Origin of the sequence: Gilliamella sp. B2911 (assembly GCF_026536965.1) — a bacterium.
Lineage (GTDB): Bacteria > Pseudomonadota > Gammaproteobacteria > Enterobacterales > Orbaceae > Gilliamella > Gilliamella apicola_E.
The window spans coordinates 1-57,671 of sequence record NZ_JAFNNA010000009.1; the positions used below are offsets into that span (position 1 = coordinate 1).

Consider the following 57,671-nt stretch of genomic DNA (forward strand, 5'->3'; position numbering starts at 1 on the left):
AGTATAGTGATTGGAAAAACACGATGCAACACTTTTTTTCGCTCATTTACGTTAACTTTTGTAAATAGGATCTAAAAAGGATCTGAAAGTTAACCGGTTAATTTTTGTTTTAATTAAATATATTTCAATTACAAATCTTTAAAATCAGAGCGATTGATCCTCAAAAATTTTATTTTAGGGCTTTGAATTAGAAATTTAGTGATTTGGATCATTTAATAATTTTTAAGTGAAATTTAGAACCCCTAAAAACCCCACTCCTCAACTTTTTTTGAGATAAAATACCTCAAAAATAAACCCGCCGAGGCGGGTAATTCAAACGTCGCTTAGCCGCAAAATCGCTTTTTTTATGGCTAAACGACGTTGACTCCTTGAGTCAGCTTACTTTTAATGACTCAACACTATTTTTTATCACCCCCACCCCCGGTCTAAGGATTAAGGACGAAGAAATAAAAACTAAGGATAGGTGCAAAGTCCGGAGTTGTTGCTGAGGATGGAGTACCAACCCACGATACCGCTGTCTGTGCTCACGCGAAACTGGGAACTACTATTCCGGTCACTAGTCCAGTGCCAATCGCCGTAGAAGCCAACGCCTGAATAGCCATACATATTACCCCACTCCGAGAAAAAGCCAGAACCTATATGACGCATGTAACCATTATGGGGTGCGGAAGGGGTGGCGGTGACTAAACCACGACAGTCAGAATTGGCGGCAGGACAAGATGCGTTGGTTAAATCCTTTACCTTAACAAGACGATAACCAAGACTATTACACCAAGATAAGATTTGAGGATAATAGCCCCGCTTAAAACCACGGTGGACGAACCACTGCTTCAAAGTAAAACCATATTTGACAACAGGAGTACCATTACTATCACGACCGACCAACTCGAAGGTCTGAGGCAAAGTAGGTTTAGAAATAGGAATAGGACTGTCTGAATTATGCTGGGATGTGGTAGCGTAAGGACCACTTAAAGTAACGCGTACGCTTGTAGCAGTAGGATTAGACATAGTAGCAGTGATACCTCCATGAGAAACAGGAGACCAAGACAATGGCTGACTTACACCACTAATGAGTAAATCAAAGTACAATCCATTAAGACCAGTTGTAGGAAAGTTTCTACCGTAAAGTGACGGAGAAGTTGACTGAGGGATAAAACCATTAGCTGGGTCCCACATTGAAGCTGGGCCAGCATATTGACCTGTACTATAGTACATATCCGGTCTGGTAAAACAAACCACCGCCCCAGCCTTAGGATTGACGTAATAAATCTCACTACGGGCACTGAAAGTACTACGATTAGGAAATCCGTAACGAGTAGATAATGTACCGTTAGTACTGGATAACTTAATCCTATAAGGTGCGTTACAAATTGTTAGCACGGAATTACGTGATACTGACTGATTGTTTTTATCGACAATAGATAAACTCAAAGAACCTGTAGCACTAACGCCAGAATCTCCATCATCATCCCCCCAATAATTATTAGGAGGACCGATAAGTGTACTTAAATCGACTGAATTAGTATCAGTAGGAACGAACATACGAATATCAGCAAAACTCTGACCCGCAACCGGTAAGACGATTGGGGTTGTAGATGATGAATTGTTAGAAGGCGTGTAATTAGCTCCGTCAGATAGAGTAATCCCAAGCAGACCGTTAGTATCAACAACACGAGTACGACCACCGTCGAAAGTCAGATAAGGTGCACTACCCTGTATCGCATTCCTAGTTGTCTGTGAAGTTAATGCATGACTGGAAAAAGGAAGGAAAAGAGCCACGAAAAAAACAATCTGCCGGGATAATTGGGAAAAGGATCGAAAACAGGATCCGGAAAACGATCGGAAAAAAGATCGAGAAGAGGATCGCGGAAGCGATCGCGCGAAAATTCGCAGAATTTCACTTGATTGAGTGGAAAAATAAGTTTCAGTGAAAAATTTAAACTGGGTGTTGGACTTAGACGAATTTAAAAGATAGGTTGGCCAGGTTGCCTGTTGCCTGTTGCCTGTTGAAAATTATAATGCATTTTAGACTACCTTGTCAAGTAATTTTTTGATTTATTTGTGATTTTATACTTTTATATCAAATTTTAGCCTTGTAACTAAAACCGTATAAAAAGTATAGTGATTGGAAAAACACGATGCAACACTTTTTTTCACTCATTTACGTTAACTTTTGTAAATAGGATCTAAAAAGGATCTGAAAGTTAACTGATTAGATTTTGTTTTAATTAAATATATTTCAATTACAAATCTTTAAAATTAGAGCGATTGATCCTGAAAATTTTATTTTAGGGCTTAAAACAAGAATTTTGATCATTTAATAATTTTTAAGTGAAATTTAGAACCCCAAAAACCCCGCTCCTCAACTTTTTTTGCGATAAAAACCTCAAACCGCGGGTAATTCAAACGTCGCTAAGCCGCTTAATCGCTTATTACGATTTCTTCGACTATTTAATTTTTAAATACATATCCTCTCCCTTTACGAAAGGATTTTATGCAATAACTTATCTGATCATATTTCATCCATTCGTAAGTCTGAATTTTTTCTAAATGATAGTTATGATCTTTTACTACATTTCTATTTTAATTAGTTTTTGTTCGTTTTATAATCAATCCCCTCAACTTCTTACAATCTTCGATTTTTAATAAAAACAATGTGTTAATTAAGAGTAAATTTTCAACGCAAGGGAGTATTAACATGAATGATGGGTTAAAACTAGAAAAAATAAAAGCCTTATTTGAAAAACTTGAATTACCCGATTTTAATAGCTCATCAATAATTTATGGTTCTATCCACCCAAAACTTTGGAGATTTGCACTTTTTCAGGGCGCAGCCGCTTTTGATATTAAACACTACCTTATTTATTTTAATTCCGATGAAATTATTTTAATTGGCTTAACTCTCGGTGCAGATTTAACGAATGATGTTATTCGAATACCAATGACGTCAATTTCAAATTTCAAGTTCAAGAAAGGCTGGATTACCAGCAAATTTGAATTTACTATGGCTGGAAACAAAAGGTATCCATTTATAGTACCTAATTTTGTGTTCATCGCAAAATGGCAAAAGCCAAATTTAACCCATATTGTTTCCACCTATTTTAATCAATAATTAACTCAATTATCTTTTACCTATATGATGAAGCATAATTACCTAATATATTGTATTATTGGGTAATTTGATTTCATTTTTTACGTTTAATGTGTGATGCAGTCCTTGCCCGCATCGGAAATCCGTGAATTTGATTATAGTGCTTAGCGTTTTATAAAAAGTCCGTATATGTTCTAACTTGCATATTTCTGTTTTCTAGTTTAATTTATCGTCACTAACCCATTCACTTTTTGAGATGAGACATGACGATATCATTTAAAGAGCAGCAACAACGGATCAATTTTGTTAAACAATTTTTTGCTGAGCAATTAGCTAATAATTTATCACTAATTGAAGTTCAAGCCCCACTTTTAAGTCAAATTGGTGATGGTGTTCAGGATAATTTATCTGGAACTGAGAAGGCGGTTCAGGTTAATATTAAGAGTATTCCTGATGCACAATTTGAAGTGGTTCATTCACTCGCTAAATGGAAACGCAAAATCTTGAGCCAACATAATTTTCCAGTTGGTGAAGGTATTTATACCAATATGAAAGCACTTCGCCCTGATGAAGATAAGCTCTCCCCTATTCATTCTGTTTATGTCGATCAATGGGATTGGGAAAAAGTGATTCGTCCTGAAGATCGCAATCTTGCTTATTTAAAACAGACGGTAGAGAAGATTTATAGTGCCATTAAGGCTACAGAAAAAGTGGTTTCAGAAAAATATCATCTTTCTTGTTTTTTACCAGAGTCGATCACTTTTATGGATAGTGAGCAGTTATTAAAACGTTATCCTAATTTGTCACCAAAAGAGCGCGAAAACGCGATTACTAAAGAGTTAGGCGCAGTATTTTTAATCGGTATTGGCGGTGATTTGTCAAATAAAGAAAAACACGATGTGCGCGCCCCTGATTATGATGATTGGAGTAGCGATAATGAGATGGGTTCTAAAGGATTAAATGGTGATATTTTAGTTTGGAATCCAGTTTTAAATAGTGGTTTTGAAATTTCGTCAATGGGTATTCGCGTCGATCCTGAGACGTTAAAGCGTCAATTAAAATTAACCAATAATGAAGATCGCCTGCAATATGCTTGGCATAAAGCATTAGCTAATGGTGATTTTTTACAGACAATTGGTGGCGGGATTGGACAATCTCGACTAACTATGTTGCTTTTACAACAACATCATATTGGGCAAGTCCAAGCAAGTGTTTGGGATGATGTAACCAAGCAAAACTATCAACAACTTTTATAATTCATGCTCAGCATGTTTTATCTAAACTGGTAAAACATGCTGTTTACTAGTCACTTTTATCTAATGCCATTTGCCAAAAATTTATTTCCAGTTGCGTCGCTTGCTTAAATATTTGGCTTAATTGTTTAAATCGGTTTTCACTAATATTAAGTAATTGTCCTTCTATCCAAGCAATTTCTTTTTGTACTGCTTGTTGAAACTCCTTACTGGCATACATCTCAATCCAAGAGCGATATGGGTTGTTTTCGTTCCAACCTTGAATCCAATTAGCAATCATGCCATACCCAATTAAACAGGGCGCCATCGCTATGTGTATATCTAATATATCGCCGTGTAATCCTATATCAAGCACATAACGTGTATAATCACTATTGGCTTTGGCTTCCTTTAATGTGCTTAGTTCATATTCAGATATGTGCCATTTTTTGCAATATTCAATATGCAGATCAAGTTCAACTTCAACAATGGTTTTTAAACTCTCTAATGATTGCCGAATTTGAGCAATATCGTGACTTTTATATACTGCAAGTCCCCAAGCTCGGGAAAAGTTGATTAAAAAAAGATAATCTTGTTTCAGGTAGTATTGAAAACAGGTTAAGTCTAATGTGCCTTTTCCTAATTGTTGAACAAAATCATGTTGAATATAGTGTTTCCACTCGCTTGATTCAATCAGTGAGTTAAATGATGGCATAATGACTCCTTTTTTGACAAATTCGCTATAAGGAGTTAAACAGATTTCTATAATAGACGTGTTTTAAACTCCCTTCGTCGGTATTAACCGAATCAGGTTCAACGGGTATAATCTCAGCCTATAGCACCCCGGTTAAACAAATTATAAAATTTATAAAATGGTTACTTAAATTTCTCTTTATTCTGCTTTTTGTTCAGTTTCCTGAGATTCGGTAGAAGTCGGCTCTGGAGTTTGAACTTTTTCTACTGGTGCCGAAGCTGGCGTTTGAACTGGAGCGTTACTAGGGCTGTCGCTCTCGACAGGTTGTGGTGTGATTTCAACAGGTGTTTCAGGCTCATCTTTAACTGATTTTGATGATGGTGTACGAATATAAACAATGCTTTGTTTACCTCGATCACATGATCCAACGATTTTACCTTCAATATTTTGTTCACCTTGAGGAACAAGTTTTAATTGGAAGCTATTTTCATTAACACCGTTATTTTTAATTTTTTCGGCGATATTTGCACTAATTTCGTCACAATTGGACGCAGATGCAATAACTGGGAGACCTAATAATAAAACTACTGCTAACTTTTTCATGATCTTTCCTTAAGATTATCGAGTAACTGATGCATTATAAAACGATTGTTTAAACTGTCCATATCGTTTTGAATAACGCTGCAAATAAATTTTATCAATAGATTTGAAAAAGCTAGCTTAGTATAGATTTTTTAGTTAATTCTGCTCTTGGTGTTGGTTTTCGAGTAATTTTAATTTATCTAGAACCCATGAGCGAATATCGGATAATTCGGCTTCAGATAATTGATTTACAAAGTCTCTTTTTGCGTGGAGTTGTTTGCGATCTTCTTCAGTCAAAACCACACCTTTTAAATTTAATAATACCTCTTTACGGTACATTGAGTAGATAAAATCTTTTATCAAATCATCGGAAAGATTAATATCAGCCATGGTGATTTCCTTATTTTATAAAACTCATTTGTTAATCATCAAATTTAGTTAATCTTTATATAAATAACATTCTGATAGATTTTGAAGATGAATCCAGCCTAAAAAATAGGCTGACTTTTACTATAGTCTAATCACTATTAGATAACAATAGTAAATCGATAAATTAAATTAATTGATTAAATTATTCACTTTATTATTTGATAAGTATTTAACAAACCTGTTGATAACTCAATAACAATATAATAATTAATAAGTTATATGCAAGGTTAATTTTTAATCTTCTCTGATTTCTCAATTTTTGAGTAACCATTATCTAGCCTATTTCACAAAAATTGTGATTATAAAAAAATACAGCATATATTATGCTGTATAAAGAAAATATAAGGGAGTTAAAACAAGAATTTATAAAGCAGTAATAAACGCGGTTAAACCAAATAATACTCCTGGAAAATTAGCTATTGCAATTGGCCAATCCTTTTTTTGTCGTAATAAGCCATAACAGACCCATAATGAGCAGTTAATTGCTGCCGCTAAAGGTTGAGTTGGATTAGCTTTAAATCCATGAAGATTGTCGATAATTTGTGGGATATACGATACGTACATTCCTAATGATGCAAGTGTTGCGATAACACCCAAATAGTGAAAAGCTTTTGGAGAAAGATTCAAAATCAGCCTACCTGCTTATATATGAAAGGAGCAAATAATCTAACATATATAACAAGTGAGTTAAATATTGGTGTACCGTGGTTTCAGATAATATTTTGTAAATAAAATGATAAGATTTTTTATGTGAATCTATTTTAAGTAATCGGATATGGTTTTTAATAATAAATGTTATTGCTACGAAGGCCTTATATCAAACGCAAATTGTTATATCAAATGATGTAGCTAATAAGGCATAAAAACCGCGATTTTTTGATAGTTTTGTGATTATTTAGCTGAGATTCAATCCAATAATGAGATTTGAAGTTTACCGATTAACCCTGCCTTGTTTGTCTGGGCAGTTATGATCTATTTATTAACGCCAAATACCTGTTAGAACAATCAATAAAAACTTAGTTCGCTTTATCTCATCAAATCTTTTGCAAAATGACCATAACTTAAACGTATAGCGCCAACTCGATCCCCAAAGTCAGTGCCTTGTGACACTATTATATGCTTTGCTAGTAATTGATTTAAAATAGCCAACTCCTGCGCCTGACTGCTAACGGGCAAATGGGCATATAGATGAAAACCGCCTGTGGGTATCTGGTAATTGATGTCACCTTTAAAATAGTCATCAAGCCAATCTACTAGTTGGTTAGCCTTCTGTTTTAATTGCTGGCATAACCATTCTTGATGGGATTGGTAGTGATGAGTCAAATATTCTTCAGCTAAAAGTTGCGGTAATATACTTAATCCTGAGTCAATGTGATGCCTTATATTGGCTAGTTTTTCGATAATTTCTTTCGGAGCAATCATCCAACCAATACGTATGTTGCGACCAATATATTTGGATAATGATCCTAAATAGATAACTTGATTACTGGTATCATATTTTTTTATCGGGTCGATATGACTCTTTTGCTCAAAAGTTAACCCACTATAAGCATCATCCTCAACAATACCAATACACTGCTTTCGACAAAATGCCAATATCTGTTTTTTTCGATGATTACTCATCACACATCCCGTTGGATTTTGAAATATTGGATTTAGAAATAACCATTTAATTTGCCGTTCTAAACTGACTTTTTGTAAACTCTCTAAGGTTATCCCTTCAGCATCACACTCAATACCATATAACCGCAAACCTGCTGCTTGAAATAGTGGTAATGAATAGAAATATGAAGGTGATTCAATGCCTATTGCATCGCCAGGTTTTAATAATCCTTGAGTAATTAAAAAGAGGGATTGCTGCGTTCCTGAGGTTATTAAAATTTGATCGGGATCAACCCTCATGCCAAATTGGTTCAACATATAATTGGCGATCTGCACTTTGAGTGTGGGTAGACCCAATTGCAATGTGTCGCTTTGCTTTTCATAAGCAACCATTTCATGAGAGGTGATATTGGGTAACATTAATTTGGGCATCATATGAGTTGGTAAATCGCCATTAGCCAAATCACAGATGTTCGCCATTTGCTGACGAGTCTGAAATACTTTTTGTTGATATACACTTTTGCGATTTTGATAGAAATGGGCTGGCAGTCGCCAGTTAATGGTGGAGTAAGCTTGAAGCCCCCATTTTTGATCATTAATAAAGGTTCCACTACCCTGCTTACGAACCAATATATTTCTTTCAGTTAAGATATCTAGCGCATGGACAATAGTTGAGCGGTTAACGTGCAGATTTTTAGCTAACTCTCGCTCTGATGGTAATCTCTCACCCGCTATTAATACCCCTTGTTCAATGTAGTTTTCAATCAACTGGACCACTTTTTTAAATAGTGCTCCGTCAAAAGCCGCTAATTTTTGTTTATTCCACATCGTCTATCAATTTTTTGATTTATGCATAATTGGATGGGTTAATTATAGTCCAATTGGCTGTTTATTGAAGCAATTTTATTTTGAATAATACTTTATTTAATTAGGAGTAATCATGAAAACAGGTACACAAACAGTAAAACGTGGCATGGCACAGATGCAAAAAGGCGGTGTGATTATGGATGTAGTTAATGCCGAACAAGCAAAAATTGCTGAGCAAGCAGGTGCAGTGGCTGTAATGGCTTTAGAACGTGTTCCCTCTGATATACGCGCTGCTGGAGGCGTAGCACGAATGGCTGATCCAACAATCGTTGAAGAAGTGATGAAAGCAGTCACCATACCTGTTATGGCAAAAGCACGAATCGGTCATATCGTTGAGGCACGCATTTTGGAGTCCATGGGCGTCGATTATATTGATGAAAGCGAAGTGCTGACACCAGCGGATGAACAATATCATTTATTGAAAGATGAATTTACCGTACCTTTTGTTTGTGGTTGTCGTGACTTAGGCGAAGCACTGCGTCGAATTGGTGAAGGTGCTTCGATGCTACGCACCAAAGGTGAACCAGGAACAGGTAATATTGTAGAAGCAGTAAGGCATATGCGCCGAGTAAATGAACAAATTCGTTTAGTTGTTGGTAAATCAAAAGATGAGTTGATGACATTTGCTAAAGAGATTGGTGCACCTTATGAGTTGATATTACAAATCAAACAACTGGGTAAACTACCGGTTGTTAATTTTGCTGCTGGTGGCATTGCTACGCCTGCTGATGCTGCATTGATGATGCAACTTGGTGCCGATGGTGTGTTTGTTGGTTCAGGTATTTTTAAATCGCAAAATCCGGAAAAATTCGCTAAAGCAATCGTTCAAGCAACAACATATTTTGACGATTATCCAAGATTAGCTGAACTTTCAAAAGGATTAGGTGAAGCGATGAAAGGTATCGAAATCAGTAAATTAAGCGAATCTGAAAGAATGCAGGAGCGAGGTTGGTAATGAGCTCAAAAGCAAGTAAAACCATTGGTGTGCTTAATTTACAAGGTGCAGTGACTGAACATTTAAATATGCTTGCAACTATTGATTTAGTCATCCCAATTGCAGTAAAAAAGGCCGAGGAATTGCGTCAAGTTGATGGTTTAATTATTCCGGGTGGTGAATCAACTGCAATAAGTCGTTTAATTCGGCAAAATGGCTTATTTGAACCAATCCAAGAGTTTGCCAAGCAAGGTAAAGGGATCTTTGGTACCTGCGCGGGTTTGGTGCTTTGCGGTAATGAAACAAGCCATAGCGAAGTTGAACAACTGGGGTTGATGGATATTGTGGTTGAACGTAATGGATTTGGTCGGCAAATTGCTAGCTTTGAGACGATGTTAGATATTGCACCTATTGGCCAGCAAGTTCCAGCTGTTTTTATCCGAGCGCCCTATATTGCTAGGGCGGGCAAGCAAGTCACACAACTTGCTTTTATTGATAATCATTGCGTAATGGCAGAGCAAGATAATATTTTAGTCTGCTCATTCCATCCCGAACTAACGACCGATAACCGCATAATGCGCTATTTTATTGAAAAATGCTGATTGTTTTTCTCTTATATAAAAAGATATTCGATTATAGGCACTAATTATTGGTGCCTTTTTCTCCTCAAAAACCCCGTTCCTCAACTTTTTTTTCTATTTTTTAAGTTATTCCTAACTTATTTCTGATTTTAATGTATTTGAAGGGAATAAATGGATAAATAAAAAAGTAAATTTAGTTTATTTGATTATTGGTACTAATTATTGGTGCTTTTTATCCTCAAAAACCCCGCTCCTCAACTTTTTTTCTATTTTTAAGTTATTCCTGACTTATTTCTGATTTTAATGTATTTGAAGGGAATAAATCGGATAAATAAAAAAGTAAATTTAGTTTATTTGATTATTGGCACTAATTATTGGTGCTTTTTTTCCTCAAAAAACCCGCTCCTCAACTTTTTTTATCTATTTTTAAATTACTTGTAACTTATTTTTATCTGCCTTTATAATGTGTTAACAAATGATAAATAAAAAAGGTAAATAAATTATGATGACAGGAAGTTGTTTATGTGGCGAAGTTGTCTATCAACTAAATAATGAGATTAAAACAATTGTGTATTGTCATTGCTCGCGTTGTCGCAAACAAACTGGTTCGGCTTTTAATGCTGCAACAGCCATTAACCAGGAAGATTTAACTTTTATTAAGGGCGAAGAAAAGATAAAAATTTTTTCATGCTCAGGCGTTAATCGCCATTTTTGTGGTCAATGTGGTTCTCACCTTTTTTCTAGTCGTGATAATGATAATAATAGTTATCGATTACGTATTGGCCTAATTAATGAACCAATTAATGCGGAAAAACGTATTCATATTTATACCGGTTCAAAAGCGAATTGGGATATTATTTGTGATGGTTATCCTGAATTCGAAGAAGGAATCCCCCCAAAATAATTCGATGTTAATATCATTCGCTGGATGAAGTTTATTTTCAAACGCTAAGTCTGCTTTTAAAGCTCTTCATTACGTTGCCAATGGGTTTTATGCGCAAAACCCATTAGGTTATTTGTCATCTTGATTTGTTGCAATTGAATAGACCAAATCGGTGCTTTCATCACTCTGGCAAAAGGAAAGGCTTGATAATAAAGTTTATAAGCATGACTTGCTTGATTTTCAGCAAGCAATTGAGCATTGCCTGTAAATTGTATCCCCTGAATTTTGGCAATCGATTTTGGACTGATGCTAATCGTGCCAGCAACATTAGGATTTTTTAGCATCCCTTGTGCATGTTGGGTTTTCAATTCTGATAAGAAATATAAGCACCAATTAACTTCATCAAATACATAAAATGCGTTGCATGACCATGGTTGGTTTTCTGCTAATATTAGGCTCAAACTTAACACATGTTGCTGTTTAATAAATTGCACGATTTTATGGTCAGATGATTTCATTATTTTATTCAGATTTTTGATTAAGACTCATATCCTCACCCCAGCGCGGTAAACTAGGTACATCAATATCAAACAGATCAAGCGCTCTGGCAACACTATGAGTGATAATATCATCGACACTTTCAATATGTTGATATAACGCAGGAACAGGTGGAAAAATAATTCCCCCCATTAATGTCACCGCTTCCATATTTTTAATATGTCCTAGATGTAATGGGGCTTCTCGTGTCATTAACACTAAGCGACGACGCTCTTTTAAAACGACATCAGCAGCGCGTGTTAATAAATTATCAGATAGACCATGAGCTATTGCTGCCAGTGTTCGCATCGAGCAAGGTGCAACTAACATGCCCATTGTTTTATATGACCCACTAGCAATTGCAGCGCCAATATTGTCAATCGAATAGACCATATCGGCTAAAGATTCTAATTGTGCTAACTGGGATTTAGAATGTTCATAATTCCCGGTTATTTTGGCCGCTTTTGATATGACAAGATGGGTTTGAATGTCCATTGGTTTTAGGAGTTCTAAAGCTTTTATACCATAAGCAAAGCCTGTTGCGCCACTTATACCAACTATCATTCTTCTCATATTGATTCCTACAGTCAAATTTCTGAATTTATTTTAACTTAGATTAGTGCGTTAAGGTATGGGAATTTGTTTAATCGCGGAGTGAAAGTCACCGCTAACCTTTTTGTTAGCGGTGGAATTTGATATAACTTATTCTTTAGCCATTGGTTGTTCAACGACTTTTGTAGTTTGTTTACCTTGGATGGTTTTAATTTTGTCACCATAAGTTTTTACAGCTTCTTTATTTGATAATAAGCTATATGTTAGCTTAAAGTCAGCGCTTTTACCTGGTTCTAATTGAGGAACACGTTTTTGTTCACGTTCAATAGTAACTGGATAGGCAAAGCTTGTACCTGGCTCAATACCGGTCACGTAACCTTGTTTAAGCGTATCGGTGTTTTTCCATAATGTAAGCACTGGTAATTGTTTAGTATTAAATGAAATACCAACCCCTTTATCACCTGCTTTGTTAGCCAACATCACTTGAGTTTGATTTTTTGAATCCGCATAAGGGAAGATGTTATAAACCATTTCGTCAAAGTTTTTTGTTGGTCCTAAATAGGTTTGCCAATTTTTAAGGCCGGTAGCTGCATAATCATTGAATGGTGAAACTTCTTTGACAGGTGCAACAAATTTTGCCCCTTCTTCAAGGATTGGTGTACCAAAATTGCTGTGATAGATAATTTGATAATCACGCGGGTAATCACCTTGGTTAGTCACAGTATCGTGAACAGTAAACTCTTTAGTTCCTGGTACATGAGAAATTCTAACCCAAGTTTCTAAATTGCTTTTTTTGAAAGCTTTTTCTTTGATAAGACCACTAACGGTAATGGTGTATGGTGCTTCGTCTTCAATATCAACAAACAGTTTTGAAACAGGTGTATTTTGCGCACGTCCATGAAGGGTATACATCATTCCATCAGCTTGTACTGCATGACCTGTCCATTCAAAACCACAACGAACCATCATTTCATTAAAACCATCTAACCAACCATTACCACCACGGCTTTCTAAGTTGATATTATTTGGATGAACGACTTCTTCAACCGGGGAATCCCAACCTAAGCGCACTCCATCACCTTCAACTGAAAGGATACCTAGACCACGAGTTGGGCTTAATTTAATAGTCAGTCCATCACTTATAAGAGTTAAGACTTCAACATCTTCTTGAAGCCCACCTCTAAGTACACTATTTTGCATACTAAAAGTTGGTGCACCCTTTGCATGTTCGACATTTGTTAGATACCAGCCACCTTTTCTAACTTGAATATCGGTGTCAGTAATAATGTAATGTGTAGCATTGGCAGCATAGGAGATTACTCCAAGCGCGACAGCTAACGTAAGATTTCTAATTTTCATGAGATTAATTCCTTATAATTATAATTAAAATATATATCCATCATGAGCAAGGATATGCGTTAATTGGGTCTAACCTGCCCTGCTTTCCAGTGTTTTCGACAAACTGAATGGTATTCACTATCACCAAGATGAATTGAATTACCAAATTTAACGATTTGTCCGTTTTCACCTTCTAACAGAATCATTGTCGCTTTTTTACCGCACCAGCATACGGTTTTAAGTTCTCTATAATTATCAGCAATTTCTAATAATGTTTTCGAACCTTCAAACAAATGTCCCATATAATCGGTCTTTAATCCAAAAAACATCATCGGAACACCAAACTCATCACATACGTCTGACAACTTCCATATGGTATTGGACGATAAAAATTGACTTTCATCAATCAAAATACACGCATAGTTATTTTGTTTGATCTGTTCAATAATACCATCAACAGTATTATCATCAAGTTGTAATGCTTTTTTACGTAATCCAAGTCGAGATACAATCTCAACTGCGGAGTCGCGAGTATCGACCGATGATTTAAGTAATAATGTCTGCATATTATTACTTAAATAGTTATGATCTATTTGTAGTAATTCTGTGGATTTTCCGGCGTTCATTACGCCATAAATATAGTAAATTTTAGACAAAATTTGCGTCTCAAAAAGTTAGATAGTAATTATCAGTAACACTAAAAGTAAAAGGTAAGTCTCTCGACTTACCTTTTTGATGAATAAATTATTTGGCTTTACCTTGGTTTGCTACCGCTGCTTGTTTAGCTGCGATTTCATCAGCATTACCTAAGTAGTAATGTTTAACAACTTTCATGTTGTCATCAAATTCATAAACTAATGGTACGCCAGTTGGAATGTTAACATCAATAATGTCATCATCACTGATATTGTCTAAATGCTTAACTAGAGCACGAAGAGAGTTACCGTGAGCGGCAATAATAACACGTTCACCTTTTGCAACACGTGGTGCAATAGTTGATTCCCAGTAAGGAAGTACACGTTTAATTGTTAATGCTAAGCTTTCAGTTAATGGTAATTCTGATTCTGGTAATTTGCTATATCGTGAATCGTGACCAGGGAAGCGCTCATCTGATTTTTCAAGTGCAGGAGGAGTGATAGCAAAACCACGACGCCATAATTTAACTTGATCATCACCATATTTAGCAGCAGTTTCTGCTTTATTTAAACCTTGTAACGCACCATAATGACGTTCGTTTAATTTCCAGTTCTTTTCAACCGGTAACCATGCTTGATCAACTTCATCAAGGATGTGCCATAATGTATGAATAGCACGTTTTAAAACTGAAGTATATGCATAGTCAAATGTAAAGCCTTCTTGTTTTAGTAATTTACCTGCTTCAGCAGCTTCTTTGTTACCTTTGTCAGATAAATCAACATCAGTCCAACCACAAAAACGGTTTTCTTGATTCCAAACGCTTTCTCCGTGACGAATAAGAACTAATTTTTTTACTGCCATGAATATAACTCCTTAGTTACGTAAAATAAAATGGTTAAATGAATTGGACTTTCGTTAAAAATGCACGTTTGATTAAGTGCATTTTTAACGTTTTAATCTTTTTAAACACTTATTATTTAGATAAGTATTTTAATGGATCGACTGATTGCGCTTTATAACGAATTTCAAAGTGTAGTCGTACTGATGAAGTTCCCGTTGCGCCCATTGTCGCAATTTGTTCACCAGCTCGAACATTTTGTTGTTCTTTAACCAAAATAGTTTGGTTATGCGCATACGCCGTTAAATAGTCATCATTGTGTTTTACAATGATTAAGTTACCATAACCTGGCAATGCATTACCAGAATAAACCACTCGACCATCCGCTGCTGCAACGACTTTAGCGCCTAATGAACCAGCAATATCTATACCTTTAGTGGCATTAGAGAATTTTTCAATGATCTTACCTTGCGCCGGCCACTGCCATGTAATATTGGCAACATTCGATGTTGAGCTAGATGGCGATGGCGATGTGGTTGAAGCCGGTTCAGTTACAGTTTCAGTAGTTTCAACTGTATTGGTTGGTTTATTAGTACCAGATGTAGTAGTTGTTGTAGTAGTTACTGTTGTTACAACTGGTTTGGTTGAACTAGTCTGAGCAGGCGTATTAGTTGATGTGGTTTTTTTAGTTTCAACGATCGTTGTGCCACCGCTAACATCAAGCACTTGACCTACACTTACAGCAAAAGGTTCTTTGATATTATTTTTAGCAGCTAATGCTCGATAATCATTACCGGTTACCCAAGCGATATAAAACAGTGTATCGCCTCGTTTGACGGTGTAAGTATCACCTTGATAGCCACCTTTTGGAATATCATTATAATCACGATTATAGACAATACGTTCATTTGATGTCACAACACCTTGACTAGTTGAACCGCTAGTCGAATTACGAGATGCTGGCGCCGATGGTGTATAAGTTGATGTAGATGATGGCGCTCGATTACCTTTGGAAATAATTTCAGGCGGTTTTGTGTAAACCGAGGAGGTAGAAGATCTCGAAGAATCAGATATATCTTCGATATCAGCTGGATTTGTCTGCGTACAAGCAGAAATCATCAAACTTAAACAACTTAATGTGAGAATTTTTTTCACAATAACACCTTTCATTTATATATATAGTTTTAATACGAACATTTTATCGTTTTTATAACAAAAAGCTATTATATTAATTACCAGCAAGCTAAATCAATAAAATCACAGCTAAAATAGCATTTTTATTGCTTAAAAACTGTAAATTCGGCAAATTTTACAGTTTATGTTGCTTATTGTAAGTTATTTAGGCGATTTTTAGGTGAAATCTATCACCAGTATAAAATGATTGCTAAAATTTGGTTTAATAAATGCCCTATTATCCGTCTATGTTTTATTGATTAAGACTTTTTTCGGCACTAGGAGTATGTACATTAAATTTGGTATAGTATATTTAAGACTTAAAAATTTACAGTGATCCCAAAATAATGACTTTATATATTGTAGCAACACCTATTGGTAATTTAGATGATATTACCCTTCGCGCGATTAATACACTTAAGCAAGTTGACTTAATTGCGGCTGAAGATACCCGTCATAGTGGACTGCTTTTGCAACATTTGGGGATTAAAGCCAAATTGTTCGCCTTACATGATCATAATGAGCAAGAAAAATCACAACTATTAATTGAAAAACTTAAATCAGGATTATCAATAGCGTTAATATCTGATGCAGGCACACCATTAATTAATGACCCCGGTTATCATTTAGTGAAAGCTTGCCGTGAAAATAATATTAATGTAGTACCCATCCCTGGTGCATGTGCGGCCATTGCGGCACTTTCAGTGGCTGGATTACCTTCGGATAGATTTAGTTATGAGGGATTTTTACCGGCTAAAACAAAAGCACGACAAGATTATCTTACTACGTTAATTGATGAACCACGAACTATGATTTTTTACGAATCAACCCATCGACTTTTAGATACCTTGCATGATATGCAAACCATTTGGGGAAGCGATAGACAGATTGTGTTAGCTAAAGAGCTGACCAAAACATGGGAAACCATCGTCCATTTTTCCATAAAAGATCTTATTGAATGGTTAGAAGAAGATAGTAACCGACAAAAAGGCGAATTCGTTTTAATTGCCGAAGGTGTGAGTAAAACGGATGATGTCATTGATGCAAAAGCAATTAATACACTAAAACTGTTATTAAATGAGCTACCTTTAAAAAAAGCCGCTGCGATTACTGCTGAAATTTATGGACTGAAAAAAAATCAATTATATCAGCTCGGATTAACCTTTCAAAATTAGCTAACAATTATATTGTCAATAAAACTATTTTGAGATTAAGCAGAGTATGGTTTTAAGTGTTGATTTCGATGATCTTATATCATCAGCATTAGCACAATTAGTGCAATTTAGTATATAATCAATGTTTAAGATTTTTATAACACAAGGTAATAAACAATATGGGATTTAAATGTGGAATTGTCGGTCTACCAAATGTGGGTAAATCAACGCTTTTTAATGCACTAACTAAAGCTGGGATTGAAGCGGCTAACTTTCCGTTTTGTACTATCGAACCTAATACAGGCGTAGTGCCAATGCCCGATCCGCGTTTAGATCAATTAGCGGAAATTGTTAAGCCGCAACGAACATTACCAACGACCATGGAATTTGTTGATATCGCAGGTTTAGTAAAAGGTGCATCTAAAGGTGAAGGACTTGGTAACCAATTCTTAGCTAATATTCGTGAAACCGAAGCCATTGGCCATGTTGTTCGTTGTTTTGAAAACGAAAACATTGTTCATGTTGCAGGTAAAATCGATCCAGCTGAAGATATCGAAATTATTAACACAGAACTTGCGTTAGCCGATCTTGAAGCCTGTGAACGCGCTATTACCCGTTTACAAAAACGAGCTAAAGGTGGTGATAAAGACGCTAAATATGAACTTGAGATTCTTGAAAAGTGTCTTCCTCACCTTGAACAAGGTAAAAAATTATTACTTTTAGATTTAAGTAAAGAAGAACTAGATGCGATTAAATATCTTAGTTTCTTAACGTTAAAACCAACTATGTACATCGCGAATGTCAATGAAGATGGTTTTGAAAACAATCCGTTTTTAGATAAAGTGAAAGCCATCGCTGAACAAGAAAAAGCAGTCGTAGTACCAGTTTGTGCAGCGATTGAGGCAGAACTTGCTGAGCTTGATGATGCTGATCGTGATGAATTTATGCAAGATCTTGGTTTAACCGAACCGGGTCTAAATAGAGTTATCCGCGCGGGTTATAGTTTACTTAACTTACAAACTTATTTTACTGCAGGCGTTAAGGAAGTTCGTGCTTGGACTATCTCTGTTGGTGATACTGCACCTCAAGCAGCAGGTAAAATTCACACCGATTTTGAAAAAGGATTTATCCGTGCACAAACCATTGCCTTTGATGATTTTATCAAATATGGTGGTGAACAAGGTGCTAAAGAAGCAGGAAAAATGCGTTCAGAAGGAAAAGATTATGTCGTACAAGATGGCGATATTATGAATTTCTTATTCAATGTATAATCAACGTTTAATGGGTGCAGTTTAATACCGCACCCTATTTATTTCAATTTTGTAAAATTAATAACTCGCCAATATCACTCTTCCCTGAATGGATAATCAATTATAAGGAGCTTCATTTATGTTATTAACCTTTGAGCAAGCTAAAAAAAATATACTTGAAGCATCATCATTATACAATCAACTTTCAAGTGAAAAAGTTGCATTATTTGACGCCTTAGATTGTGTTACTGCTGAACCGGTTATTTCTCCAATTAATGTACCAAGTTTTAACAATTCGGCTATGGATGGTTATGCGGTAAGGTTAGCTGATATCAATCAATCGAAATTATTACCTTTAGCCGGTACTATTTTTGCTGGAGATGATATCTCAAATCTGAATTGGCCTTCAGGGAGTTGCTTACGCATTATGACTGGCGCGCCTGTTCCTGAACAAGCTGATGCTGTGGTGATGCAAGAAGAGACAGAGCAAACAGAGTCAGGTATTAATTTTTTAGGTGAGATTAAATTAGGTAGCAATATTCGTTGTATCGGCGAAGATGTTAAACAAGATTCGGTGGTGGTGACTAAAGGTACACGGTTAACCATTCCAACACTATCAAGTTTAGCCACGCTTGGTATAACTGAATTAGTCGTCTATAAAAAAATAAAAGTCGCTATCTTTTCAACCGGAAATGAATTAACCGATATTGGTGATCCACTAACAAACAAAAGTGCAATTTATGATAGTAATCGATTTACGCTAAAATTATTATTATCTAAATTAAATTGCCAAATTATCGATTTAGGTATTATTGCCGATGATCCGAACCGAATTAAGCAATCACTTGAAACAGCGTCTAAACTTGCTGATTTAGTGATTACCAGCGGTGGCGTTTCTGTTGGTGATGCAGATTATACAAAAACAGCTTTAGAAGCACTGGGTAAAATTAATTTCTGGAAAATTGCTATAAAACCCGGTAAGCCGTTTGCGTTTGGAAAGATAGGTGATGCGCTGTTTTGTGGATTACCCGGCAATCCAGTTTCGACATTGGTCACTTTCTATCAGTTAGTTCAGCCTTTAATTTTAGCACTGTCAGGAGAGCATTTAACCTCTAACAATCTGTCATTTAAAGTGAAAGCAGCAACGAATCTTAAAAAAAGTGTTGGCCGATTAGATTTTCAACGCGGTGTGTTGCAAGTTAATTCTGAAGGTGAGTTAGAAGTTGCTTCAACGGGTCAACAAGGCTCACATCTAACTCAGTCGTTTAATCATGCCAACTGCTTTATCATCCTTGAGCAAGAAAGAGGCAATGTTGCTAAAGGTGAATATGTGACAGTTGAGCTGTTTAATAATTTATTAAAATAGCGCAACTAAAACAGCACCTGCAGCAATCATGGCTACACCAATGGCAGAAAGAAATGAAATTTTTTCGCCAAAGATAATAACAGCAAAAATTACGGCAAAAACAACGCTAAGTTTATCAATCGGGGCAACTTGCGAGACTTTACCTTCTTTGATTGCCATGAAGTAGAATAACCAAGATAATGCCCCAGCGACTCCACTCAATGCAATAATAAGTAATGCTTTCTTATCGTTAAAGAACGTGTTAATTAGATTTAGCTTTCCTTGCACGGCAACCACGCCAACTAAAAAAATCGCCATAACAATAGCCCGTATTGCGGTTGCAGTATTGGCATCAAGGTGTTGTAAACCAATTTTACCTAAAATTGCAACACAGGCAGCGGTAATTGCCGATAGCAAAGCATAAACAAGCCAAGCGCTCATATTAATACCTATCTATTTGGAATAAATACTGTTGATTGTTTGAATTCTTTTGGCATTGTTCTGATTTATTCATCACCCCTCGGCAATCTTCAAGCACACCGTGAGCTTTTGACCAATGGTACTGTTTGCCTTCATCATTTTTACCACCACAAGCTGTTAAACTTAAACTTAGTGTCAGACAAGTCAGTGCGATAATTACTGGTTTCATCATATCCCCTCGCAAATATTTCGTTATCTTATAATTTATTCATTATTCTAATGCATTATTAAACTGATTGATAGCAAAGCTATCACCTATTTTTATTACGTGAAAAGCACGACCTTTCTTCAAAGAATTTAATAAAAACGGTGGTTCATCTAACGATTCATCAGCTAATTCAAAAGCTCCCCAATGAATGGCGATCGCTGATTGGCAATTTAATTCATCATATAGTTGCAATGCTTGTTGAGGGTCGATGTGCTGTGATTGCATAAACCAACGCGGTGCATACGCGCCGATGGGGATTAAGGCTAGATCGATTTGCTTAAACCTTTCGCCTATTTTCTTTAAACTGGTTGAATAGCCGGTATCCCCCATAAAGTAGATATTTTTTGATAACGGCGAGTCATCATTCTGCATTACCCAACCACACCATAATGATTTGTTGACATCAAAAGCACCACGATTACTCCAATGCTTTGCTGGTGTCGCAGTAAACGTTATTCCACCAATATTAGAAGATTGCCACCAGTCCAACTCAATAACTTGCTTCGCTCCCCATTTTAATAGTTTGGTTTTGAGCCCTAGGGGAACTAAAATAGTCATTTGTGGAAAACGTTTTACCAGTTGCCTTATACTATTAAAATCAAGATGGTCATAATGACTATGCGATATCAAAACTACATCAATCGTAGGTAATTTATCGATAGTAATAGCGGGATTGGTTCGTCGTTTGGGGCCAATAAATTGGAACGGCGAGACTCGGTTGGAAAAAACCGGATCGGTTAATACCCATTTATTATTAAGTCTTATTAACGTAGTTGAATGCCCTATCCACCAGACTCTATCACCTTCTAAATTTAAATCAATTGAGCTACACCAAGTTTGGTTAAATACTTGATATCCCGCTTTTGGGGGTAAGACTTTACGTTTAAGGCGCCAACGTAAAGCGTCAGTCAATTTAATTGAAAAAGGCTCACTATTTTTAAAAGCTCTATGATGTAAATTATCACTTCGCTCATTAAGGGCTTTATCTAGCGTTTCGTTTTTTTTATTCATTAATTTGTTGAGTTAATTAATACCACGTTCAATAATCACGGCAACATTACCTGCATTAGCAATCGCATCTGGTTTTGAAACTTTGATTTTTAACCATTGAACTGAAAATTGTTCAATAACTAACTGTGCAACGCGTTCAGCTACCGTTTCAATAAGCTCAAATTTATTTGCTTCAATAAATGATGTTATTGATTGTGAAACAACGAAATAGTCTAAACAAAATTCTACATTATCACTCTTTCCTGCTGGCTTATTATCCCAAGCCATTTCTAAATCAAGGACTAGCTTCTGTTTGATGTTTTTTTCCCAATCATAAACACCTATTGTGGTATAAACTGTTAGAGATTCAATTAATACTCTATCTTTAATCGTTAATGTCATATTCAATTCCAAGCATTGATATTGTTTAAAATAGAGATTACCGAATCTTATTAAATTACGCTATAATTTATTTCAAATAATAGTGAATAAAAGATGATATGACTCGAATTTTTCAACCCTACACCATCACCCAAAATAGCTTAATTACCTTGGACGATAATGCTTTTAATCACCTGATCCGTGTATTAAGAATGAAGCCTGGCGAATCAGTGACGTTGTTTGACGGCTCTAACCAAATTACGCCAGCAGTGATCCATGAAGTAAACAAAAAAAACGTTGTTGTAAAAACAGCAACGACTGTTTTTGATGATCGAGAATCACCTTTAAACATTCATTTAGGCCAAGTTATTTCTCGTGGTGATAAAATGGAGTTTACTATTCAAAAATCAGTTGAATTAGGAGTGAGCACCATTACCCCACTACTTTCTGAACGCTGTGGCGTAAAGCTTGATCAAGAAAGGCTTGAAAAGAAGGTTCAACAATGGCAAAAAATTGTTATTTCTGCCTGTGAACAATGTGGGCGTAACATCATCCCTACCGTAAACTCGGTAATGAAATTAGAAAATTGGTGTGCAAGTTTAACTGATAGCTTAAAACTCAACTTACATCCAAAAGCAGAAAAAGGCATAAATCAACTGTCGTCTGAGGATAAAAACATTAGTTTATTGATTGGACCAGAAGGTGGGCTATCTAACGAAGAAATTCAGATGACGCATCAATATCAGTTTACAGATATTTTACTCGGTCCACGAGTTTTACGAACTGAAACAGCTGCACTAACAGCAATAACCGCCCTTCAAGTTCGTTTAGGTGATTTAGGTTAATCACCCAAAATGAATGAGTTAACAATTGATTGCTTTGCTTATTAATCGGTAACGAGTATGATAGTTCAAAACTTGATTTTTATTGCTAAAACCACGCTCGGCCTTGTTTTCTCATAAGCGATATTGAATAGGTAGAAAAGTGTGCAAGTCATCAACAGCAAATTCAATGCAATCAGATAAAATCAGTAAGGAGTCAACATGATTAAACTTGGTATTGTTATGGACCCCATCAGCCATATCAAATTAAAAAAAGATACCAGCTTTGCTATGCTGCTTGAAGCACAAAAGCGAGGTTATCAACTCTATTATATGGAGATGAATGATCTGTTTTTACGTAATGGTGAAGCAAGTGCAACCACTCGTATACTAACAGTTCATAACAATAGTGAACATTGGTTTGATTTTGGTGACGAACAAACAATAGCATTAAGTGAACTCGATGTGATACTAATGCGTAAAGATCCGCCTTTTGATACCGAATTTATCTATGCGACTTATATTTTAGAACGCGCTGAAGATAAAGGCGTATTAGTGGTTAATAAGCCACAAAGCTTACGTGATTGTAATGAAAAATTATTTACGGCTTGGTTTGCTGATTTTACGCCGGAAACTTTAGTTACTCGCCAAACATCACAAATTAAGGCTTTCCACCAACAATTCCATGACATTATTTTAAAACCACTTGATGGTATGGGCGGTTCGTCAATTTTTAGAATCAAACAAGATGATCCCAATGTGTCTGTGATAATTGAAACACTTACCGAGCATAATACTCGTTACTGTATGGCGCAAAATTTTATCCCAGCGATAAAAGATGGTGATAAACGTATTTTAGTTGTCGATGGTGTTCCGGTTCCTTATTGTTTGGCGCGGATACCTCAAAAAGGTGAAACACGAGGAAACTTAGCCGCTGGTGGACATGGTGAAGTAAGAGCTTTAAGTGATAGTGATTGGAAAATTGCTAACAGTATTGGACCAACATTAAAACAAAAAGGACTTTTATTTGTCGGACTTGATGTAATTGGGGATAAATTAACTGAAATTAACGTCACTAGTCCAACTTGTGTACTAGAAATTGAAACTGCCCATCCAGATTTATCAATCACGGGGCTTTTAATGGACGCGATTGAATCAAGATTAAATAAGAAGAGTTAAAAAAATGATTAGAGAATACCAACCAAAAGATTTAGAAGCCATTATGAAGATATGGCTACAAGGTAATGAACAAGCTCACAACTTTATTGATCTTGAATTTTTTAAACAGAACTACGATATAGTTAAAATGTTGATTCCAATGTCAACTATCTATGTCCAAGATCTTAATGGCGTAGTAGGTTTTATAGGTTTAACTGAGAATTATATTTCTGGACTCTTTGTTGAAGAAGGTTTTCGTCATCAAGGAACTGGAGCTGCGCTAGTTGAAAAAGCAAAACAGCGTCACAATGAATTATTGGTACATGTGTATAAACAAAATAGTGATGCGATTAACTTTTACTTATCGCAGGATTTTGAAATTATTAGTGAATCAATTAATGAAGAAACCAATCATCCAGAAGTATTAATGCGTTGTAATGTAGAACATAAAGTCAAAATTGGTAAATGTGCATTATAATTTAACAACAATGTGAGCGTATGAATTTAAAAAATCATTTTATTATTGCTATGCCAACACTACATGATTCAGTATTTAGTCGTTCTGTGGTGTATATCTGTGAACATAATCGTGATGGTGCAATGGGTATTATTTTGAATAAGCCTATTATAGATCTCAATGTTGAAACCGTATTGTCCCGTCTTGAAATCACTGCCTCAAAAAGTTGTGCTGAACTTGAGCATCCAGTATTTTGTGGTGGACCACTTGCCGAGGAGCAAGGTTTTATTTTACACACGCCTCATAAGGGGTTTGCATCAAGTATACAGATTTCTGATGATGTGATGATAACCACATCACTTGACGCATTGAAATCGATTGGCTCTCCAGAACAACCAAAAGATATCTTTTTAGCACTGGGTTACTCAAGTTGGCAATCATTACAACTTGAAAGTGAAGTAGCCAAAAATGACTGGTTAGTTACCGAAGCTGATCCACAAATTATTTTTGAAGTGGCTATTGAGGATCGTTGGAAAAAAGCGGCTGAATCATTGGGCATTAATATCAGTACTATTTCTCACCAAATGGGTAATGCATAGACAATGGCAACTATTATTGCATTTGATTTTGGTACTGCAAGTATTGGTGCAGCTATTGGTCAGGACATCACCAAAACTGCTAACCCACTTTGTTCATTTAAAGCTCGTGATGGCATACCTAATTGGCAAGCGATTGAAAAAGTACTTAATGAATGGAAACCCGATTATTTAGTGGTTGGACTACCACTAAATATGGATGGCACAGAACAACCTTTAACCGCTAGAGCTCGCAAATTTGCTAACCGTTTGCATGGTATGTTTGGTTATCAAGTACATCTACAAGATGAACGATTATCCACAGTTGAGGCTAAATCACACATTTTTGCTTCACGTGGTTATCGGGCGCTTGAAAAAGGTCATGTTGATGCAACTTCTGCCATTATTATTTTAGAGAGTTGGTTTGAGAACAATGAATCTCTTTAATTAATAAGTTATTTTATTAATAATTAGTCGCCAATAAATTTCATCCTTGCTAAAATATCAAACAATTTTTCTACTGTAAGGACTGCTCCCGTGTCAAATAACAAATCTCTTAGCTATAAAGATGCCGGTGTCGATATCGATGCAGGCAATGAACTGGTAAATCGCATTAAATCTGTTGTAAAAGAGACCAAACGTCCTGAGGTTATGGGTGGACTAGGTGGTTTTGGTGCATTATGTGCAATTCCGCAAAAATATAAGCAACCTATTTTAGTATCAGGTACTGATGGTGTTGGCACAAAATTACGTCTGGCAATGGATTTAAACCGCCATGAATCAATTGGTATTGATTTAGTTGCAATGTGCGTTAATGATTTGATTGTTCAAGGTGCGGAACCGTTATTCTTCTTAGATTACTATGCAACAGGTAAACTTAATGTTGATGTTGCAGCAACAGTCGTTACAGGTATCGCTGAAGGTTGTAAACAATCAGGCTGCGCTTTAGTTGGCGGTGAAACAGCCGAAATGCCGGGTATGTATCACGGTGATGATTATGACTTAGCCGGCTTTTGTGTTGGCGTAGTTGAAAAAGAAGAAATGATTGATGGAAGTAAAGTACAAGATGGCGACGCCTTAATTGCTCTTGCATCAAGTGGCGCCCACTCTAATGGCTACTCTTTAGTTCGAAAAATAATTGAAGTGAGTGGTGTAAATCCAGCTACTGAACAATTAGATGGAAAACCATTAGCTGATCATCTACTTGCTCCAACCAAAATTTATGTCAAATCTGTTCTCGATTTGATTTCCAAAATCGAAGTTCATGCAATTGCCCATATTACTGGTGGTGGCTTTTGGGAAAACATTCCTCGTGTTTTACCGGATAACACTCAAGCGATTATTGATGAATCAAGCTGGCAATGGCCGTCAATCTTCAATTGGTTACAACAAGCAGGTAATGTCAGTCGCCATGAAATGTATCGTACTTTCAACTGTGGCGTTGGTTTAATCATCGCTTTACCAAAACAGTTAGCTGACCAAGCCATCAATTTGCTTAATGAGCATGGTGAAAAAGCCTGGCTACTAGGTGAAATAAAAACATCATCATCAACTGAGCGTGTAATTATTAAATAATACTATTCGTTTATATTATCCAACCATTTGGATAATATAAACTTTTCATCCAATCAATACTATTGATACCACTCATTGGTAAACTTTCAAAAAATCTTCAACTTAAATAACTTGTTAAGTTAGCTTAATCATCAACTTTTGCAATTCGATTTACCAATGATAATTCGCTTGGTCATGATTAAAAACAGATAGTCATAACGGAAAAATTTAACACAAAAATAACTAAAAGCTATCTTACTTTCTGGTACAATAGTCAAAAAAATATAATAACTAAGTAATGTCATAAAACGATAAAATACAAGGTTTTTTAATGATCATATCAGATGCTAATAGTGCGGTGTCATCTGTCGCATATCGTGCAAACGAAGTCATTGCTATTTATCCAATTACACCGAGTTCATCAATGGCTGAGCAAGCCAGCACATGGGCAGAATTTAATAAGCCCAACGTATTTGGTGATACCCCAAAAGTAGTTGAGATGCAATCCGAAGCTGGCGCAATCTCGACCGTGCATGGCGCATTAATGACTGGCGCACTAGCAACATCATTTACCTCATCACAAGGTTTACTATTAATGATTCCTTCGCTATACAAAATAGCGGGAGAATTAACACCATTTGTTTTACACGTTGCTGCTCGTACCGTTGCAACTCATGCATTATCTATTTTTGGTGACCATTCAGATGTCATGTCAATCAGGCAAACTGGTTTCGCCATGCTTTGTTCTAGCTCAGTACAAGAAGCTCAAGATTTAGCGTTAATTTCACAAATAGCAACACTCAATAGTCGTATACCATTTGTCCACTTTTTTGATGGATTTAGAACCTCACATGAAGTCAATAAAATTTACCCAATCAGTGATGAACAAATTCGTAACTTACTACCTAATCAAGCTATTGAAGCTTTTCGTGCTCGCGCATTAACACCAGATAAGCCGGTAATACGCGGAACATCAGCTAATCCTGATACCTACTTCCAATGTCGTGAAGCCATTAATCCCTATTATGAAAATGCTTACAACCATGTTGTTGATGCGATGCAGGCATTTGAAAAAGAGACAGGTAGAAAATACCAGCCTTTCGAATATTATGGCGCAGAAGATGCGCAACGTATTATTGTTATTATGGGGTCGGGGGTCAGTACCACCAAAGAAGTGGTTGATCATCTAATCAAAAACGATGAAAAAGTTGGCGTAGTCATCGTCAGATTATTCCGCCCTTTTTCAGCAAAACATCTACTTGATATTATCCCTAAAACCGTGAAAAAAATCGCGGTGATGGATCGCACCAAAGAACCAGGCGCTCAAGCAGAACCACTTTATTTAGATGTAATGACAGCATTTGCTGAAAGTTTTTCTCGCGGTGAACGTAGTTATTTACCACAAATTATTGGTGGTCGTTATGGTCTATCTTCGAAAGAGTTCGATCCTCGCTCGGTATTAGCTATTTTTAATGAATTAGCTGTTGAGAAGCCAAAACCTCGATTTACTGTTGGTATTTACGATGACATAACTGGATTATCATTACCATTACCAGAACAATCAATACCACAAAAATCGGCACTTGAAGCATTATTTTATGGTTTGGGAAGTGATGGAACCGTATCTGCCACAAAAAATAATATTAAAATTATTGGTGATAACTCACCATTTTATGTTCAAGGTTATTTTGTTTATGACTCAAAAAAAGCAGGCGGTTTAACCACCTCTCATCTTAGAGTCAACCTCGAACCAATTGACTCACCGTATTTAATCACCAGTGCTCATTTTATTGGTTGTCATCAAGATCAGTTTATTGACAAGTATCAGATCGTTGAAAGATTGAAAGACGATGGAATCTTTTTACTTAATACGCCTTATAGTAAGGATGAAGTCTGGCATAGATTACCTAAAGAAGTGCAAGTTCAATTAATTAAGAAAAGAGCGCACTTTTATATTATCAACGCGGCTAAAATTGCTCGAGAATGTAACTTAGGGGCAAGAATAAACACCGTAATGCAAGCCGCTTTCTTCCATTTATCTGAAATATTTAAAAATGATTTCAGTATCACTCAACTGAAAGAAGTTATAGCCAAAAGTTATAGCAGTAAAGGGCAAGATATTGTTGAAAATAACTGGAAAGCACTTGATTTAGCCATCGCATCACTTGAACAAATTCCATTAAGTTGTGTTGATGAAAGTAGCCCATTGCGCCCATCAGTCGTACCAAGCAATGCGCCTGATTTTGTTAAAATGGTTACTGCAACAATGTTAGCCGGCTTAGGTGATACTTTACCCGTTTCGGCGTTCCCGCCCGATGGAACATGGCCAGTTGGTACCACCAAATGGGAAAAACGCAACATTGCGGAAGAAATTCCAATTTGGAAACCCGAACTTTGTACCCAATGTAACCATTGTGTAGTAGCTTGTCCTCATGCAGCTATTCGAGCCAAAGTGGTTAGTGAAATAGTTAATGCACCAGAATCGTTAAGCTCACTAGAAGTGAAAGCGCGAGATATGAAAGGTCAACGCTACGTATTACAAGTTGCGCCTGAAGATTGTACTGGATGTAATTTGTGTGTTGAAGTTTGTCCTTCACGTGACCGCAATAACTTTGATATCAAAGCTATCAATATGCAGTCGCGCATTGATAATCTTGAAACACAGCGAACTAATTACGAGTACTTTACTGCACTACCAGATCGTGAAATAAAAACCCTCGAACGTATAGATATACGCACATCGCAACTATTAACACCATTATTTGAATATTCTGGTGCATGTGCGGGTTGTGGTGAAACACCTTACATCAAATTATTAACGCAATTATATGGTGATCATCTCGCTATTGCTAATGCCACCGGTTGTTCATCAATTTATGGGGGTAACTTACCGTCAACACCATATACCACCGATCGCAATGGCCGAGGACCCGCATGGGCAAATTCATTATTTGAAGATAATGCCGAATTCGCCCTTGGCTATCGAATTACCTATAACCAACATAAAAAACGAGCATTACGTTTGTTGGAACATGTTGCAGGCGAAATTTCACCAGAAATTGTAATCAATTTACAATCGCCAGATCTTTCAATTGATGAAAAACGTACGCAAGTCAATTTACTGCGTCAACAATTAGCTCATTTAACCTCATCGGAAGCTAAAGAGCTAATACAAGATGCTGACTACTTAATTGATAAATCAGTATGGGCAATTGGTGGTGATGGTTGGGCATATGATATTGGGTTTGGTGGATTAGACCATGTAATGAGTCTCACTGAAAACGTAAATATCTTAGTTCTTGATACTCAATGCTACTCAAATACTGGTGGTCAACAATCGAAGGCTACACCAATGGGTGCTGTATCAAAATTTGCTGATTTAGGTAAAAATAAAGCCCGTAAAGATCTAGGTGTGAGTGTGATGATGTATGGTCACGTTTATGTGGCTCAAGTTGCCTTAGGCTCACAACTAAATCAAACCCTAAAAGCATTACAAGAAGCTGAAGCCTATAACGGCCCTTCTCTCGTTATTGCTTATAGTCCTTGTGAAGAACATGGTTATGATTTATCTAAATCTCATGAACAAATGAAAGATTTAGTAAAATCAGGTTTTTGGCCACTATACCGTTATGATCCTCGTCGTATGCAAGAAGGAAAACCGGGTCTAGTGCTAGACTCAAAAGCACCAAACAGTGAATCATTAACTGATGTGTTACTCAAAGAACAACGATTCCGTCGTTTAGAAACACTTGAGCCAGTGATTGCTAATACCTTGCATGAACAATCTGCAAAAATGGTTAATTCCAAATTTAAATTCTTGCAGATGCTAGCAACCTATTCCGATATAGAAACGCCAGCTGATAGCTAAATCTAAAAACGGATTAATTGGTTAAATTAATCCGTTTAATCTCTTTAATGAAGATCTAATTTTTGGGAATAAAAAAAACTCTCTAAATATAGAGAGTTTTTTATTATATTTATTAAACTTTTTTAACGACCAGTCACACGACGTGTCATCCAGTAATGTTTTTTCCAGTAATCTTCATTCAGATTTGAATAGATAACACCTTTTGAAGTTGAAGCATGTAAGAATTTACCATCTGCATAATAAATACCAACATGTAATCCGCTACGACTACGTCCAGTTTTGAAGAAGACTAAATCACCCGCTTTAGGCGTGGTAACTTTATAACCTAATTTAGCTTGTTCAGCAGCACTTCTTGGAAGGGTCTTTTGTAATCTATTTTTGTAGAAGTTCATAACTAAACCAGAACAATCACTACCAGCTAAAGTAGTACCACCATAACGGTAAGGTGTTCTCTTCCATTTTGAGTAGTGCTGTTCAATTTTGGCTAACATCACAGGATCAGATTTAACTGATACTTGGCTATGACTGCTACTACAACCAAATAATACGAATAATGATAAAATTAGTGAGCTTACTAATAATCGCTTTTTAACGCTACCGCAGCTGCTGCGCAACTTCGTTAATAATCGATTGTCTTTTCTTGTCATTTCTTCTTGTTCCTTTATTCAACGTAGACCACTGCGAATAACGTCTTGCTACCTTTAAACTTTTAGGTAAAACGCCTTTTTGCCACTTATTCTCATCAAGTTTAGACAACTTAATTGGGCTAAGGTTCGCGTGGCTGCGAAAATTTAAACTCTCTTTAAGCTGAACTAATCGTAAAGAAAGAAAACAAATGATCACATCATCAACACTTAGTTTACTAAATCCAGAAAGCTGATAGCGCATTCTCGATCCATAATGCTTAGCAGTTTGCATTAAACTACCAACGGCTGCACCTATTAACGCAGCTGAACCAAATGATAATCCACCAGTTGCTAAATCAATGCTAGCACCGATTGTAGCGCCTGACACAAAACCTTTGGTCAAGTGAACCCCCATCGTTTTTAATGCATCAAGATTAAACAAGTCTGCATTATAACGGCCTTTGATTAAAGGCAAATTCTCTTCACTCTCTTGAGTTGAATCGAATTGATAGAGCTTCAATAAATCATTAATTGCTTTCTGTTCACGTTTCCTGACTTTATTTTGCATGTCAGCGACAGCTTGCTTGTCATCAGATTTTGCCATTTCATAAAAAGCAGTCACATCAACTAATGCTTCTGCAATGATTTGGTTAGCTGTACGATTACGTGATTCACGAGTTTCAGCAATATTAACTAGCCAATTATCCAATATTTTTTTTGCTGGTTCAACCAATAACGCCAAGCTATTGTACAATTTTTCTTCACCGTCTAAGGGTGGAAAAACAGCGTTGAACCCAATGATAGCATGAATCCCCATTCTTGAAAGCAATCTTTTCCATTCCTTTTCATTCTGTTCCTCAGCTGAAATGAAGTTAAGTACTGCAAGAATCGGTTTATCGCTATTGGCTAAGATAGCTAATTCATCGTGATATTTAGGTAGAACGGGCTCTCGCACGTCGATCACATAGATAGCAGCATCACAATTTAACACCTGTCGGATTACTTTTGCTTCTTGATTGAAGAGGTTTTCAGCTTCTGGACTTTGTAAAAAAATCGTTAATTTATCGACTCCATCAAGCTTACTATTTGGCGATACAAGTTGATTGATATAGTCATAAAGCGCCAAACTGTCTTCAAATCCAGGTGTATCATAAAAAGTGATGTCGGTGTTATCCGCTAGTGGAAGTTTGATTGACTCTACATGTCTAGTAGTACCTGGCTTATCAGAAACATCACCAAAATGACTATCTCTTATTAATGCACGCAAAAGTGAAGTTTTACCAAAATTTGCATGTCCAACTATCGCTAATTTCAATGAAGTTATCATATTAATTATCCTGATCTAACCAACTAGGATTAGCTAACGGTAAAGATAATGATTGCCAATTATGTAATTGTTTACCTTGATTAATAAACCATATTCGACTTTGCTGTGATTTATTCATTAATTGTTGAACAAAATTTAATACCCCGCGATCTGGTGCTCGATCAGTATCGATTGCAATTAACACTTTATACGCTGGTTTTAATTGCAAAAGATCTAATATTGCATTTCGCTGCTCACGAGTATTTAAAAATCCGTAAAAATGCCCGTCATGCGGTGGATTCCAACTCTCATCTACATCCACAGCCACTAAATAGATCCCACTTCCTTCTTCAATCTGTGAGATTGGTAGTTGCCATTTAGGTTCGCCTAACTTATCTTCATCCACCATTTGGGTTAAAAGTGGCTGTAATTGTTGGGATAGGATTTGAAAGTCAGGATCATCCAAATTTAATTTAATTTTTCGGCTACTCACAATCCAAGCGATGCCACAAAAAGTCATTAATAGAAATCGAACGGCTAATCCATAACAGATAAAAACACCTAATAGCCAAATTGCCCAAGAAGAACGAATGTCACCCTCACTTAAAGCGTGTTCACTAAGCTTAATCACATCATCATTTGGAATCGGAAAACCAAACAAAGATGGAACATAACCTAAATAATGCGTTAACTTAATAATGGTATCAGAACTTAATAAAGTAGTTTTCCACTCAAAACTGTAGTGCTGAGTTGAAAATAACATCACTAAAACGAATAAAGCACTACATAAAATAACGACCCAAAAAAGATTCAGAACAAAACCAAGCAACCAACGGATTGAAGAACCAAATAAAGTGATAAAAGCCGGTACAAGCTGTTGCACGGTCTTTTTTTGATAAAGCTTTTGGGCTATCCATAACCAACAATGGATTAATAAACTACCACCAAAGCGAGAAAAGAAAAAAAATGAACCAATCCAAATAATGAGCGTAATAAAATGAACACCTAATAAGCACAATAGCGCCCAATACAAATTGATTGGATTTTGACTCAAAGCGCTAAATGTTAATGAACCACCTAAAAAAATCGAAATTAACAGTAATAAACAGAAAGAAATTTTAATAGAACGTAAAATAACCTTTTGCGCAGAATATAAACCATTTTGTTTAGACAGTATCGTTGCGCGGGTAATGATACGGTTAACCAAAGAGGTTGGCATAGCTTTAACTTGTCGATTAATATCTTGATCAGCAAATCGACCTGATTCGGATTCTATTAAATGGATGGTTTGAGTAAGCCACAAAGATTTTAGCTGTTCGCGCATTTAAATATCATCTTCACATTAATTAGTCGTCATAAAAGAAACGCGACCTAAGTCGCGTTAAAAAAATTGAATCATTTACTGGGTTATTTCACCAATTTTGCTTAAAAGGGTTTGAATACGTTGTTGCCAAACTTGTTGATCTTGTTTTAACTTCTCATTTTCGTCACGTAATGCTTTCATCTCATCTGAACTATCATTAATTAATTGTTCAAGTTCATGATTGCCTTGCTTTAATCTCGAAATCTCTTCTTTCAAGGTATTAATAGTGTTTACAGTGTTTTGAATTTTAGTTTCTAATTGATTCAATATTTCTAATGACATATTTTTCCTCAAGCTCAATTTATTTGGTGTATAATAAGGAGTATTATAACGAATTCATTCTGAAATCAACACCTTTTTAAATCTTAAGTTGGAGAAAATTATGCGAAAACCACTCGTAATGGGTAACTGGAAACTCAATGGAAGTATCGAAATGGCTAAAGACTTAGTTGCAGGACTAAGAGCTGAGCTATCAACTGAAGCAAATTGCGATATTGCAATTGCACCACCGACTGTGTACTTAGATTTCGTTAAACATCAATTAGGTGGCTCAACTATTCTTTTAGGCGCACAAGATGTTGGTGTTCATCTTTCAGGTGCTTATACTGGTGAAGTCTCAGCCACTATGTTAAAAGAAATCGGTGTGACTCACGTGATCATTGGTCACTCTGAACGTCGTACTTATCATAAAGAATCAGATGAATTTATCGCTCAAAAATTCGGCGTTTTAAAAGAAGCTGGACTCGTTCCTGTACTATGTATTGGTGAAACAGAAGCTGAAAACGAAGCAGGTCAAACTCAAGCAGTATGTGCTCGTCAAATTGATGCAGTAATTAATGCATTAGGTGTTCAAGCATTTAATGGTGCTGTAATTGCTTATGAACCAGTTTGGGCAATTGGGACTGGAAAATCTGCAACTCCAGCTCAAGCGCAAGCAGTACATAAATTTATTCGTGACCACATTGCAAAACAAGATGCCGCTGTCGCTAAACAAGTTATCATTCAATACGGTGGTTCTGTAAATGACAAAAATGCAGCAGAACTATTCACTCAACCAGATATTGATGGTGCATTAGTTGGTGGAGCTTCATTAAAAGCTGATGCTTTTGCAGCGATTGTTAGAGCAGCAGAACAAGCTAAAAAATAAGCATTAAAATAAAAAAGACGCCTATAAAAGGCGTCTTCTCTTTAACTAAATAAAATTTTGTAACTTATTTTTTAACCTTATTTTCATACCTAGATGGCCAAATTTTCTCAACAGGCACTTGCAAATATTCAGAGATAATACGTTCATATTTAGGACAATGACGATATAAAGCATTACGTAAAGTATCAGCCTGTAAACCACTTGATCGTGAAAGCGCCCTTAAATTTCCGCCTCGAATTTTAATTTCACCTACAACTCTTGATGGTGTCCAGTCTTGATCTTGTTCTCTCATTATGAGATCCTCTATTGGTTAAATTTTTTGCTATTGTAAAGATTATCGGTGTTACGATTCTAGATCGATAAAAAGTTACCGGCAAAGAATAGCACATAAAAAAACGAATTAAAACAATAAAAACAAAAAAACAGCCACAAATGGAATAAAATATAATGGAAACGAAAGAAAAAAAACCTAAAACCAAAGAAAAAACACGAACTTTTAACGATACTTGTGTTGAAACTTTTAAAAACCGATTAACGCTCCTATTAGAAGGTCGTTCAGGCAATGCATTTGCCAGAAGTGTTGGTATGTCCGAAGCGGTAATCCGTGATTACTTAAGTGGAAAAACCTATCCATCACTCAGTCGATTAGCTACTATCGCAGATAAATGCGATGTATCAATTGAATGGTTAGCAACAGGTAAAGGTGAATGTCGCTTACTACCTGAAACGCTAAGCCGAGGTACAGTGAATGTTCCGTTTCTTAATAAGAACGAAACTATTAACGCATTCACAATTTTAGATACGATCCCATTTGATCTCACCTTAACTAAACATCAAGGTTGTGAAGCAGATGATCTTGCTGCGGTTTGGGCTAAAGGTGATTGTATGGAACCAACTATATCCAACCATGATATAGTCATTATTAATACAGCAAATAATAAACCAGTTGATGGTTTCCTTTATACTGTACAATATGATGATCAAATTACTATCAAACGAATTCAAAATCAAGGTTCAAATCTGTTATTGATTTCAGACAACCCAAAATACCCGACTATTACGAAAGCTAAAAATGAGCAAAAAGATTTTAAAATAATTGGTCATGTAATCTATTTATTGAAAAATCTCAATTAATATTGCCATTGTGCTTTTTTTATTTTTACTCCATTGATGCAAATCAATGGAGTTTTTTATCACTTGATATTGCATTTTTTTCTGCGAACAACTTTGTAATAAAAATGTCATTAACAAAATTAAGCAATCTAATCACATTCCATACAGCATAACCTTATACATTTAGCCTTAATTATGCTAAAATCACCACAAAATTTTTGCCCATTAATTTAGTTATTATGCCAAATGTAAACACTCGAAAAAAAGTCGTTGTCGGCATGTCTGGCGGCGTAGATTCTTCCGTTTCTGCTTATTTATTACAACAACAAGGCTATGATGTTGTTGGTCTATTTATGAAAAATTGGGAAGAAGATGACACAGAAGAATATTGCTCTGCAGCTATCGACCTCGCTGATGCTCAAGCAGTCTGTGACAAATTAAATATCAAACTCCATACCATCAACTTTGCTGCAGAATATTGGGACAATGTCTTTGAACATTTTTTATCTGAATACAAAGCAGGCCGAACGCCGAATCCAGATATTTTATGTAACAAAGAGATCAAATTTAAAGCATTTCTCGAATATGCAGCAGAAGATTTAAATGCCGATTATATTGCAACAGGTCATTATGTCCGTAAACGCGAAAATGGTGACAAGGTTGAATTACTCCGAGGAATCGACAACAACAAAGATCAGAGTTATTTTTTATATACGCTTAGTGAAGACCAAATTCGTCAAAGTTTATTTCCTGTTGGCGAACTTGAAAAACCACAAGTAAGAAAGATAGCAGAGCAACTTGGCTTAGCAACCGCAGCCAAAAAAGACTCAACAGGTATCTGTTTTATCGGAGAACGAAAATTCAGTGACTTCTTAGCGCGTTATTTACCTGCACAATCAGGCGTTATTCGAACCGTAAATGGTGAAGTTATTGGTCAACACCAAGGATTAATGTACCACACATTAGGTCAACGCAAAGGGCTTGGCATTGGTGGTCTAAAACAAGCCGACGACACTCCATGGTACGTAGTTGATAAAGATATTAAAAATAACGAATTAATTGTTGCTCAAGGTCATGACCATCCAGCACTATTTTCAAATGGTTTAATTGCCCAACAACTGCACTGGGTTGATCGTAAAATTGTTACCCAACCATTTCATTGCACAGTTAAAACGCGCTATCGTCAACAAGATATCTCTTGTTGTGTTACACCACTAGGTGAAGATAAAATTGAAGTCATGTTTGACAAACCTGTTGCAGCTGTCACACCAGGACAATCAGCAGTGTTTTATCAAAATGAAGTTTGCCTTGGCGGTGGAATTATCGAGGAACGAATTATAAGCAGTAAGGAGCATTAAAGTGAACAATAAATATCATCATATTGCAATAGCTCTTGCCGGCGCGACACAAAGCGCAACACTTATCCCCCAGCTTGCTAATACTGGGGTTTGTAATACGACAATTTATCAAGTATCGATAAAAAGCATATTCAACACATCACCAAAAACCACTGATGATGTTTATGATGGTATAAACAATATCAAAACAGGGTTAGAAACACTAATTACCCTACTCTCCTCTAACCAAAAACAACATGTTGAACTGATTCGTTACCTTTTTGGTACCTTAAGTATTACCAGCAAATTATTAAAAAATAATGAAGCGTTAGATAAAATAGATCAACGTTTACAACGAATATCAGGCCTATATCCTGAAATGAATAATGAAACAATCGACAATCATATTGACGATCTCTCTTATTCATTAGCTGGAATCTATTCTGATATCATCAGCCCGTTAGCAACAAAAATCAAAGTGGTAGGTAAAGCTGAATATCTACAAAATTCATTAGTTCAAGCCAAAGTCAGATCTTCACTATTGAGTTGTGTTCGCTCGGCCATTTTATGGTATCAAGTTGGAGGAAGTCGCTTCCAATTCCTATTAAGTCGCAAACGAATAGCTAATGCAGCGCAAGAGTTATTAAAAGAAATTAATCAACAAAGTTATTAAATTAAAAAATAGCAACGGAGTAAAACCGATGGAATTATCTGCTCTAACCGCCCTATCACCAATTGATGGTCGTTATGGTGACAAAACAACAGAATTACGCACAATTTTTAGTGAATATGGTTTATTAAAATATCGCGTTCAAGTTGAAGTACGTTGGCTACAAAAATTAGCTAGCCAAGCAGATATTCTGGAGGTCCCAGCTTTAAGTGAGCTTGCCACTAAACATCTTAACCAAATTGTAGAAAACTTTGATGAACAAGATGCACTACGCATTAAAACCATCGAAAAAACCACAAACCATGATGTTAAAGCGGTTGAATATTTCCTAAAAGAGAAAGTAAACAGTAACGAAGAGCTACAAGCTATTAACGAATTTATCCACTTTGCCTGTACCTCAGAAGATATTAACAATCTATCTTACGCATTAATGCTAAAAACAGCGCGAGATACAGTAATCGTTCCTTATTGGAATAAATTGATTGATATTATCACCGCTCAAGCTAAAGCTTATCGTGACCTTCCATTGCTATCAAGAACGCACGGACAACCCGCTACACCATCTACCATTGGTAAAGAGTTTGCTAATGTAGCCTACCGTTTAAAAAGACAACTTAAACAACTACAGTCAATTGAAATACTAGGTAAAATCAATGGGGCGACAGGTAACTATAATGCACACATGGTGGCTTACCCACAAATCAATTGGCACAAATTTAGTGAAGAATTTGTCACATCATTGGGATTACAATGGAATCCATATACCACGCAAATTGAACCACATGATTATATTGCCGAATATTTTGATTGTGTTGCACGTTTCAATACCATCATGATCGACTTTGATCGTGATGTTTGGGGTTATATTGCACTAAATCATTTCAAACAAAAAACCATCGCTGGCGAGATCGGCTCTTCAACCATGCCACACAAAGTGAACCCAATTGATTTTGAAAACTCTGAAGGTAACTTAGGTATAGCTAACGCTATTATGAGTCACTTGGGTAGCAAACTACCTATTTCTCGTTGGCAACGAGATTTAACTGACTCAACAGTATTACGTAACCTTGGTGTAGGTATTGGTTATGCGATCATCGCTTATCAATCGACCCTAAAAGGCTTAAATAAGCTTGAAGTCAATCAAGAATATCTACTTGAAGAGCTTAACCGTAATTGGGAAGTGCTAGCCGAACCAATTCAAACCGTAATGCGCCGTTATGGTATCGAAAAACCATACGAAAAATTAAAAGAACTCACTCGCGGTAAACGTGTTGATGCACAAGGAATGCAACAATTCATTGACTCGTTAGCTTTACCTGAACATGAAAAAGCACGATTAAAACAATTAACACCGGCAAATTATATTGGTTATGCAATTCGTTTTGTCGATGAACTTTAAGCGGCACATTTAAACAGTAAAAAAATAAAAATGTCTTCATGCCTAAAGCGCTCAAGACTTTAGGCAAATCGACTCAAGAGTTAAAGAAAAGATAAACAAAGATTTGAAAGGAATGGAAACACCATTGAAAATTCGCATCGCCACTCGTAAAAGCCCCTTAGCACTTTGGCAGGCTAACTATGTAAAAGAACAACTGACAGCTATCCATAGCGATCTGACTGTGGAACTGCTTCCTATGGTAACCAAAGGTGATGTGCTTTTAGATAGTCCACTGTCAAAAATTGGTGGAAAAGGATTATTTGTAAAACAACTAGAGCAAGCCATATTAAACAACGAAGCTGATATTGCTGTTCACTCAATAAAAGATATTCCCGCCCAATTCCCGGAGGGACTAACCCTATCAACCATCTGCCAACGCGATGACGTACGTGATGCACTCATATCAAACCAATATCAAAGCTTGGACGATTTACCGCAAGGCGCCATTGTAGGCACCTCAAGTCTAAGACGCCAATGTCAATTGCGAGCAAAATATCCACATCTCATTATAAAAGATTTACGAGGAAATGTAGGCTCTCGTCTAGCGAAATTAGACGATCAACAATACGATGCAATCATCCTCGCTGCTGTCGGTTTAAAGCGATTAGGATTACAAGAACGAATCAAACAATATATAACAACAGATTTAATCTTACCGGCGGTTGGGCAAGGTGCGGTTGGCATTGAAACTCGATCAAATGATGACACGATTCTTAAATTACTTGCACCTCTAGACGATAAAAACAGCCGAATTTGTATCCAAGCAGAAAGAGCAATGAATCAAGCCTTACAAGGTGGTTGCCAAGTGCCAATCGCCTGCTATAGTCAATTAACGAATGATTTATTAACTTTAACCGGGTTAGTTGGTAGTATTGATGGGAGCAAAATCATTAAAGCGACGCTAACCAAATCAGCAACCGAGCCTGAAACCTTAGGTCAACAACTGGCATCAGAATTGTTAGCCAAAGGAGCTGATAAAATTTTAGCGGAAATAATTGATTGATGATTTATATTACTCGCCCTTCCCCCGAAGGGGATAAGCTAACCCAGCAATTAAATCAAGCAAATATTCCGGCAACCCATCTCCCATTATTCAAAATCTTAGCAGGTCACGGACTAAATAACCTTCAACAACAGCTCAACCAACTTGCGCCATCAGATATCGTAATTGTGGTATCGCCACAAGTCAGCTATATGATAAAAGAACATCAACCTAATCTAAGCTTTCCTAAACATCTACGCTATTTTGCCATTGGCAAAAAGTCAGCTCTATTGTTTAGTCAACAAGCTGACGTTCACGTTGATTATCCAAGTGAGGAACATAGTGAGGGATTATTACCACTATTGACTGACTTGCAAGGCCGTTCCGTTTTAATTTTGTGTGGAAACAATGGACGGCAATTTCTCTCTCAAGAGTTGCAACAAAAAGCAAACGTGACCTCAATACAATGTTATTTTCGTCAACCAATTCAATATCCAGCCCACATACTAACTGATGATATTGCTCAACAAATCCTACTCGTAACAAGTGTCGATCACCTACTCCAACTTGACACATATTGCCAAAATAAACATAAATATGAAGCACAATTGGTGGTAACTAGCCCACGGATATTCGAAAAAGCCAAGCAACTAAATTGGCATAACGTTTTACAAATTGTTAGCGCAAATAATGAATTTTTATTTAAAACAATGATAACTCTATGTCATAATGCGGAAAATATTTCTCAAAAATCTAAATGAGGTAATTTATGCCATCTAGATATTATGGTGCCAATGCAACACTATCAAACATCAGCACCACTTCATTTAGCCAAATAAAAAAGACAGAAGCGAATAATATGATGAATATAAATAAAAAAGAGCCAAAACCTTCTAGTCCTCAACCTGAGCCATCAGTCAATACGCTAAAAGCGCCAGTATCAAAACTCTCAATACTCGCCATCGGATTAACAGTTTGCTTAGGTGGATTGATCTATTTTCAAGGTTATAAACAGCTCCAAAACCAAACACATGAAATCTCAACGCTACAAGCTGAAATTGCCAATTTAAAACAAAATACCAAAGCAAGTATCATTAAAGATCTTCAAAGTAATATTGATGATGCCATCAATAAACAAAACCAACAGTTTTCATTATTAACACAACGCGTTGACCGTCAATTAAGCGACAACCAGAAAGCTCAGCAGCAACTTACTGAACAAGTTAATGATACCAATAAATTAAACGAGCAAAACCTAAATAGCCTAAACGAACGTTTAGCAGCCGTATCGACTCTGGATAACAACGTTTGGCTCATCTCGCAAGCAAACTACCTAGTGCATTTAGCGGGAAGAAAAATCTGGAGCGATCAAGACTACACCAGTGCCCGTTTATTACTCAAAAGTGCAGATGAAAGCTTAGCGAAAACAAATGATCCAAGCTTACTCCCTGCTCGACAAGCCATCACCAAAGATATTAACTCACTATCTCAAGTCACTTTTGTTGACGCTGATGGCATAATCCTAAAATTACTTGGTTTAACTGAATCAATAACAGAATTACCATTAGTTGGAAACTATAAAGATATCGATCTGGGCATGAATCAATATGACGATACTCTTGCTAACAACGCCAATACTTCAGCAGATAATGTCACCCATTCAACAGATGATTGGTCAGATAATTTACTTGCTAATGCTTCAACATTTATGGATAAATTCATCAAAATTGAAAAATTAGATGTAAAAGATAACCATTTTTCTGAGTGCCTAGACAAAGCTGGAAGTGACGAAAAGCAAATTGTTAAATGCCAGATCCTAAAAACACCACTTAGTGCAGAACAATCACTTTACCTGCGCGAAAATATCCGTTTCCGTCTATTAATTGCTGCTCAAGCAGTACCAAGACATCAAGAACTCATTTATCAACAAGCACTAAATGATACCGCAATTTGGGTCAATGCGTATTTTGATGGTAATGCCCCAAGCGTAAAAGCATTCATAGATGAGCTTGAAAACTTACAAAACCAACCAATCAGTAACCAAAACATACCTGATAAACTCGACAGCATTACTGAACTTGAAAAATTAATGCAAACCCGTGTTAAATCGATATTAGGTAAATAGGAGAATAATAATGTTCAAAATACTCATTATATTCCTAGTGTTAGTTGGTGGATTTTTCCTTGGGCCATTGTTTGAAGGCCACCAAGGTTCTGCGGTATTTGAAGTTGCCAAATATCGTATCAGCATGTCATTTAACTCATTTATGATATTGCAAATCATTGGCTTGCTCTGCCTATACCTAATCTATAAATTATTCTCTAAAATCTTCAATACCAAATTGGGTAATTGGTTTAGATTACGATCGCCAAAAAAATCAATTAAACGTATTGAACAAGCGCAATTTTATTTATTAGAAGGTGATTACCGACAAGCAGCAAAACTATTTATGAAAAGTGCCAAAGGAGCAAAAAGTTCGACACTATCTTACTTACTTGCTGCTCAAGCACAAATTGATGATGACCAACTTATCGCCGCTAATCAATCTTTAGAGCAAGCAGCTAAAAGTTGTCAACCAAATGAATTATTTGCTTTTCAGCTTGTACAAATTCGGTTACAAATCAAAAATCATGAATATAGCTCAGCTAAAATCACAATCGAAAAACTGCTAAACGAAAAACCGCGTAACATTGAGCTCCTAAAATTAGCAGACCAGCTATATTACGAATCACAAGATTATCAAGCGGTGATAGAACTGTTACCGATCTTATACAAAACCAAAGCTTACCCTGATTCGCAACTCGATCAGTTCAAACAAGCGGCTTATATTGGTCGTATAAAACAGTTATCTACGGATATTGATCCTTTAGCTTTAATAAAATGGTGGAAAAAACAACCAAAATCTATCATTAACAATCTTGCCAATCAAAAAGCAATGGCCAACTACCTAACTCAATTAGGTCAAACCGCCGAAGCTGAAAGACTAAAAAGAAACATCATGCGATTAGAGCAAAAAGAACAATGTTGACATAAAAAAACAGGGCAATCGCCCTGTTTTTTATTTATCGCTAGAGAATAAAATACCGAATCAAAGCCATACAACTCATACCAGTAATCACCACCCACATCAGGTTTCGTGTCAATACTGCCACGATAATAGTTGGCACAGCGGCTAAACAATATTCCAAATTAAAAGAAGGAAACTCACCTTGCTTAACAATAAACAAATTTTGCACAAATAGCGCAGTTAAAATACAGATAGGCACATAAGATAGAAAACGAATCACGATTTCAGGCAATTGCAATTTTCTAACTAATAAAAATGGAATAACTCGCGGTAACCAAGTCACCACACCACTCCCCAAAATAATCAACAAACTATACAAACTCATGCTTTACGCTCCACAATAATACCCATAAAGCAGCCAGCAAAAGTACTAAATAATATTGCCATTTCTGACGATACAAATCGCAATAAAAAGACCAGCACCACAGTTACGGTTAACATTGCAATAATCAGATTTCTAATGGTTTTTGTTTTATCACCAGTTAACTGCAAATATAATAAACCAATAAACATCGCAACTAATGCATAATCTAAACCAAACTGAGCAGGATTCGGCAACCACTCGCCAATCAATGCACCAACTAAACAGGATAATATCCACGCCAAATAAGCAGTAACATTCAGCCCATGCATCCAAGGCGGATTGATCGGCGTTTTATTAGCAATGGCATTCATCGCAACCGCAAAACTCTCATCGGTTAATAAGCTACCAATCCCAATATTATTTAAAAGCGAAAAACGCCGAAAAGCAGGTGCAGTAGCCATACTCATCAAAAAATGGCGTGAATTAACCAAAAAAACAGTAAATATCACAGCCGAAATCGGAGTTGCTACAATCATTAAACCCGTGATGATAAATTGCGATGCACCCGCATAAATGATAGCAGCCATCAAGGTGATTTCTAACACTGACAAATTAGAGGCTTTACCTACTACACCCGCAGCGATACCAATTCCAATATACCCCAATAAGGTGGGAATACAGGCGCGCACACCATCTTCAAACGTTAATGACATCTTTCATTCCTTACAAACTGATATCTTGAATAATTATAATAATAAAGATTAGATTGCAGACAATTAATTAGACTAAAAACAATAAGCCGCATTTTATAATCAAACTTTGCTATAATAGAGTATAACAACGCTCTATTAAAACTATTTATTATATTACGGTAAAATTATTTATGTATACAGGCACTTTATTTATCATTTCAGCACCAAGTGGTGCAGGCAAATCAAGCCTGATTCGCGCCTATTTGGCACAAACTAATCACCATCCGGCTAAAGTTTCAATCTCTCATACAACCAGAAACCCAAGACCGGGCGAAAAACAAGGTGAACACTACTATTTTGTAGACAATCAAGAATTTGAATCACTTATAAAACAAAATGCCTTTGTTGAATATGCTCACGTCTTTGACCACTACTATGGCACATCCAAAGCTGAAATCGAACAATCATTACAGCAAGGAATAAATGTCTTTCTTGATATCGATTGGCAAGGTGCACAGCAAGTACGACAGCAAATGCCTGAATCAAAAAGCATCTTCATTTTACCTCCATCACTAAAAGAGCTTGAAAATCGACTGATTAAACGAGGCCAAGACGACGCGAATATCATCAGCAAAAGAATGCACAAAGCTCAATCTGAAATATCGCATTATAACGAATATGACTACATCATAATAAATGATGATTTTGATGAATCATTAACAGCACTTAATGCCATTATGACAACAGCGAGTCTTGAGCAAGCAAAACAAACCATCACACACCAACAACTTATTGATGACCTGCTTGCACCAAAATATTAATAGATTTGAAAAAAATATCGCCGAAAAATCGGCGATATAACGTATTAATTACCTAACGCTTCAGACGCTTGGCTATTTTGAATTAACTCAAGTTTATAACCATCGGGATCTTCAACAAAAGCAATAATCGTCTTACCACCTTTAACCGGCCCCGCCTCACGAGTCACACGACCACCCGCTTGACGAACGTCTTCGCACATCTTAGCCACATCATCAACCCCAATAGCAATATGACCAAACGCCGTACCATGATCATATTTATCCGTCCCCCAATTATAGGTCAACTCAATCACCGAACTTTCAGACTCATCACTATAACCAACAAAAGCAAGCGAGTATTGATATTCAGGATTCTCACTTGTTCTAAGCAACTTCATTCCCATTATACGAGTATAAAAATCAATTGAACGTTTTAGATCACCGACGCGGATCATAGTATGTAAAATACGCATTGCAGTACTGTTCCTTATTACAATTAAACATCTAACTTGAGTTTATCTATTTGCACCAAACCAAGCAAATTTTTATGCTGACAAAATAATCAATTAAGAGAATTTAAAAATAGGTAAAATGGGAAAAAAGGAAAAAATGGAAGAAAAAAAAATGCCTTCACGAATCATACAATAAGTGAAGGCGAACAAATCAGTAAGATTTGAAAAGGAACCTTTAATATCTTGAATTATATTTTGGTGCTGCACTAATACGTTTACCGTTAGAGATCAGTTTCACTTTTTGACCAGGGTAAAACTGCTTAGCATCACCTTTTTGAACAATAACAATCGTTGAACCTTTATCTTGTTTGATTTCTAATTCAACCGCTGCAGCTTGGCTTGCTTTGTTTTCGATAGCATCACCTAAAATTGCACCACCTACAGCACCGGTAGCTGCAGCTAAAATTCGCCCAGTACCATTACCAATTGTATTACCTAATACTCCCCCGATGACTGCGCCGCCTAAAGGACCCGCAACATTGCCACCATTTTTGCCATCAGAGTTAGCTTGAATCTTCACAGCTCTTACAGCAACAACTGTACCATAACTTACTTGTTGAACTTGCTTAGCTTGATCGGTTGTATAAACATCGCCAGAATAAATATCACTATTACTGCACCCAGATAAAATTGCTGCTAGTATAGTTAATGTGACGATTTTTTTCATAATTTATTCCTCATATATTGAGTATAAAATTTTATACCTCTAATAGCATAATATTCTTTTGCAAAAACGACAACATCATTTTCACAATTTTATCATTTGATAATACAAATTATAATCAACTTAGGTTATACTCAGCTCAATAGTTAATCTACCATACAATAAGTACATGAAACGGTTATTTTTTCCTTTAATATTATCAGTTATGATAACTGCCTGTCATGATGAAAATCAAAAAGCAACGACGAAAAATGAAACCGTCACTCATCAATCTAAGCTTGATTGTATGAATGACAAACCGAATTTAAATCTTGACGCCATCGCAGCTGATGGTTGTCCAGTAAAATAATTTTATAGGCAAAATAACAGCATGAAAACTATCGAAATCGACGAAGAACTTTATAACTTTATCGCAGGCCAAACTAAATATATCGGTGAAGATGCCTCAAGTATTTTAAGACGATTATTAAAGTTTAACCAATTGTCAGCAATCGAAATTGCCCCATCAGAACTCATTGAAAACAATTATTCAGTTATTGAAAACCTGATTAAAAGTGAAAGATTTACTAAAGAAAGATCCACCATCAGTCGATTTTTAATGGTATTAAACGCGCTATACAACTACAACTCTGCACTATTCTCCATTGCAGCGACCTCACTCCATGGTAGAAAGCGTCAATACCTAGCAAAAGACCCAACAGCACTCGAAACCTCAGGTAAAAACACCAAACCACGAGAAATCATTGGCACCCCATACTGGGTCATTAGCAACACCAATACTGCTCGTAAAATACTCATTATAGAATCGATTATGAGCGACATGGGAATATCAGAAAGCATGATAAACCAAGTGACTCATGTATTCTCACCATCAAGTAAATAAAAATTCACTCAATGAACACAAAAGTGAATAAAACGAATTGTGAAAGAGGAGTAAAAAATGGATAAGCCAAGTCGTGCGGGATTGTTAGCGCAACCGACAGACCTAATAAATGTCGAAACATTAAAAAACAATTACTACCAAATCAAACCAGATACAGACAATATCAGCCAACTGGTCATCTTTGGTACATCGGGTCACCGTGGTAGCTCAAACAAAGGTACCTTTAACGAAGCTCATATTCTAGCCATTGCACAAGCGGTGGCGGAATACCGCAAAGCTAACAACATCACTGGTCCTTGCTTTATTGGCCAAGATTCCCACGCCTTATCCGAACTTGCGCTAAAATCCGTATTAGAAGTCTTTATTGCTAACGAACAAACCGTAGTCATCGCTCAAAACTGGGGTTACACACCAACGCCAGTAATATCGCACGCCATCTTAACCTACAATAAACAATCACAATTAGCTGACGGCATCGTTATCACGCCATCACACAACCCACCTGAAGATGGAGGAATCAAATACAACCCAACTAACGGCGGGCCTGCTGATACTGACATCACCAAACAGATCGAAAATCGCGCTAACGAACTACTCAAAGCCAACCTAAATGGTGTCAAACGTGTCACGATCGAAAAAGCGATAAAATCTGACTACCTGCATACTAAAGAATATGAAACCGATTATGTTAATGACCTACAAAACATCATCGATCTATCGCTTATCAAATCATCATCACTCAAAATTGGGGTTGACCCGCTGGGTGGCGCCTGTATTACCTATTGGCCACGCATTGCTGAAAAATATGGCCTAAACCTTGAAATCGTCAACAACAAAATCGACCCAACATTTAGCTTTATGCATCTTGACCATGATGAAATTATCCGCATGGATTGCTCAAGCCGTTGGGCAATGGCAGGATTACTAAATCTAAAAGACAAATTCGATCTAGCCTTTGGCAACGACACCGATGCTGACCGCCACGGTATCGTCACCCCAAAAGGACTAATGAACCCAAATGCCTACTTATCAACCTGTGTAAACTACCTATTCCAAAATCGCCCACAATGGCACAAAGATATCGCAATCGGTAAAACACTTGTAACCAGCTCAATGATCGACCGCGTAGCTAACAGCTTAAACAAAAAATACCTTGAATATCCGGTTGGTTTCAAATGGTATGCTGATGGACTCTATCACGGCAAACTCGGATTTGCTGGTGAAGAAAGCGCTGGCGGATCATTTTTAAGAACCAACGGCAAAGTCTGGACAACTGATAAAGATGGCATCATCTTATGTCTGCTTGCTGCAGAAATGACGGCCAAAATTGGCAAAAACCCACAAGAACAATATCAAGAGCTTGAAGACAAATTTGGTGTCTCATACTATGGACGCATTCAAGCTTCGGCTACATTTGCTGAAAAACAAAAACTGGCCAAACTTGATGCAAGCCAATTAACCACAGACAAACTAGCCGGTGAAGAAATAACCCAATGCCTCACCACCGCGCCAGCAAATAATGCGCCAATTGGTGGATTAAAAGTGATCACCGAAAACGGCTGGTTTGCAGCTCGCCCATCGGGAACAGAAGACGCATATAAAATCTATGCCGAAAGCTTTATCAGCAACGAACACCTTGCCACCTTACAGCAAGAAGCACAACAAATAGTGGCAAAAGCAATAAAATAAAAAGCAGATAAGTTAACGGATAAACGGGGTAATAAGGCTAAATATAATTATTTTTTAGCCCCAAAAACCCCGTTCCTCAACTTTTTTTGATGCAAAAAAACAGCTACTAAAAAGCGCTACAGTTTAAAGCAGAATTATTTATTTAAGACAACATTGCAAAGTAGAATTTAGAACCCAAAAACCCCGCTCCTCAACTTTTTTTCGATAAAAAACTTAAAAAAATACCCTACTAGTTGAGGTGGATGATTTACCTTTAACATCAAGCTCTACGTAAAAAATGCTGACCTTATTTATAGCCTTTTTTCTATCAGCGGATTTAATAAATCCGATAGCGCCATCAGGCACAGTGTGCTCTGCTATTAATGCAATTCACTAAAATAATTCTTCAACGCCTGTATAAACGCACTATCTACCATAGCAGGATATTTATTTGCCTGCCATGATTGTAAAAATAATAGATGCTGAACCGTTAACGGTTTGTTCATATCGCGAAATTCGTTTAACTGTTCTTTTACCTCTTGGGATGTTGTGAGAAGGGATTGTGGTGTTTTTTGCTTCGGTATTTGGCAATGCTTTTGATACCATAGCTCATAGCCACTTAAATCATAATCACCCAATAACTCATAACCCGTTAAATTAGGGCTGGCATTAGGGTAGCGTTTAGTGATAGAACTGGTAGGAAATCCACCGCAAATAATAATTTCATCAATTTTTTTTATATACTTTGCCGTTACCTTTAAGCTAAAACCCAATAATTGCTCAACCACATATAATGATTGATTATAAAGCTTTAAAAAATTACCTTCGGCAATAAACTGAACCGGACTTTTACTTAACGCTATTTTGTCTTCAATATTCATTTTATATTACTCCTTTAATATCAATATTTTTAACCACCACCTCGGTGCCCAGCATTTTTGCCGCTTAGCCGCAAAATCGCTTTTTTTATGGCTAAACGACGTTGACTCCTTGAGTCAGCTTACTTTTAATCACCTAATACTATTTTTTATCACTCCAACCCCCGCCCTAAGGATTAAGGACGAAGAAATAAAAACTAAGGATGGGTGCAAAGTCCGTAGTAGGCGTTGTTGGTGTAGTTCCAATACACGTAACCGTCGTATGTGCTCACGATAAACTGGGAACTACCATTCGGGTCACTAGTCCAGTACCAATTGACGTCGAAGCCAACGCCTGAATAATCATACAGATTACCCCACTCAGTGAAAAAACCAGAACCTATATGACGCATGTAAAACCTACCAGGTGAGGAAGGGGTGGCGCCGATGGATATAGGATTATAATTCCAATCACGAGATGCATTAGTTAAATCCTTTACGCGAGGCATTCGATAACCAATACTATTACACCAAGATAAGACAGGAGAATAATTGTTATCAGACACATTACCACGGTTGACGAACCACTGCTTCAAAGTAAAACCATATTTGACGACTGGAGCACCATTACTATCACGACCGACCAACTCGAAGGTCTGAGGCAAAGTAGGTTTAGAAATAGGACCAGGATTTCTAGAATTATGCTGGGATTCGGTAGCGTAAGGACCTGTTAAAGTAACACGAACGCTTGTAGCAGTAGGATTAGACATTGTGACGGTGATACCACCCTGAGAAACAGGAAACCAAGACAATGGCTGACTACTACCACTAATGAGTAAATCAAAGTACAATCCATTAAGACCTGTAGTAGGAAAGTTTTGACCGTAAGATGACGGGGCTGTTGACTGAGTGAGAAAACCCTTAGCACGGTCCCACATTGAAGCTGGACCATTTTGGCCAGAATTAAAGTGATACGTACTTGGTTTGGCGAAACAAACCACCGGCCCAGCCTTAGGATTGACGTAATAAGTCACATTACTGGCATTGAAAGTACTACGATTAGGAAAACCATAACGTGTAGATAATGTACCGTCAGAACTGGATAACGTAACCTTATAAGGTGAATTACAAGTCGTTAACACGGAATTACGTGATACAGATTTATTGTTTTTATCGACGATAGATAAACTTAAAGAACCTGTAGCAGTAACGCCAGAATCTCCATCATCATCACCCCAATAATTATTAGGAGGACCGATAAGAGAACTCAAAGCGACTGAATTAGTATTAGTAGGAACGAACATACGAATATCAGCAAAACTCTGACCCGCAACCGGCAAGGTGATAGGTCTTGAAGAAGATGAAGGATTGGTAGAAGGCGTGTAATTAGCTCCGTTAGATAGCGTAATCCCAAGCAGACCGTTAGCATCAACTGCACGAGTACGACCACCGTCGAAAGTCAGATAAGGTGCACTACCTTGTATCGCATTCCTAGTTGTCTTTGATGTCAATGCGTGACACGAAAAAGCAAGAAAAAATGCCACAAAAAAAACAACCTGCCGGGATAATTGGGAAAAGGATCGAAAACCTGATCTGAAACAGGATCCGAAAAACGATCGGAAAAAAGATCGAGAAGAGGATCGCGAAAGCGATCGCACGAAAATTCGCAGAATTTCACTTGATTGCGTGGAAAAATAAGTTTCAGTGAAAAATTTAAGCTGGTAGCTGGACTTAGACGAATTTAAAAGATAGGTTTGGCAGGTTGGCTGTTGGCTGTTGGCTGTTGAAAATTATATTGCATTTTAGACTATCCTGTCAAGTAATTTTTTGATTAATTTACAATTTTATGCTTTTATGTCAAATTTTAGCCTATTAGCTAAAACCGTGTAAAAAGTATAGTGATTGGAAAAACACGATGCAACACTTTTTTTCACTCATTTACGTTAACTTTTGTAAATAGGATCTAAAAAGGATCTAAATTATAATTATTTAACTATTGTTTTAATTGAATATATCACAGTTACAAATCTTTAAAATTAGAGCGATTGATCCTCAGAAATTTTATTTTAGGGCTTTAAATTAGAAATTTAGTGATTTGGATCATTTAATAATTTTTAAGTGAAATTTAAAACTTCAAAAACCCCACTCCTCAACTTTTTAAGAAACGGGATATTATCTGCACTGAATAAACTGACTGATGTTGATTGATTCGAAAATTATATTTTATTAACTGCCTACACGGCATAAACCATATATTCATGAGTAGTTTCTCGCATTATCACTTTCTAAACTGCCTACACGGCATAAACCATGATAAATAATAACAGAATTATGAGATAAATTTTCTAAACTGCCTACACGGCATAAACCTCAAATTTAAATTTTAATAGGAACACGACTATTTTCTAAACTGCCTACACGGCATAAACCCCAATAATTTTCTATTGTTTTATGTTAGTAACTTTCTAAACTGCCTACACGGCATAAACCGTCTGCGATGCATTTAAAAGGTCCTGGCGCAATTTCTAAACTGCCTACACGGCATAAACCTGCTGAAAATTTTGGGCGACATCTGCAATGCTTTTCTAAACTGCCTACACGGCATAAACCGGAGGAACATTATCATCAGGCAAAGGCAAAGTTTTCTAAACTGCCTACACGGCATAAACCTAGAACAAGACATACTATAATCGTTGTTTGCAAAAAGGCAAAGGGCATTTGGCGTTTTAAAAACCCTTTTTTTATTATCTTTTTAAAATAATGATTTTTAATTATTTTATTTTTTGATTAAAAAAAGGGTTATAAAAATAATATTTTTTGAGGCTTAGAAAACCCCGCTCCTCAACTTTTTTAGAAAGCAAATTTTACTCATAAAAAAAGGATTACACTGAATCCTTTTTTATTGATATTTATTGATTAACCCGCTCGATAATTAGGTGGCTCTTTAGTGATTAGGACGTCATGAACATGACTCTCTTTCATACCTGCGCCAGTAATGCGGTAGAACTTCGATTTTGTGCGTAACTCATCGATAGTTCCACAACCAGTTAGCCCCATACATGAGCGTAAGCCACCCATTTGTTGGTGGATGATCTCTTTTAATAAACCTTTGTAAGCAATTCGGCCTTCAATACCTTCTGGTACTAGCTTATCGGCAGCATTATCTGATTGGAAGTAGCGATCCGATGATCCTTTTGCCATCGCACCGAGCGAACCCATACCGCGATAAGATTTATAAGCACGACCTTGGAATAGTTCGATTTCGCCTGGTGCTTCTTCGGTTCCGGCAAACATTGAACCAACCATAACGCAAGATGCGCCAGCGGCAATAGCTTTGGCAATATCACCTGAAAAACGAATGCCACCATCAGCAATAACTGGAATATTGTGTTGTTTAGCCACTTCAACAGCGTCCATAATGGCACTAATTTGCGGTACCCCTACCCCAGTGACGATACGCGTGGTACAAATTGAACCCGGTCCAATACCCACTTTTACCGCACTCACGCCTGCATCAATTAGCGCTTTTGCGCCTTCACCCGTAGCAACGTTGCCACCTATAATTTGTAAATTTGGATAGGCTTGTCTTGCTTGGCGAATGCGTTCAAGTACCCCTTCTGAATGGCCATGTGATGAGTCGATAAGTAAAACATCAACGCCGGCTTCAACCAAAGCAGCAATACGCTCTTCGTTACCCGCACCCGCACCCACTGCTGCGCCGACACGTAAGCGACCTTTTTCGTCTTTACATGCATTAGGTTTTTGTTCTGCTTTATTGTAATCTTTAACGGTTATCATGCCTTTTAAGTGGAATCTATCATCAACCACTAAAACCTTTTCAACACGATGTTCATGCATTTTTTGCAGTACACTTTCTCGAGATTCGCCCTCTTTAACGGTGACTAAGCGCTCTTTAGGTGTCATTACCGCAGTTACAGATAGTGATAAGTCAGTTGCAAATCGAACATCACGAGCAGTGATAATACCGACTAACTCTTGTGATTCTGTCACAACCGGAAACCCTGCAAAACCATATTCTTTAGCAAGATCGATTACTTGTTGAATAGTTGCTGTTGGTAGTACTGTTACGGGATCTTGAACAATTCCGCTTTCATGTTTTTTAACACGCTTTACATGCTCAGCTTGAACTTCAATTGGCATATTTTTATGGATAAAACCAATGCCTCCTTCTTGAGCAAGGGCAATAGCCAGTTCGGCTTCGGTTACCGTATCCATGGCAGCAGATAGCATTGGAATATTTAATTTGATGGTTTGCGTCAGTTGAGTTGTAATATCAGCAGTATTAGGTAAAACAGTTGAATGGGCTGGAACTAATAAAACATCATCGAACGTGAGGGCTTCTTTAACTATACGAGACATGACAATATTCACCATTGAGTTGGATTGTTGATAAAATATTGCCGATGTATTCTACTCACATTCGATATAAAAGACTAGTAGAATTTGATATTTATTTTTAGGCGATAATCAATCGCCCACTTTTAATTGAGCTCGTCTTTTTGAGCCATCAAAATATAATTTACATCAACATTACGACCTAATCGGAATTGATTGCTGAGTAAGTGATATTCCATTCCAATAATATCTTTAACCGTTAACTGCGCTTGTTCAACCCAAGTCATTAATTCAGAAGGACGGATAAAACGATTAAAATCATGAGTCCCTTTTGGCACTAAGCGCGCTATATATTCAGCGCCATAAATCAACATAAGTTTTGCTTTATGGTTACGGTTGATGGTCGATAAGTAGAGTTTTCCGTTCGGTTTGAGCAGTTTTGCGCAGGCATCAATAATAGAAAATGGGTCAGGCACATGCTCTAACATCTCCATACAAGTTATCACATCATAGTGTGATGGATACTGTGTGGCGTGCTCTTCAACGGTTTGTTTTTGGTAGTTGATAGAAAGACCATTTTGCTCGGCATGTAATTTTGCTACCGCTAATGATTCATCAGCCAGATCGATAGCGGTTACATTTGCACCTAACTTGGCTAAACTTTCAGACAATATTCCCCCACCACAACCAACATCTAATACATTTTTTTGATTCAAATCGTTTGATTTAATGTAATCAACTCGCAATGGATTGATGATATGCAATGGTTTGCATTGGCCATTTGGATCCCACCATTGTGCAGCTAACTTGGCAAACTTATCTATCTCGTTTAAATCGATGTTTTGTGTCATGGGTATTCTTATCAAAAAGGGGAATTGATGTAATATATGCGATGAGTTGATGATTAGCAATATCAAACCGTTTTAAAAACCCCGCTCCTCAACTTTTTTTATTACTCATAATTTCTATACTAAACCACTTAAAAACTCTGTTTTACTTAGCGATATAGGTTTAATTTTTTCATTGGCTATAACTATAAATGGTAATGTTTTCTTGTCTATGGGCTTAATTCATGGCATGATTTAGCGCTTAATTTATCTAATAAAAAAATAGTTCAGCCTAGGCTGATGCTAGAAATTAAATATTTAATCAAAAACTCAAGGGAAAATATATTCATGAGTACAGGTACTATGAAGAAAAGTCATTCACAGTGGAGCTCTCGCATGGGATTCATGCTTGCAGCTGCGGGTTCTGCTGTGGGTTTAGGTAACATTTGGAAATTTCCATACATGGCTGGAGAAATGGGTGGTTCAGCATTCGTGCTTACCTATTTACTATTTATGTTTGTTATTGGTCTGCCTATTCTAGTTTTAGAGTGGTTAATTGGCCGTCGCGGGCAAAAAAATCCAATTCATACCATGGAAGATGTTGCTGTTTCAGAAGGTCGCTCAAAATTGTGGCGCTGGGTTGGTATTATCGGCGTACTTGGCTCATTTTTAATTCTCTCGTTTTATAGTGTAATTGGCGGTTGGGCTACCGATTATATCTTTTTAGCTATCAATGGTACATTTAATGGTGCGAATGGTGCCGTAACGGCGCAAATCTTCAAAGGTTTTCTTGGTAATACCTCTAGCTTGTTGATTTGGCATACGGTGTTTATGGCAGCCAATACCATTATTGTTGCGATGGGCGTTGGCGCTGGTTTAGAGCGTGCTTGTAAGGTAATGATGCCTGGCCTTGGTATTTTATTATTGGTTTTAGTTGCTTATGCAGCCATCGTTAGTGGATCATCATTTGGTCAAGCGTTTGACTTTTTATTCACACCAAACTGGTCGGCATTAAATGGTACTGCCATTTTAGCGGCTTTAGGTCATGCATTCTTCAGCTTATCATTAGGTATGGGGATTATGATGGCTTACGGTTCATATCTTGGTAAAGATGTGAACTTAATCTCTACTGCTCGCACCGTTGTTATCTTAGATGTTATCGTTGCGATGTTGTCAGGTATGGCGATCTTCCCATTAGTATTTGCTAATGGTTTAGAAGCAGGTTCTGGTCCTGGTCTGATCTTTGTAACGTTACCTATTGCTTTTGGTAATATGGCAGCAGGTTCAATTTTAGGTTGTTTATTCTTTATCTTCCTAACTTTTGCTGCGTTAACCTCATCAATATCATTACTTGAGCCTACGGTAGAGTTATTAGAAGAAAAAACGCACATGGGTCGTAAAACCGCAACAGTGGTTAGTAGTGTATTAATTTGGGCATTAGGTATCGCTTGTATTTTATCATTCAATGAATGGGCAGACCTGAAACTATTTGATAAAAATATTTTCGATCTGCTTGATTACCTCACAAGTAAGATTATGTTACCTGTGACAGGATTAGGTACTGTTATCTTTGGTGCTTGGATGATGAACCAAAAAGTCATTCGTAAAGAGCTTAACTTAAATAGCTTCTGGTTTGGCGTTTGGACGATTTTAACTCGCGTAATTATTCCGGTTGCCGTTGTTCTTATTTTAGTTTGTGGCTTTTTACCAGAAACTCGATAATTAAATTATCATCAATAGCCCTGATACATTATCAGGGCTTTTTTTTAATCAATTAAAAAATCACCAATCAACGGTTTATCATAACCTCTCCTCTTGAAATTCTTTTTTTAATTCCCATATAGCAATACAACAATTAATCAAAACATTATGTCAAAGTTAATCAATTAAAATGTATCGATCACTTTTAATTGCTAAAAATAGTTGAGGTATTAGTCAATGAGTAAGCAAGGAACAGAAACGCGTGGATTTCAATCCGAAGTTAAACAAATTCTGCATTTAATGATTCACTCTTTGTATTCAAACAAAGAGATTTTTTTAAGAGAACTTATTTCAAATGCATCTGACGCAGCCGACAAGCTCCGTTTTAAAGCACTTGAAAATGCAGATTTATATGCGGGTGATGCTGAGCTTGGTGTTCGCATTTCAACAAATAAAGAAGCTGGCACATTAACCATTGCAGATAATGGTATTGGGATGACTCGTGATGAAGTCATTGAAAACTTAGGTACGATTGCCAAATCAGGTACCAAAGCTTTTTTAGAATCCATTGGTAGTGATCAAGCGAAAGACAGCCAATTAATTGGTCAATTTGGTGTTGGATTTTATTCTGCCTTTATTGTTGCCGATAAAGTGACAGTAAAAACCCGCGCTGCAACAGCTAAAGCCGATGAAGCAGTGATGTGGGAATCAGCTGGTGAAGGTGAATACACGATTTCTGATACAGAAAAAGAGAGTCGCGGTACTGAAATTATTTTACATTTAAAAGAAGATGAAAAAGAGTTTTTAGATGATTGGCGTCTACGTTCAATTATTAGCAAATATTCAGATCACATCTCATTACCAGTTGAAGTCCAAACTACTGAAGAAAATGAAGTTAAGTGGGAAAAAGTCAACAAAGCCCAAGCACTTTGGACACGAAGCAAATCAGAAGTGAGTGATGAAGAGTATAAAGAATTTTATAAACATATTTCACATGATTTTGCCGATCCACTAAGCTGGAGCCACAACCGTGTTGAAGGTAAACAAGAGTATACAAGTTTGCTCTATATTCCATCTAAAGCACCTTGGGATATGTGGAATCGTGACAATAAACACGGTTTAAAACTCTATGTACAACGTGTGTTTA

The 57,671-nt window shown here is 36.7% G+C and carries 59 protein-coding genes, 1 CRISPR repeat array and 1 riboswitch (1 of these 61 running past the window's edge); of the genes, 30 read left to right on the forward strand and 29 right to left on the reverse strand.

The window, feature by feature from the left end; all coding sequences use genetic code 11:
* Positions 1–453 precede the first annotated feature (453 nt).
* Positions 454–1,779 (reverse strand): hypothetical protein, encoded by a 1,326-nt coding sequence (locus J3U27_RS08225; RefSeq protein WP_267377234.1) that lies wholly within the window; start codon positions 1,777–1,779, stop codon positions 454–456.
* 919 nt (positions 1,780–2,698) lie between these two features.
* On the opposite strand from J3U27_RS08225, the gene J3U27_RS08230 reads away from it, so the two are divergent.
* The gene (locus J3U27_RS08230; RefSeq protein ID WP_065733967.1) at positions 2,699–3,112 is read left to right on the forward strand and encodes a hypothetical protein; all 414 of its coding nucleotides are present in this window, start codon (positions 2,699–2,701) and stop codon (positions 3,110–3,112) included.
* A 242-nt stretch (positions 3,113–3,354) separates the two neighbouring features.
* Positions 3,355–4,347 carry an aspartate--ammonia ligase gene (gene asnA / locus J3U27_RS08235; protein WP_065562623.1) on the forward strand — a complete coding sequence of 331 codons (993 nt, stop codon included), beginning with the start codon at positions 3,355–3,357 and terminating at the stop codon, positions 4,345–4,347.
* Positions 4,348–4,393: 46 nt separating this feature from the next.
* On the opposite strand, the gene tenA is transcribed toward asnA, so the two are convergent.
* From tenA to J3U27_RS08260, 5 genes are all read right to left on the reverse strand, one after another.
* Positions 4,394–5,038, reverse strand: coding sequence for a thiaminase II (tenA, locus tag J3U27_RS08240; RefSeq protein ID WP_267377235.1), 645 nt, complete (start codon positions 5,036–5,038; stop codon positions 4,394–4,396).
* Positions 5,039–5,090: 52 nt separating this feature from the next.
* A riboswitch (TPP riboswitch) is annotated at positions 5,091–5,179 on the reverse strand.
* 36 nt (positions 5,180–5,215) lie between these two features.
* Entirely contained in the window at positions 5,216–5,620 is a 405-nt protein-coding gene (locus tag J3U27_RS08245; RefSeq protein WP_220225956.1) for a DUF1161 domain-containing protein, read from the reverse strand.
* A 135-nt stretch (positions 5,621–5,755) separates the two neighbouring features.
* The gene (locus J3U27_RS08250; protein WP_065562626.1) at positions 5,756–5,989 is read right to left on the reverse strand and encodes a hypothetical protein; all 234 of its coding nucleotides are present in this window, start codon (positions 5,987–5,989) and stop codon (positions 5,756–5,758) included.
* Positions 5,990–6,391: 402 nt separating this feature from the next.
* Positions 6,392–6,655, reverse strand: coding sequence for a SemiSWEET family transporter (locus J3U27_RS08255; protein WP_081299490.1), 264 nt, complete (start codon positions 6,653–6,655; stop codon positions 6,392–6,394).
* 399 nt (positions 6,656–7,054) lie between these two features.
* Positions 7,055–8,458: a PLP-dependent aminotransferase family protein gene (locus tag J3U27_RS08260; RefSeq protein ID WP_267377237.1), complete on the reverse strand. Its 1,404-nt coding sequence runs from the start codon at positions 8,456–8,458 to the stop codon at positions 7,055–7,057.
* Positions 8,459–8,567: 109 nt separating this feature from the next.
* Here J3U27_RS08260 and pdxS point away from each other — a divergent pair, with 109 nt between their 5' ends.
* The 3 genes from pdxS to J3U27_RS08275 all read left to right on the forward strand — a co-directional run bounded on the left by pdxS (position 8,568) and on the right by J3U27_RS08275 (position 10,916).
* The gene (gene pdxS / locus J3U27_RS08265; protein ID WP_176713947.1) at positions 8,568–9,452 is read left to right on the forward strand and encodes a pyridoxal 5'-phosphate synthase lyase subunit PdxS; all 885 of its coding nucleotides are present in this window, start codon (positions 8,568–8,570) and stop codon (positions 9,450–9,452) included.
* Entirely contained in the window at positions 9,452–10,033 is a 582-nt protein-coding gene (gene pdxT, locus J3U27_RS08270; RefSeq protein WP_267377238.1) for a pyridoxal 5'-phosphate synthase glutaminase subunit PdxT, read from the forward strand. Before pdxS ends, pdxT begins: the two co-directional genes overlap by 1 nt.
* A 481-nt stretch (positions 10,034–10,514) precedes the next feature.
* Positions 10,515–10,916 carry a GFA family protein gene (locus J3U27_RS08275; protein WP_267377239.1) on the forward strand — a complete coding sequence of 134 codons (402 nt, stop codon included), beginning with the start codon at positions 10,515–10,517 and terminating at the stop codon, positions 10,914–10,916.
* Between the two features lie 56 nt (positions 10,917–10,972).
* On the opposite strand, the gene J3U27_RS08280 is transcribed toward J3U27_RS08275, so the two are convergent.
* The 6 genes from J3U27_RS08280 to nlpD all read right to left on the reverse strand — a co-directional run bounded on the left by J3U27_RS08280 (position 10,973) and on the right by nlpD (position 15,951).
* Positions 10,973–11,413: a pyridoxamine 5'-phosphate oxidase family protein gene (locus tag J3U27_RS08280; RefSeq protein ID WP_267377240.1), complete on the reverse strand. Its 441-nt coding sequence runs from the start codon at positions 11,411–11,413 to the stop codon at positions 10,973–10,975.
* A 4-nt stretch (positions 11,414–11,417) separates the two neighbouring features.
* Complete coding sequence (locus J3U27_RS08285) at positions 11,418–12,005, reverse strand: UbiX family flavin prenyltransferase (protein ID WP_065733960.1); 588 nt, start codon at positions 12,003–12,005, stop codon at positions 11,418–11,420.
* A gap of 129 nt (positions 12,006–12,134) precedes the next feature.
* Positions 12,135–13,343, reverse strand: coding sequence for an aldose 1-epimerase family protein (locus tag J3U27_RS08290; protein ID WP_267330723.1), 1,209 nt, complete (start codon positions 13,341–13,343; stop codon positions 12,135–12,137).
* A gap of 59 nt (positions 13,344–13,402) precedes the next feature.
* On the reverse strand, positions 13,403–13,978 hold the full coding sequence (locus tag J3U27_RS08295; protein ID WP_065733958.1) for a thymidine kinase: 576 nt from the start codon (positions 13,976–13,978) through the stop codon (positions 13,403–13,405).
* Positions 13,979–14,066: 88 nt separating this feature from the next.
* Positions 14,067–14,819, reverse strand: a complete 753-nt coding sequence (gene gpmA, locus J3U27_RS08300; RefSeq protein ID WP_065562634.1) for a 2,3-diphosphoglycerate-dependent phosphoglycerate mutase — start codon at positions 14,817–14,819, stop codon at positions 14,067–14,069.
* Positions 14,820–14,931: 112 nt separating this feature from the next.
* Positions 14,932–15,951, reverse strand: a complete 1,020-nt coding sequence (gene nlpD, locus J3U27_RS08305) for a murein hydrolase activator NlpD (RefSeq protein ID WP_255305724.1) — start codon at positions 15,949–15,951, stop codon at positions 14,932–14,934.
* 365 nt (positions 15,952–16,316) lie between these two features.
* On the opposite strand from nlpD, the gene rsmI reads away from it, so the two are divergent.
* The 3 genes from rsmI (at position 16,317) to moeA (ending at position 19,739) form a co-directional block, all read left to right on the forward strand.
* Positions 16,317–17,144 carry a 16S rRNA (cytidine(1402)-2'-O)-methyltransferase gene (rsmI, locus tag J3U27_RS08310; RefSeq protein ID WP_267330722.1) on the forward strand — a complete coding sequence of 276 codons (828 nt, stop codon included), beginning with the start codon at positions 16,317–16,319 and terminating at the stop codon, positions 17,142–17,144.
* 158 nt (positions 17,145–17,302) lie between these two features.
* A complete protein-coding gene (ychF, locus tag J3U27_RS08315; RefSeq protein WP_065562637.1) occupies positions 17,303–18,394 on the forward strand; it encodes a redox-regulated ATPase YchF in 1,092 nt (363 codons plus the stop codon).
* A gap of 118 nt (positions 18,395–18,512) precedes the next feature.
* Positions 18,513–19,739, forward strand: a complete 1,227-nt coding sequence (gene moeA, locus J3U27_RS08320) for a molybdopterin molybdotransferase MoeA (RefSeq protein WP_267377241.1) — start codon at positions 18,513–18,515, stop codon at positions 19,737–19,739.
* Here moeA and J3U27_RS08325 read toward each other — a convergent pair.
* From J3U27_RS08325 to folB, 4 genes are read right to left on the reverse strand one after another with little or no spacing between them, the layout of a single operon-like run.
* The gene (locus J3U27_RS08325) at positions 19,731–20,159 is read right to left on the reverse strand and encodes an EamA family transporter (protein WP_065562639.1); all 429 of its coding nucleotides are present in this window, start codon (positions 20,157–20,159) and stop codon (positions 19,731–19,733) included. The genes moeA and J3U27_RS08325 overlap by 9 nt on opposite strands.
* 1 nt (position 20,160) lies before the next feature.
* The gene (locus J3U27_RS08330; protein ID WP_065562640.1) at positions 20,161–20,367 is read right to left on the reverse strand and encodes a hypothetical protein; all 207 of its coding nucleotides are present in this window, start codon (positions 20,365–20,367) and stop codon (positions 20,161–20,163) included.
* A gap of 42 nt (positions 20,368–20,409) precedes the next feature.
* On the reverse strand, positions 20,410–21,417 hold the full coding sequence (locus tag J3U27_RS08335; protein ID WP_267377242.1) for an MBL fold metallo-hydrolase: 1,008 nt from the start codon (positions 21,415–21,417) through the stop codon (positions 20,410–20,412).
* A gap of 12 nt (positions 21,418–21,429) precedes the next feature.
* Entirely contained in the window at positions 21,430–21,798 is a 369-nt protein-coding gene (folB, locus tag J3U27_RS08340; RefSeq protein ID WP_267343034.1) for a dihydroneopterin aldolase, read from the reverse strand.
* A 98-nt stretch (positions 21,799–21,896) separates the two neighbouring features.
* On the opposite strand from folB, the gene rsmE reads away from it, so the two are divergent.
* From rsmE to nifJ, 7 genes are all read left to right on the forward strand, one after another.
* Positions 21,897–22,622, forward strand: coding sequence for a 16S rRNA (uracil(1498)-N(3))-methyltransferase (gene rsmE, locus J3U27_RS08345; protein WP_267362818.1), 726 nt, complete (start codon positions 21,897–21,899; stop codon positions 22,620–22,622).
* Positions 22,623–22,820: 198 nt separating this feature from the next.
* The gene (gene gshB / locus J3U27_RS08350) at positions 22,821–23,777 is read left to right on the forward strand and encodes a glutathione synthase (RefSeq protein ID WP_267377243.1); all 957 of its coding nucleotides are present in this window, start codon (positions 22,821–22,823) and stop codon (positions 23,775–23,777) included.
* A gap of 4 nt (positions 23,778–23,781) precedes the next feature.
* On the forward strand, positions 23,782–24,234 hold the full coding sequence (locus J3U27_RS08355; RefSeq protein ID WP_267377244.1) for a GNAT family N-acetyltransferase: 453 nt from the start codon (positions 23,782–23,784) through the stop codon (positions 24,232–24,234).
* Between the two features lie 20 nt (positions 24,235–24,254).
* Complete coding sequence (locus tag J3U27_RS08360; RefSeq protein ID WP_065562646.1) at positions 24,255–24,812, forward strand: YqgE/AlgH family protein; 558 nt, start codon at positions 24,255–24,257, stop codon at positions 24,810–24,812.
* A gap of 3 nt (positions 24,813–24,815) precedes the next feature.
* Positions 24,816–25,235 (forward strand): Holliday junction resolvase RuvX, encoded by a 420-nt coding sequence (gene ruvX, locus J3U27_RS08365; protein WP_065562647.1) that lies wholly within the window; start codon positions 24,816–24,818, stop codon positions 25,233–25,235.
* A gap of 90 nt (positions 25,236–25,325) precedes the next feature.
* Positions 25,326–26,363 carry a phosphoribosylformylglycinamidine cyclo-ligase gene (gene purM, locus J3U27_RS08370; protein WP_267377245.1) on the forward strand — a complete coding sequence of 346 codons (1,038 nt, stop codon included), beginning with the start codon at positions 25,326–25,328 and terminating at the stop codon, positions 26,361–26,363.
* 310 nt (positions 26,364–26,673) lie between these two features.
* Positions 26,674–30,210, forward strand: coding sequence for a pyruvate:ferredoxin (flavodoxin) oxidoreductase (gene nifJ, locus J3U27_RS08375; protein ID WP_267377246.1), 3,537 nt, complete (start codon positions 26,674–26,676; stop codon positions 30,208–30,210).
* Between the two features lie 122 nt (positions 30,211–30,332).
* Here the strand turns inward: nifJ and J3U27_RS08380 are convergent, their stop codons facing one another.
* From J3U27_RS08380 to zapB, 4 genes are all read right to left on the reverse strand, one after another.
* Positions 30,333–30,857 (reverse strand): C40 family peptidase, encoded by a 525-nt coding sequence (locus tag J3U27_RS08380; protein ID WP_081299493.1) that lies wholly within the window; start codon positions 30,855–30,857, stop codon positions 30,333–30,335.
* The gene (locus tag J3U27_RS08385) at positions 30,805–32,163 is read right to left on the reverse strand and encodes a DUF3482 domain-containing protein (RefSeq protein ID WP_065733948.1); all 1,359 of its coding nucleotides are present in this window, start codon (positions 32,161–32,163) and stop codon (positions 30,805–30,807) included. Before J3U27_RS08385 ends, J3U27_RS08380 begins: the two co-directional genes overlap by 53 nt.
* Before the next feature lies 1 nt (position 32,164).
* A complete protein-coding gene (locus J3U27_RS08390; protein ID WP_267377247.1) occupies positions 32,165–33,466 on the reverse strand; it encodes a DUF2868 domain-containing protein in 1,302 nt (433 codons plus the stop codon).
* Positions 33,467–33,541: 75 nt separating this feature from the next.
* Positions 33,542–33,787, reverse strand: coding sequence for a cell division protein ZapB (zapB, locus tag J3U27_RS08395; RefSeq protein WP_065562652.1), 246 nt, complete (start codon positions 33,785–33,787; stop codon positions 33,542–33,544).
* Positions 33,788–33,887: 100 nt separating this feature from the next.
* Between zapB and tpiA the strand changes: the two genes are divergently transcribed.
* Complete coding sequence (gene tpiA / locus J3U27_RS08400) at positions 33,888–34,652, forward strand: triose-phosphate isomerase (protein ID WP_065733946.1); 765 nt, start codon at positions 33,888–33,890, stop codon at positions 34,650–34,652.
* A gap of 64 nt (positions 34,653–34,716) precedes the next feature.
* Here tpiA and J3U27_RS08405 read toward each other — a convergent pair whose 3' ends face one another.
* Positions 34,717–34,944 carry a helix-turn-helix domain-containing protein gene (locus J3U27_RS08405; protein ID WP_065562654.1) on the reverse strand — a complete coding sequence of 76 codons (228 nt, stop codon included), beginning with the start codon at positions 34,942–34,944 and terminating at the stop codon, positions 34,717–34,719.
* 155 nt (positions 34,945–35,099) lie between these two features.
* On the opposite strand from J3U27_RS08405, the gene J3U27_RS08410 reads away from it, so the two are divergent.
* The 8 genes from J3U27_RS08410 to J3U27_RS08445 all read left to right on the forward strand — a co-directional run bounded on the left by J3U27_RS08410 (position 35,100) and on the right by J3U27_RS08445 (position 43,221).
* Positions 35,100–35,786, forward strand: a complete 687-nt coding sequence (locus tag J3U27_RS08410; RefSeq protein ID WP_065733945.1) for a LexA family transcriptional regulator — start codon at positions 35,100–35,102, stop codon at positions 35,784–35,786.
* A 218-nt stretch (positions 35,787–36,004) separates the two neighbouring features.
* Entirely contained in the window at positions 36,005–37,123 is a 1,119-nt protein-coding gene (gene mnmA, locus J3U27_RS08415; protein WP_267330713.1) for a tRNA 2-thiouridine(34) synthase MnmA, read from the forward strand.
* Between the two features lies 1 nt (position 37,124).
* Entirely contained in the window at positions 37,125–37,775 is a 651-nt protein-coding gene (gene hflD / locus J3U27_RS08420) for a high frequency lysogenization protein HflD (RefSeq protein ID WP_065733943.1), read from the forward strand.
* Positions 37,776–37,803: 28 nt separating this feature from the next.
* Entirely contained in the window at positions 37,804–39,171 is a 1,368-nt protein-coding gene (gene purB / locus J3U27_RS08425) for an adenylosuccinate lyase (protein WP_267330711.1), read from the forward strand.
* 112 nt (positions 39,172–39,283) lie between these two features.
* The gene (hemC, locus tag J3U27_RS08430; RefSeq protein ID WP_065562659.1) at positions 39,284–40,213 is read left to right on the forward strand and encodes a hydroxymethylbilane synthase; all 930 of its coding nucleotides are present in this window, start codon (positions 39,284–39,286) and stop codon (positions 40,211–40,213) included.
* Positions 40,213–40,953, forward strand: coding sequence for a uroporphyrinogen-III synthase (locus tag J3U27_RS08435; RefSeq protein ID WP_267377271.1), 741 nt, complete (start codon positions 40,213–40,215; stop codon positions 40,951–40,953). The genes hemC and J3U27_RS08435 overlap by 1 nt, the downstream gene beginning before the upstream one ends.
* A gap of 8 nt (positions 40,954–40,961) precedes the next feature.
* The gene (locus J3U27_RS08440; RefSeq protein ID WP_267377248.1) at positions 40,962–42,317 is read left to right on the forward strand and encodes a uroporphyrinogen-III C-methyltransferase; all 1,356 of its coding nucleotides are present in this window, start codon (positions 40,962–40,964) and stop codon (positions 42,315–42,317) included.
* A gap of 10 nt (positions 42,318–42,327) precedes the next feature.
* Entirely contained in the window at positions 42,328–43,221 is an 894-nt protein-coding gene (locus tag J3U27_RS08445; protein ID WP_065562662.1) for a heme biosynthesis HemY N-terminal domain-containing protein, read from the forward strand.
* A 40-nt stretch (positions 43,222–43,261) separates the two neighbouring features.
* On the opposite strand, the gene J3U27_RS08450 is transcribed toward J3U27_RS08445, so the two are convergent.
* Entirely contained in the window at positions 43,262–43,585 is a 324-nt protein-coding gene (locus tag J3U27_RS08450) for an AzlD domain-containing protein (protein ID WP_267337767.1), read from the reverse strand.
* The gene (locus J3U27_RS08455; protein ID WP_267330708.1) at positions 43,582–44,277 is read right to left on the reverse strand and encodes an AzlC family ABC transporter permease; all 696 of its coding nucleotides are present in this window, start codon (positions 44,275–44,277) and stop codon (positions 43,582–43,584) included. The genes J3U27_RS08450 and J3U27_RS08455 overlap by 4 nt, the downstream gene beginning before the upstream one ends.
* A gap of 170 nt (positions 44,278–44,447) precedes the next feature.
* On the opposite strand from J3U27_RS08455, the gene gmk reads away from it, so the two are divergent.
* Positions 44,448–45,077: a guanylate kinase gene (gmk, locus tag J3U27_RS08460; RefSeq protein WP_267330707.1), complete on the forward strand. Its 630-nt coding sequence runs from the start codon at positions 44,448–44,450 to the stop codon at positions 45,075–45,077.
* A 44-nt stretch (positions 45,078–45,121) separates the two neighbouring features.
* On the opposite strand, the gene gloA is transcribed toward gmk, so the two are convergent.
* Positions 45,122–45,529 (reverse strand): lactoylglutathione lyase, encoded by a 408-nt coding sequence (gloA, locus tag J3U27_RS08465; RefSeq protein ID WP_255561379.1) that lies wholly within the window; start codon positions 45,527–45,529, stop codon positions 45,122–45,124.
* A 214-nt stretch (positions 45,530–45,743) separates the two neighbouring features.
* Positions 45,744–46,238, reverse strand: a complete 495-nt coding sequence (locus J3U27_RS08470; RefSeq protein WP_065733935.1) for a glycine zipper 2TM domain-containing protein — start codon at positions 46,236–46,238, stop codon at positions 45,744–45,746.
* Positions 46,239–46,401: 163 nt separating this feature from the next.
* On the opposite strand from J3U27_RS08470, the gene J3U27_RS08475 reads away from it, so the two are divergent.
* The 3 genes from J3U27_RS08475 to pgm are packed head-to-tail and all read left to right on the forward strand — an operon-like array spanning position 46,402 to position 48,804.
* Complete coding sequence (locus J3U27_RS08475) at positions 46,402–46,581, forward strand: hypothetical protein (protein WP_065733934.1); 180 nt, start codon at positions 46,402–46,404, stop codon at positions 46,579–46,581.
* Positions 46,582–46,602: 21 nt separating this feature from the next.
* Complete coding sequence (locus tag J3U27_RS08480; RefSeq protein ID WP_267337766.1) at positions 46,603–47,115, forward strand: hypothetical protein; 513 nt, start codon at positions 46,603–46,605, stop codon at positions 47,113–47,115.
* A gap of 57 nt (positions 47,116–47,172) precedes the next feature.
* A complete protein-coding gene (gene pgm / locus J3U27_RS08485) occupies positions 47,173–48,804 on the forward strand; it encodes a phosphoglucomutase (alpha-D-glucose-1,6-bisphosphate-dependent) (protein WP_267377249.1) in 1,632 nt (543 codons plus the stop codon).
* 359 nt (positions 48,805–49,163) lie between these two features.
* On the opposite strand, the gene J3U27_RS08490 is transcribed toward pgm, so the two are convergent.
* From J3U27_RS08490 to ubiG, 4 genes are all read right to left on the reverse strand, one after another.
* Positions 49,164–49,664, reverse strand: a complete 501-nt coding sequence (locus J3U27_RS08490; RefSeq protein ID WP_267377250.1) for a hypothetical protein — start codon at positions 49,662–49,664, stop codon at positions 49,164–49,166.
* Positions 49,665–49,858: 194 nt separating this feature from the next.
* A complete protein-coding gene (locus tag J3U27_RS08495; RefSeq protein WP_267377251.1) occupies positions 49,859–51,184 on the reverse strand; it encodes a hypothetical protein in 1,326 nt (441 codons plus the stop codon).
* A gap of 678 nt (positions 51,185–51,862) precedes the next feature.
* A CRISPR array of direct repeats spans positions 51,863–52,310; the repeat unit is 28 nt; unit sequence TTTCTAAACTGCCTACACGGCATAAACC.
* Between the two features lie 246 nt (positions 52,311–52,556).
* Positions 52,557–54,020 (reverse strand): IMP dehydrogenase, encoded by a 1,464-nt coding sequence (gene guaB / locus J3U27_RS08500; protein ID WP_065733929.1) that lies wholly within the window; start codon positions 54,018–54,020, stop codon positions 52,557–52,559.
* 122 nt (positions 54,021–54,142) lie between these two features.
* Positions 54,143–54,847: a bifunctional 2-polyprenyl-6-hydroxyphenol methylase/3-demethylubiquinol 3-O-methyltransferase UbiG gene (gene ubiG, locus J3U27_RS08505; RefSeq protein ID WP_267377253.1), complete on the reverse strand. Its 705-nt coding sequence runs from the start codon at positions 54,845–54,847 to the stop codon at positions 54,143–54,145.
* A gap of 324 nt (positions 54,848–55,171) precedes the next feature.
* On the opposite strand from ubiG, the gene J3U27_RS08510 reads away from it, so the two are divergent.
* Positions 55,172–56,545, forward strand: a complete 1,374-nt coding sequence (locus J3U27_RS08510) for a sodium-dependent transporter (protein WP_218058410.1) — start codon at positions 55,172–55,174, stop codon at positions 56,543–56,545.
* A 216-nt stretch (positions 56,546–56,761) separates the two neighbouring features.
* A protein-coding gene (gene htpG / locus J3U27_RS08515; RefSeq protein WP_065562674.1) for a molecular chaperone HtpG crosses the window boundary here: on the forward strand, positions 56,762–57,671 show its 5' portion. The gene runs 959 nt beyond the window's last position; 910 of the gene's 1,869 nt are visible here — the first part of the coding sequence; its start codon is at positions 56,762–56,764; the stop codon falls past the right edge of the window.

Excerpts from the sequence above, each read along its gene's own strand:
- mnmA (WP_267330713.1), top strand. The coding sequence starts at position 36,005 with ATGCCAAATGTAAACACTCGAAAAAAAGTCGTTGTCGGCATGTCTGGC.
- tenA (WP_267377235.1), bottom strand. The coding sequence starts at position 5,038 with ATGCCATCATTTAACTCACTGATTGAATCAAGCGAGTGGAAACACTAT.
- J3U27_RS08380 (WP_081299493.1), bottom strand. The coding sequence starts at position 30,857 with ATGACAAGAAAAGACAATCGATTATTAACGAAGTTGCGCAGCAGCTGC.
- gpmA (WP_065562634.1), bottom strand. The coding sequence starts at position 14,819 with ATGGCAGTAAAAAAATTAGTTCTTATTCGTCACGGAGAAAGCGTTTGG.
- J3U27_RS08275 (WP_267377239.1), top strand. The coding sequence starts at position 10,515 with ATGATGACAGGAAGTTGTTTATGTGGCGAAGTTGTCTATCAACTAAAT.
- J3U27_RS08280 (WP_267377240.1), bottom strand. The coding sequence starts at position 11,413 with ATGAAATCATCTGACCATAAAATCGTGCAATTTATTAAACAGCAACAT.
- J3U27_RS08250 (WP_065562626.1), bottom strand. The coding sequence starts at position 5,989 with ATGGCTGATATTAATCTTTCCGATGATTTGATAAAAGATTTTATCTAC.
- J3U27_RS08385 (WP_065733948.1), bottom strand. The coding sequence starts at position 32,163 with ATGATAACTTCATTGAAATTAGCGATAGTTGGACATGCAAATTTTGGT.
- J3U27_RS08285 (WP_065733960.1), bottom strand. The coding sequence starts at position 12,005 with ATGAGAAGAATGATAGTTGGTATAAGTGGCGCAACAGGCTTTGCTTAT.
- J3U27_RS08245 (WP_220225956.1), bottom strand. The coding sequence starts at position 5,620 with ATGAAAAAGTTAGCAGTAGTTTTATTATTAGGTCTCCCAGTTATTGCA.
- gloA (WP_255561379.1), bottom strand. The coding sequence starts at position 45,529 with ATGCGTATTTTACATACTATGATCCGCGTCGGTGATCTAAAACGTTCA.
- J3U27_RS08290 (WP_267330723.1), bottom strand. The coding sequence starts at position 13,343 with ATGAAAATTAGAAATCTTACGTTAGCTGTCGCGCTTGGAGTAATCTCC.
- asnA (WP_065562623.1), top strand. The coding sequence starts at position 3,355 with ATGACGATATCATTTAAAGAGCAGCAACAACGGATCAATTTTGTTAAA.
- J3U27_RS08480 (WP_267337766.1), top strand. The coding sequence starts at position 46,603 with ATGAAAACTATCGAAATCGACGAAGAACTTTATAACTTTATCGCAGGC.
- J3U27_RS08230 (WP_065733967.1), top strand. The coding sequence starts at position 2,699 with ATGAATGATGGGTTAAAACTAGAAAAAATAAAAGCCTTATTTGAAAAA.
- J3U27_RS08405 (WP_065562654.1), bottom strand. The coding sequence starts at position 34,944 with ATGAGAGAACAAGATCAAGACTGGACACCATCAAGAGTTGTAGGTGAA.
- nifJ (WP_267377246.1), top strand. The coding sequence starts at position 26,674 with ATGATCATATCAGATGCTAATAGTGCGGTGTCATCTGTCGCATATCGT.
- rsmE (WP_267362818.1), top strand. The coding sequence starts at position 21,897 with ATGACTCGAATTTTTCAACCCTACACCATCACCCAAAATAGCTTAATT.
- J3U27_RS08330 (WP_065562640.1), bottom strand. The coding sequence starts at position 20,367 with ATGAAACCAGTAATTATCGCACTGACTTGTCTGACACTAAGTTTAAGT.
- guaB (WP_065733929.1), bottom strand. The coding sequence starts at position 54,020 with ATGTCTCGTATAGTTAAAGAAGCCCTCACGTTCGATGATGTTTTATTA.
- moeA (WP_267377241.1), top strand. The coding sequence starts at position 18,513 with ATGTTATTAACCTTTGAGCAAGCTAAAAAAAATATACTTGAAGCATCA.
- J3U27_RS08390 (WP_267377247.1), bottom strand. The coding sequence starts at position 33,466 with ATGCGCGAACAGCTAAAATCTTTGTGGCTTACTCAAACCATCCATTTA.
- tpiA (WP_065733946.1), top strand. The coding sequence starts at position 33,888 with ATGCGAAAACCACTCGTAATGGGTAACTGGAAACTCAATGGAAGTATC.
- J3U27_RS08445 (WP_065562662.1), top strand. The coding sequence starts at position 42,328 with ATGTTCAAAATACTCATTATATTCCTAGTGTTAGTTGGTGGATTTTTC.
- ychF (WP_065562637.1), top strand. The coding sequence starts at position 17,303 with ATGGGATTTAAATGTGGAATTGTCGGTCTACCAAATGTGGGTAAATCA.
- J3U27_RS08475 (WP_065733934.1), top strand. The coding sequence starts at position 46,402 with ATGAAACGGTTATTTTTTCCTTTAATATTATCAGTTATGATAACTGCC.
- pdxT (WP_267377238.1), top strand. The coding sequence starts at position 9,452 with ATGAGCTCAAAAGCAAGTAAAACCATTGGTGTGCTTAATTTACAAGGT.
- J3U27_RS08510 (WP_218058410.1), top strand. The coding sequence starts at position 55,172 with ATGAGTACAGGTACTATGAAGAAAAGTCATTCACAGTGGAGCTCTCGC.
- J3U27_RS08435 (WP_267377271.1), top strand. The coding sequence starts at position 40,213 with ATGATTTATATTACTCGCCCTTCCCCCGAAGGGGATAAGCTAACCCAG.
- J3U27_RS08355 (WP_267377244.1), top strand. The coding sequence starts at position 23,782 with ATGATTAGAGAATACCAACCAAAAGATTTAGAAGCCATTATGAAGATA.
- J3U27_RS08410 (WP_065733945.1), top strand. The coding sequence starts at position 35,100 with ATGGAAACGAAAGAAAAAAAACCTAAAACCAAAGAAAAAACACGAACT.
- hemC (WP_065562659.1), top strand. The coding sequence starts at position 39,284 with ATGGAAACACCATTGAAAATTCGCATCGCCACTCGTAAAAGCCCCTTA.
- J3U27_RS08450 (WP_267337767.1), bottom strand. The coding sequence starts at position 43,585 with ATGAGTTTGTATAGTTTGTTGATTATTTTGGGGAGTGGTGTGGTGACT.
- folB (WP_267343034.1), bottom strand. The coding sequence starts at position 21,798 with ATGACATTAACGATTAAAGATAGAGTATTAATTGAATCTCTAACAGTT.
- ubiG (WP_267377253.1), bottom strand. The coding sequence starts at position 54,847 with ATGACACAAAACATCGATTTAAACGAGATAGATAAGTTTGCCAAGTTA.
- J3U27_RS08335 (WP_267377242.1), bottom strand. The coding sequence starts at position 21,417 with ATGAATAAAAAAAACGAAACGCTAGATAAAGCCCTTAATGAGCGAAGT.
- gmk (WP_267330707.1), top strand. The coding sequence starts at position 44,448 with ATGTATACAGGCACTTTATTTATCATTTCAGCACCAAGTGGTGCAGGC.
- J3U27_RS08260 (WP_267377237.1), bottom strand. The coding sequence starts at position 8,458 with ATGTGGAATAAACAAAAATTAGCGGCTTTTGACGGAGCACTATTTAAA.
- J3U27_RS08325 (WP_065562639.1), bottom strand. The coding sequence starts at position 20,159 with ATGAGCGCTTGGCTTGTTTATGCTTTGCTATCGGCAATTACCGCTGCC.
- J3U27_RS08440 (WP_267377248.1), top strand. The coding sequence starts at position 40,962 with ATGCCATCTAGATATTATGGTGCCAATGCAACACTATCAAACATCAGC.
- ruvX (WP_065562647.1), top strand. The coding sequence starts at position 24,816 with ATGGCAACTATTATTGCATTTGATTTTGGTACTGCAAGTATTGGTGCA.
- J3U27_RS08455 (WP_267330708.1), bottom strand. The coding sequence starts at position 44,277 with ATGTCATTAACGTTTGAAGATGGTGTGCGCGCCTGTATTCCCACCTTA.
- gshB (WP_267377243.1), top strand. The coding sequence starts at position 22,821 with ATGATTAAACTTGGTATTGTTATGGACCCCATCAGCCATATCAAATTA.
- zapB (WP_065562652.1), bottom strand. The coding sequence starts at position 33,787 with ATGTCATTAGAAATATTGAATCAATTAGAAACTAAAATTCAAAACACT.
- rsmI (WP_267330722.1), top strand. The coding sequence starts at position 16,317 with ATGACTTTATATATTGTAGCAACACCTATTGGTAATTTAGATGATATT.
- J3U27_RS08360 (WP_065562646.1), top strand. The coding sequence starts at position 24,255 with ATGAATTTAAAAAATCATTTTATTATTGCTATGCCAACACTACATGAT.
- J3U27_RS08490 (WP_267377250.1), bottom strand. The coding sequence starts at position 49,664 with ATGAATATTGAAGACAAAATAGCGTTAAGTAAAAGTCCGGTTCAGTTT.
- purB (WP_267330711.1), top strand. The coding sequence starts at position 37,804 with ATGGAATTATCTGCTCTAACCGCCCTATCACCAATTGATGGTCGTTAT.
- pgm (WP_267377249.1), top strand. The coding sequence starts at position 47,173 with ATGGATAAGCCAAGTCGTGCGGGATTGTTAGCGCAACCGACAGACCTA.